This window comes from Xenorhabdus sp. PB30.3, assembly GCF_963895965.1.
Taxonomy (GTDB): Bacteria; Pseudomonadota; Gammaproteobacteria; order Enterobacterales; family Enterobacteriaceae; genus Xenorhabdus; species Xenorhabdus stockiae.
This window is the reverse complement of record NZ_CAWQMW010000002.1, coordinates 1-57,671: the sequence shown is the minus strand read 5'-3', so window position 1 is coordinate 57,671 and position 57,671 is coordinate 1. Positions and strand designations below refer to the sequence as shown.

The following is a 57,671-nucleotide window of genomic DNA, read 5'->3' as shown; positions in this document are numbered from 1 at the left end:
GCCCGCTGATTGTCTGTTCCAGACAGCCATATGGATAAGCATATAATTCGCGGATATAACGGGCGATTTGAAGTGGTGGCCTACTGGTCAGCAAAAGCTGGCCTTCCAGTGTTTCCGGGGCCAGGCCTGTGATCGCATCTGGCGGTAACAGCCATTCTTCATCTTGCCGGATAACATCCGCAAACTGTCTGGTGACAGCAGGGTATGCCGGACGAACACCAATTTTCCAACTGTTTTTGTATTGCTGTACCTCGTTGGATACCTTCAGGCCATCAACGGTCAGGAAAATTTCGCCTTGTCCAAATCCATAGTCAGCTTTAACCGGAATTTGAATCGTTACCCTTTTTCCTGTTTCCAGCGTGGTGCTGTTATTCGCAGATTCCTGTAATTGTATCAGCCCGGTTGCAGCAAAATTCAATGTCAGTTTTTGTGGCTGCTCAGTGAGATTAGTGAGATCTAATGCCAGTTGAGATTGATCACCACCAGCCATAAAACGCGGTAATGACATCTGCGCGACCACTGGCGCGGCTACAGTAACTTTGCGTTCACTGTTTCCGAATTCGTCATCGCTCCATGCCTGCGCCATTAGCCTGAGTTCACCATTAAAGTCAGGGATCGGTAACGTAATCTCCCCTTCTCCATCAGCATTCAGGCTAATAGGCTTAGCCTGTTCCGCCAGAATATTGACTACTGTCAGCGGTTTTTTACCGCCTCTTTCCGGCTCACCTTCACCAACATCACCACCAAAACGTAAGTTTGCCTTGCGCCCTTCACTTTCAATCAGATGTCCGTAAACATCATACTGGTCAACGCTATAACGCTTACGCCCGAAAAATGCCCCATAGGGATCCGGTGTTTTAAAGTCAGTAATACTAAGGACACCAGAATCAACAGCAGAAAGCAGTACATAAACCTGCTTTGGCAACTCTCTGCCTTTTTGAGGTGTTACCTTAATTTTGACAGAAAGGTCCTGATTCGGGCGTACTTTGTCCGGCGCGCTGAGCGTCAGATCCAGCTTACGCCCTTCATCCATCAGTGGTAAGTGTAAGACGCCGATTGCCCGTTTTGATGTTGCCTGACGGTTTTTATCTCCCGGTCGTACCACAACTGCGGTCAGATATAGATCATGACGCGCCCATGTTTGATTAATCGGTACATCAATATCCAAACCTTGTGCTGGCACGTTAATTTCCTGCCACCATAACGGGCCATCACTGGATTCCAGTAATAAATATCCTTTACCTGCCTGTGGCGCAGCTATATGCAGTCTGACTTTATCTCCCAGTTTATATGCAGGTTTATCCAGTGATAATTTGACCTGATCCGGCCGGACAGCTCCTGTTCCCTCGGTATTATCCTGCCATGAATAGCCGGCCCAAAAGTTCAGACTGGTGATAAGTTGATTTTTCTGATTCACAACTTCAATACGATAAGAACCCCATTTAACCGGAAAGCTGATTTTTGCTGTACCATCTTCCACAATTTGAACAGGCTCATCTGCCATCATCAGATCTTTCTGGTCATATCCCGAATCCCAGCCACCACTGTCAGACCAACGCCAGTAATAATCACGGCGTTCGTATATCAAGCGAGCTCTCAAGTCATTCGTGGCGTATTTTTTACCATCGGCATCCGCATAAACAACATCAAACTCCGCCAGCGAGTTTTCATTAACGTTATAACGGGATTCATAGTGATCAGTGTAATAGTTATAATTAGACTTTTTATTGAATAGCGGGCGTATACCAACCAGTTTTTCAGCAGGCCAGACTGCCTGTTCAGCATGGCGTGTTACCGGGCGTCCTCCTGCTTCAAGCAGGCTGGCCTGTACAGCGATTCTTATCGGAGAAGAGACATATCTCCAGTTATCCTCACCGACAGTAATGTTAGTTTTGCCTTCACTATTCAAGACTAAATCAAATTCATCCAGCGTTCTGCTTAACTCTTCTTCTTTTGACGAGCCAAATTCATACCCTGATAGCTTCGCCACTGCATCACGAGCCGGACGCATGAATAACTGGCCCTGTAGCCGATTTTCGGCTGCCGGAGCACCATACAAATAACGACCCGTAATGGAAAAGTTAACACTTTCATTCTTCTGTATTGGTCGGCTATCCGTATTTCCTTTAATTTCTAAGGCCATACGCTCAGGCATAAAGTCTTCAACATTGAATTTGTAATAACGTGGTGTGTTATCTCCCAAATCCAGACGCAGTGACCACATCCCGGTTTCAGCAGACTGTGGAATTGAATAACGATATTGGTACAACCCATTTTCAGGCTGCCAGACAAAACTGCGTGCTACCTGATTATCGGCTTTTAATATATCCACTTTTACCGGCTGAGGTTTCAGCAAACGGCCATCCGCATCACGCAGTAAGCCATTAACAATCAGTGTTTCGCCCGGACGATAAAGATCCCGGGGGCCGAATACAAAAAACTGCCTGCTATACCCTTGCTCACCACCGATATCAAACTCAGACAGATCCAGTGCAGGGGATGACAAATCAATCATACTGACTTGCTCGCCCTGCGTTGCCAGCAACAAGGCCGCTTTGGAACTTTTTTCCAGCGTGGCGTGGCCATTACTGTCTGTCGTATTTTTTGCCAGAAGTTGCCCATTGATATCCAGTACACGAACCTCAACACCTTTCAGGCCGGAACCCTGTTCCAGTGATTGGGTAAAAACATCTATCTGATTCAGATAGCTATGCATTGAGACGCCAATATCACTCCGCGTAAACAGAATTGCTGGGTTAGTGTAAGCATATTTTCCGGCCTGCTGCATAACGGCCAGATAGGCACCACTCTTTTGCAACTCTTTAATATCATTCAATGGCAATAACAGTTTTTCACGGGTATTCGGTGTCGGGTTCAAATCAAAGCGACCGGTATAGACTAAATCTGCATTTTCCAGTAATCGCTCAGAATCCCAGGAAGTTATACCTCTGAGGTATCGCCCGTGAGCGATAAACATGGGTAATGAAGCTTCTTTGATGCGGAAAAAATTAACATCGACCCGATCAACATTCAGTGCCAGAACGGGTAAGCCTTCTGCTAGTTTACTGGGTAAAAGCACACCTTTGCTGGCAAAACCAACAGCAGGTTGAATTGAGGCAGTCTGGAATTTTTTTTCATAGACATTGAACAAACTGCGCCCGTTGATGCCCTGTAAACCGTCATCAACAGTTAATATTAATTGGCGCTTTGGAGGTAAATGGCGGAGTCTCAGCTCCATTTGGTTATCTGATAACTCCCATGCGCCATCTAGTTTACCGGATTTAACATCAACCAAATGTACTCGCTGAGCAAAATTTTGGTCGGGGTTCAGAGGAACAGAGAATGTGACAACCATTGCACTGGCACCATCCAACTGTACTTCTGAAGCGTCTAAAATGGTGACAGCTTTACCCGCATATTGCTCTTCCAGTGATTGGCGTGGCAGGGATGGGGTTACTGGAGATTGTGTTGCTGGGGAATGAGAACCGCGACTGGCGGTATCTGTTTTTTCTGAAGGTGTCGGAATTGCTGATGTTTCCGGTTTTATACTGTTTTCATTATTCTGCGATTGATCGCATCCAGATAAAATACCTAGCGCAAAGCATGCAAACAAAGTAACAACCATTGACGTGATTGTGCGTTTTTTCCTTGTTGCCCATTGCCTCAGTTGATGTTGACACATAACCATAATCCTTATTGTTCACCGGCTGGCACTCATTCATTACACGATCCCTGTGTTAATTAATATTTATTTATTGATTGAGTACAGGAATAGTCTCCCTCAGCCAACTGCCTAATTTCCATTGGTAGAAAGGCTGAGTATGTTGAATCAGGTAGTGGCTTATCCCGCCATCTTTTTCATCAAGCAGGCAAAAATCCACTGATTCATCTTCATTCAGGTGTTCACAAGCTACCTCTCCAGCAGTCTGGATCAGTATATTAATGTCACTGTCTGCCTGTATCCCACTCAGCTCCAGACCAATTAACAGATTAGGGTTTTCGTCCTGCTCTTTATCGTGAGCCATCACCAGAAAAGCACGGCGTACGGGTTTATGCTGCTTAAATAAATTAATCAGGGCTTCAATAAGCTGGACTGGTTGTTCTTCTAGTTGGCTGAGAGTAATACGACTTCCACTCGGAACCTCAATTTCAGTGGCAACGGCTTCGTTTGACAAGCTCATGAAAATCTCCGAACAGTATATATGTTGATACAGATGTTAAAAGCAGAGTCATACACTTCACCTTTCAAGTTGCCTCTTTGTTGGCTACGCTCGCTCACCCCAGTCACATAGGTATCTATGCTCCTGGGGATTTACTCTCTTGCCGCCGCGACGCACCTTGAAATCCATTGTGTATATATCTAAAAAAGTGCTAAATCATAGCCTCCCCATATGAGGAGGCCAGAAAACAGGAAATCAGAAGTATTCAGATATCACAACAGTTTATACATAAATATTCTGGCATTTCCCGCCGGTTTACAGGCGACTTCACCAAAAGCCGTGTATCCGTGTTTGAGGTAAAACTCAGGTGCCTGAATGGACATCGTGTACAACGTCACAGCATGACAACCACGCTGGCGGGCTTTTTCCTCAGCTTTTCTGAGTAACACACTGCCCAGCCTCTGACTTCTGAGTTCATCAGGGAGATAAAGATAGTTGATGAAAAACATGCCAAGTGACGTTCGTCCGACCAAACCGCCAATCACCTCCCCATCGCTATCCCGGATATAAATATCCAGAGGCTGGTTACCCTGCTCGCCCGTCTGCCTGATATTCCATTGATCGAGTAATTCACTGACCCGTTCACGCGCATGTGGATCATCTTCGTCAGAATCCGTGATGTCAAAGTCGGGTAGCACAATGTCCTGATTCATTACATTTTCCTTCTCATGTGCTTATTTTGCTTTTGTCAGCAGTAAGTTGGCAATGGTACGAACACCATAACCTGTTGCACCTGCCGACCATTGTTCAACCGCAGATGAACGATATGTTGCTGAACAATCGATATGTACCCAGCCTTTTTTGTAATTCTCGACAAAATGAGACAGGAAAGCAGCGGCAGTACTTGCGCCAGCTGTGTGAGAAGGTGCAGCAATGTTATTCAAATCAGCAAAGTTGGATGGCAGCTGATTGCGGTGGAATTCAGCCAATGGCAGGCGCCAGAATTGTTCATGCTCTGTATCCGCTGCAACCAATAAATCCGCCGCCAGTTGATCATCAAAACTGAAAACAGAGTGGTAATCGTTACCAACTGCCATTTTTGCAGCACCCGTCAATGTCGCTGCATCAATAATCAAAGGGGCATTTTCTGCACTGGCATCAATCAAACCGTCAGCCAGTACCAGACGGCCTTCTGCATCAGTATTCATGACTTCAACGGTTTTACCGTTACGGTAACGAATGATATCACCCAGTTTGAATGCATTCCCGCTGACCATATTATCAGCAATGCACAGGAACAGTTTTACACGCTGTTTCAGACCACGGCTGATTGCCAGTGCCAGCGCACCTGACAGAGTTGCTGAACCACCCATATCAGATTTCATGGCGCTCATCGAGTTAGATGGTTTCAGGCTATATCCACCTGAATCGAAAGTAATACCTTTTCCGACTAAGCAGGCAAATACGGGTTCATTTTTGTTTGTTGTTGGATTGAAATCCAGCTCCAGAAAAACAGGAACACGGGAAGAACCACGACCGACAGTGTGGACACCAACATAGCCCTGCTCATACAACGCATCACCTTTTATGATGCGATAACTGATAGCATCTGGCGCTACATTGTTAATTAAATCGATAACACGCTGAGCAAGCTGCTCTGGCCCTAATTCTTCGGCAGGCAGGTTGACGGTATCACGCACCCAGTCGATGAATTTAATTCGATGCTCGAGTTCCTGCTTTTCTTCGGCATTCAGTTGCGGCCATTCGATAGTGCGCAGTCCTTTTGGTGCCCGGAAACCGAGCCAAAATGCCCAGCTTTTTTCCAGATCCCAGCCTTCACCAGCCAAAGCAACATTATAGATACCTTGCCCATTAATTTTACGTCCGGCACGCTGAATCAACGCCAGTTCACTGTTTATGTCAGATTTCTCGCCTGACATATGGATCATCATTCCCTGATCATTTGAGCTAATTAGCGCTTTTTCACCCCAGCATGCTTTAGCTGGCTCATAAGACAGAGTTATCGGCATGATTTGCGCCGGTATAGCGTTTTTGGTCATTATCTTTCTCTCTTCTTATTTTTACTGTATTAGGATCATTATTAGAGTAATAAATGTAAAAAAACTGGCGGATGCCAGTTTTTCATTAAATACAGACTATGCCAAGTCATTGGACAAAAATTGGTGAGTTAGTACTGTTTTTCGCATTATTTGTTTGCGTAACATGACTTGTAAGATTGATCTCTGTTATTCAAACTCATCCAACCAAACCAATAAAATGGCTTCTAATACTTTTTCGTTGGATTTTTCCGGATTATCATCAAAACCATCCAGTTCGCAAATCCATTGATGCATGTCGGTGAAACGCACTGTTTTAGGATCTAAATCCGGGAACTTATCATAAAGTGCTTCGCCTATTTCACGGCTGTCAGACCATTTCATTTTCGTTCTGTTCTCCTGCTCCTGCTCCTGCTTAGTTCTCAGACTCAGTGCTCACGCGCGTGGTTGATCGTGTATTTAGGAATTTCAACAACCAAATCCTCATCAGCAACTTTAGCCTGACAGCTTAAGCGACTTTCCGGCTCCAGTCCCCATGCTTTATCCAGCATGTCATCTTCCAGTTCCTCACTTTCTTCCAATGAGTCAAACCCTTCTCTGACGATACAGTGACAAGTGGTACATGCGCAGGATTTTTCACAGGCATGCTCAATTTCAATACCGTTTCGCAGTGCAACATCCAGAATTGATTCGCCTTCTTTAGCGTCCAATACTGCACCTTCAGGGCAAAGTTCGTTATGAGGTAAAAATACAATTTTAGGCATAATTAAATTTCATCCACAGAATGGCCCGCCAAAGCCCGACGGATTGATGTGTCCATGCGACGCGCAGCAAATTCCTGCGTTTGCTTGTCCAATTGTTTAATTGCACTTTCAATCGCTTCAGGAGACGTTCCCTGAGCACTTTCAATTAATACTTGTACGGCAGCATCAATTGCAGCATGTTCTTCCTGACTGAGTAAATCAGCGTCTTTTTCCAGCGCACCGGTTAAGCTTTCCAGCACACGGGCTGCTTCTACTTTTTGCTCAGCCAATTTACGCGCCTGAATATCTTCCTGCGCATTACTCATTGAATCTTTGATCATTCGGGCGATTTCTTCATCAGACAGACCGTAAGAAGGTTTTACCTGAATAGAGGCTTCAACACCCGTCGATTTCTCCAGTGCACTGACACTCAGTAAACCATCAGCATCAACCTGGAAAGTCACGCGGATATGCGCACCACCTGCCGGCAACGGAGGAATTCCCCTCAGCGTGAAACGAGCCAGAGAACGACAATCTGCCACCAATTCGCGTTCACCCTGAACAACGTGGATGCTCATTGCACTCTGACCATCTTTGAAGGTCGTAAACTCCTGAGCTCTTGCGACAGGAATAGTGGTGTTGCGCGGAATAACCTTTTCAACCAGCCCGCCCATAGTCTCAAGACCCAGTGACAACGGAATAACATCCAGCAACAACATTTCGCTGTCTGGCTTATTACCTGCCAGAATATCCGCCTGTATTGCCGCACCAACTGCAACAACTTTGTCCGGATCGATAGAGGTCAACGGTTCACGATCAAAAAATTCGCCTACCATGCTGCGCACCAGCGGAACTCTTGTTGAGCCTCCCACCATCACAACCTGCAAGACTTCGTCGGCAGTTACTTCAGCATCTTTCAAGGCCCGGCGACAAGACAATAAAGTACGTTTAACCAGTGTCGTAATTAATTCATTGAACTCGATGCGGGTAATATTGCCCTGCCAGTCAGCAAAATTAATTGAGACTGAATCTGCATCACTCAATGCAATTTTAGTTTGTGTCGCAACATCCAGTAACTGACGCTGTAACCCGTGGTCGGTATCGGTAATCCCGGCCTGCTCACGGATCCAGTCTGCCAGCAGATGGTCAAAGTCATCACCACCCAGTGCAGTATCACCGCCCGTGGCCAATACTTCAAAAACACCACGGCTCAAGCGAAGGATAGAAACGTCAAATGTTCCACCGCCCAGATCATAAACAGCAATCACACCTTCCTGACCAGAATCAAGCCCGTAGGCAATTGCAGCCGCAGTGGGTTCATTCAGGAGGCGAAGGACATGCAAACCCGCTAAACGAGCCGCATCTTTCGTTCCCTGACGCTGAGCGTCATCAAAATAAGCGGGAACGGTGATAACAACACCATCAAGTTTACCATCCAGTGTTTCTTCTGCCCGTTGAGCCAACGATTTCAATATGTCAGAAGAAACCTGAATAGGATCAACCAAACCTGCCGCTGTACTAATTAACGGCAATCCATTTTCACTGGCCTGAAATTGATAAGGAAGATTCGGGTAACGCTGCTGAATATCAGCCAGAGAGCGCCCCATCATACGCTTGACAGAGCTTATCGTATTAACAGGATCGAAAGCCGCCTGTTGACGGGCCTGCCAGCCGATCTGAATTTCATCTTTGCAGTATTGTACAACTGAAGGAAGCAAGTGACGGTTTTCACTATCTGCTAAGGTCTCAGCCTGACCACTGCGGACTGTCGCAACCAGGGAGTGTGTTGTACCAAGATCAATCCCCGCAGCCAGACGACGCTGGTGTGGTGCGGCAGATAAACCAGGTTCACTGATTTGTAATAAAGCCATGTGTGCCCCTATAAAAACCAATTATACCCGTCTTTCAAGCTGCCTCTTTGTCATTGGCCTCGATATAACTTGAAATTTCTCGGATATACTAAATCAGCCCCGCATTGTTCATTAAAACGCGATTCAGCTAAAAATCATCCAACAGCCGTTCTTCCAGCTGTTCGACCTGCTGTTGCAATTTATCCAGAAAGCGTAACTTACGGACAGTATCGGCTGCAATTGACCACTGTTCTGCATCCAGCTGCTGTTCCATCTGCTCACTACGAGTTTTAATCATTTTATTCAGGCGAGATGAAAAACCAGCCAATGCGGCATCCGGCTCGGCACTATGTTCAATAGCATCAAGCTCTTCACGCAACTCTAACTGTTGCATCAGAAAAGCCGTATCCTGCATAGTGTGCTGTTCACTGGATAAGTTAAACCCTTGCTGAGATAGCATATATTCTGCACGTTTCAGGGGGTGTTTCAGAGTCTGATAACCATCATTAATGGTTGCAGCCTGTTGAAGTGCCAGCGTTTTTTCACGCTCTGGCTGGGTGGCAAAACGATCAGGATGAAACTGACGCTGTAACTCCTGATAGCGGGTCGCCAATTGTTGACGATCTATTGCATAACGCACAGGCAACCCAAATAAAGTAAAGTAGTCCATAAGTTACTCTTGGTTTCGCAAAATACGGGGGTTAAACGTTAAAACTTTCCCCACAGCCGCATTCGCCGGAAACGTTGGGGTTGTTGAATTTAAAGCCTTCATTCAGGCCTTCTTTGACAAAATCCAACTCAGTTCCATCAAGGTAAACAATGCTTTTACCGTCAACGATAACTTTCACACCCTTATCTTCAAAAATCTGATCTTCATCATTAACTGTATCAGCAAATTCAAGTACATATGCCATACCAGAACAGCCGGAAGTTCTCACTCCCAGACGCAGACCAACACCTTTTCCACGATTATCAAGGAAAGCCAAAACACGCTGGGCTGCACTTTCTGTCAGGGAAATTGACATACAACACCTCACTTTTAAAACTATTAATTTTGAATACTATTACCTTTGAAGCTATCACCTTCAAAGCTGCCATCTTCAAAATCAGTAAAGGTGGATATCAAAACAATATCCACCAGAATTATATTTACCCGTCGTCTTTCAAGTTGTCTCTTTGTTGGCTACGCTGATTCACCCCAGTCACATAGTTATCTATGCTCCCGGGGATTCATTCTCTTGCCGCCTCGATACAACTCGAAATCCATAGGGTATATTAAGAATTATTTGGCCTGACGCTTGCTCTTATAATCTGCAATCGCAGCTTTAATTGCATCTTCTGCCAGAATAGAACAGTGAATTTTCACTGGTGGCAGCTCCAGTTCATCGGCAATCTCAGTGTTTTTGATTGCTTCTGCCTGATCCAGTGATTTTCCTTTCATCCACTCTGTTACCAGAGAACTGGATGCAATCGCGGAACCGCAGCCATAAGTTTTAAAACGTGCGTCTTCGATAATGCCGTCATCGCTGACTTTAATTTGCAGTCTCATGACGTCACCACAAGCCGGCGCACCAACCATTCCACTACCCACTGAAGGATCTTCACTATCAAATGACCCTACATTGCGTGGATTCTCGTAGTGATCAATTACTTTTTCGCTGTAAGCCATGTCGTTACTCCTGAAACTGTCTGATTAATGATGAGACCATTCGATGGTGCTGAGATCCACTCCCTGCTTGAACATTTCCCACAATGGAGAAAGATCACGCAGATGACCAATCGCGTTATGAATCAACTTGATTGCATAGTCTATTTCTTCTTCTGTGGTAAAACGCCCCAAAGAGAAACGAATAGAACTGTGTGCCAGCTCATCATTCATGCCCAGTGCGCGCAGAACATAGGAAGGCTCCAGGCTCGCAGAAGTACATGCTGAACCGGAAGAAACTGCTAAGTCTTTCAGTGACATCATCAATGATTCACCTTCAACATAGTTGAAGCTGACATTCAGAATGTGTGGTGCACCCAGTTCCAAATCGCCGTTCAGGTAAACTTCTTCAATATCTTTGATACCGTTCCATAAACGCAGACGTAAACCACGCAGACGTTCTGACTCGGCTTGCAGTTCTTCTTTTGCAATGCGGTAGGCTTCGCCCATGCCGACGATCTGGTGAACAGGCAGTGTACCGGAACGCATACCACGTTCATGACCGCCGCCGTGCTGCTGTGCTTCAATACGGATACGAGGTTTGCGACGAACATACAAACCGCCGATACCCATCGGGCCATAAATCTTATGAGCCGAGAAAGACATCAGGTCAACTTTCAGTTTGCTGAGGTCAATAGGCAGTTTCCCGACACTCTGAGTCGCATCAACGTGGAAAATGATGCCACGACTGCGGCACATATCACCGATGGTCACGATGTCCTGAACAATACCAATTTCGTTGTTGACGTGCATGATAGAAACCAGAATCGTATCGTCACGCATTGTGGCTTCCAGCTCTTTCAGATCGATCATGCCGTTGCTCATTGGTGAAAGGTAAGTCACTTCAAAACCTTCACGCTCCAGCTGACGACAAGTATCCAAAACAGCTTTATGTTCAGTTTTACTGGTAATAATGTGCTTGCCTTTTTTCTGATAGAATTTCGCTGCACCTTTAATACCGAGGTTATCTGACTCTGTTGCACCTGAAGTAAAGACGATTTCACGCGGGTCAGCACCGATAAGATCAGCAATCTGGTTACGCGCAATATCAACCGCTTCTTCAGCCTGCCAGCCAAAACGGTGTGACCGGGAAGCAGGGTTACCGAAAACCCCGTCCATAGTCAGATAATTCATCATCTTTTCAGCAACACGAGGGTCAACCGGCGTTGTTGCTGAATAGTCCAAATAAATGGGTAATTTCATTGCTCACATGCTCCGTAAGACACTTTTAATACATTTGTTTGCCGCTTATTTACCACTAATTTAAGCACGCAGGTTAACGTTAATCATTTCTTGAACCCGGCCATTAGCTGTACGGCGCTTATCGCTGTCTTGACGATCAGCAACGTCTAAAACTTCTTGGTTGTTCACTAATTCTTCTAAACTGATGCTGTTCAGGAAGCTCGTAATGCGCTCGCTAAGATCACGCCATAATGTATGAGTCAGACAGCGATCACCACCCTGACAGCCTTCCCTGCCCTGACAGCGAGTTGCATCTACGGATTCATCAACAGCAGAAATTACTTCGGCAACGAAAATCTTACCGGCATCTCTGCCCAGCAGATAACCGCCACCCGGACCACGGACGCTAGAAACCAGACCATTCTTACGTAGGCGAGAAAACAACTGCTCAAGATAGGAAAGGGAAATTCCCTGACGTTCAGATATGTCAGCTAGTGGCACCGGCCCTTCTTGTGAATGCAATGCCACATCTAACATGGCAGTTACCGCATAACGTCCTTTTGATGTCAGTCTCATAACAAAAACTCCATGGTGAAATATGGGTCAAATTGTGGCATTCCTGAGCGTTTTAGTCAACTATTTAACCTAGTAATTTACTCAACTATTATTTAGTTGTCTTTCATCCTGTTACCGCTCACAAGCCGCATTTCTGATCCTATTTCCGACCGGATTCAGACGATTTATTGGCCCATTTTTCCATAGAAGTCAGAATGCCACGCAGGATATTCAATTCCTGAGTTTCCGGACGGGCACGGGTATAAAGACGCCTTAATCTGTTCATTATCTGCCCAGGGTGTGCTTTGCGAATAAAGCCGGAATGATTTAATACCTGCTCAAGGTGCTGGTAAAAACGCTCCATATCTTCAACAGGCGGATATTCCGCTTCATGCTCTGTCGCATCCGCTTTTTCCTGTTTTTCCTGAGCAGTAAGAGCAAGGTGCGCCATTCGGATCTCATAACTAACCAACTGAACAGCCATAGCCAGATTCAGCGAACCATATTCAGGGTTGGTCGGAATATAAAGATGGTAGTGACACTTCTGGAGTTCTTCGTTAGTCAGCCCCACACGTTCACGACCGAACACGATAGCTACCGGTGAGTTCTGAACAGCGCTGACACAGCGTTCACCACATTCCCTCGGTTCAACCATTGGCCAGGAAAGTGTACGGGAACGGGCACTGGTTCCGATAACCAATTCACACCCGGACAGTGCTTCATCCAGCGAATCCACAATCGTTGCATTACCAATGACATCACTGGCGCCTGCGGAAAGTGCGATTGCATGAGAATCAGGCAAAACAAGCGGATTGACCAGATACAGATTGGTTAACCCCATGGTTTTCATAGCTCTGGCAGTTGAACCCATGTTGCCCGTGTGGGAAGTTTCTACCAGGATAATGCGGATGTTCTCTAACATGACGGCTTTTAATTTCAGTATAAGAGCCGAATATCTTAACACAGCATTAGTCATTTTGACGAACTACTGCTATACTGCGCGCCGATTTGTTTCCCGTTCTTTAAAATTCTGGTGGAAGATACCCCATGCATCCGATGCTAAATATCGCTATACGCGCTGCTCGTAAGGCCGGCAACCACATTGCCAAAAGCTATGAAACTCCTGACGCTGTTGAAGCAAGCCAAAAAGGCAGTAACGATTTTGTCACTAATGTTGATCGTGAAGCAGAAAGCATGATCATTGACATTATCCGCAAGTCCTACCCTAAGCATACTATTATCACTGAAGAAACCGGTGAACACTTAGGTGAAGATAGCGATGTCCAATGGGTAATCGATCCACTGGATGGCACCACCAACTTTATTAAACGTCTCCCTCATTTCGCTGTTTCCATTGCTGTACGCATCAAAGGCCGCACCGAAGTTGCTGTGGTTTACGACCCAATGCGTAACGAACTGTTCACTGCTACTCGTGGTCAGGGTGCACAGCTGAATGGCTATCGCCTGCGTGGTGCTAATGCCCGTGATCTGGATGGCACTATCATTGCTACCGGTTTCCCATTCAAAGCTAAACAACACGCTATTCCTTACATGAACGTACTGGGTAAATTATTTGAACGTTGTGCAGATTTTCGTCGCACTGGTTCCGCGGCGCTGGATATGGCTTATGTTGCTGCCGGCCGTGTTGATGGTTATTTCGAAATCGGCCTGAAGCCATGGGATTTCATGGGTGGTGAACTGCTGGTTCGTGAATCCGGCTGTATTGTGACTGACTTCGTTGGTGGTCACAACTACATCAGTTCCGGTAATATCGTTGCAGGCAGCCCACGTATTGTTAAAGATATGCTGTCTGAAATGCGTGAAGAATTGACTGAAGCACTGAAACGTTAATTAAAAAATAATTATCTGAGCAATGTTATTTACAGGGCACCAAAATAATAGGTGCCCTTTTTACTGGGTTCTTATTAACTTATTGTTTCTTATTTGTAATTTTATTTCATACTGAATGAATTTGACCTTCAGCTTTAGGCCGTAAGAAAATCGCAGGTAATGCGACCAACGCCATTACCCAGTAGATTCCACCTCCCATATGTTCATACAGGAAACCACCTACTGCACTCATAACAGCGATACCGCCTCCCATTGCTAACGCAGAGTAGACTGACTGTAGGCGAATAACTTCATTTTCTTTTCTGGCGCCGATAAAACGCATAGCCGCTAAATGGCAAACAGTGAAAGTTCCACAATGCAGGATTTGAATAATAATCAGCACGGGTAGTTCCGTGAATGCTCCCATTAATCCCCAGCGGATCACCCCACAAATAGCAGAAAGCAGCAGAAGGCTGCGAGCGCTCCAGCGACGGAATAGCTGTTTGCTGAAGGTGAAAATCACAACTTCTGCTACCACACCCAGTGACCAGAGATAGCCGATAGTGGATGATGAATAACCGGCTTTTTCCCAATAAATGGAACCAAAGCTGTAATAACCAGCATGAGCTGCCTGTAATAGCGTGACACATAATAAAAACTGCCACACTGATTTTTCGGATAATAACTTTCTGAATGATACTGTATTGGCGTTTTCTACCTTGATTTTACCCGCAGGCATAACAGATGGTTTCAGCATCATCCCTGACAGCATAATAGCAACACTGATAATCAGAGAAGCAAGGATAATCTGGTGATGACCGAATAAATTGCCTCCAATCCAGTCATTGAGTTTATCAAAGGAAATACTGACACTTGATCCAAACTCAATACCGGAGGAAGAGAGTAATATCCCGGTTAAAGAAGAACTGATAATAAAGGCAATCGACCCCCACACACGCACTTTGCCATAATCAAAAGTAAACTGCTTTTGCCATGTACCCGCTAAAGCATCTGATAAAGGTACTAACGGCGAAAAAAACAGGTTAAAACCTATCATTACAAGGCAAATCCACGCCCAGTGGCTGCCAAAAGAAAAACTGACCGCAAAGATTAAAGCCAGAAAAGATAATAATCTTAATGCTGTAATTAATTTGGCAGGATCTTTAACGGTAGGAGAAATAATGAGACTGCCAACAAAGCGGGAAACCAAACCAATGCCTAATATTATGCCGATCATGGAAGGAGTAATGCCTTCTCCCTGCAACCAGACTGACCAGAATGGTAAAAAGATCCCAAAAGAAAAGAAATAGGTGAAATAGCCTAATCCCAGCCAAAATGTTGATGGAACAACCATCCTTTGCCCCCGTGTTTAATGCAAAAGTTTAATGCAAAAAAACCCGCTCAAAACTAATGAGACGGGCTTATTAACTATTTATTCAGTATTTATACTCAATAATTATTCTAAGTTATGCGTAGACCGGATATTTTGCGCAGATTGCCAAGACTTTCTGTTTAACGCTTTCAATCACCGTTTCATCATTGATGTTATCCAGCACATCACATATCCAGCCAGCCAGTTCACTGGTTTCTGCTTCTTTGAAACCACGACGGGTAATTGCCGGGGTACCAATACGAATACCAGAAGTGACAAATGGGCTACGAGGATCATTAGGTACGCTGTTTTTATTGACGGTAATGTTGGCACGACCTAATGCTGCATCAGCTTCTTTACCCGTAATATCTTTATCCACCAGATCCAGCAGGAACAAATGGTTTTCAGTGCTGCCGGAAACAATTTTGTAACCACGCTGTAAAAACACGTCTACCATGACTTTCGCATTCTTAGCAACTTGTTGCTGATACGTTTTGAATTCTGGTTCCATGGCTTCTTTCAGCGCAACCGCTTTACCTGCAATAACATGCATCAACGGGCCACCCTGACCACCAGGGAAAACAGCAGAGTTCAGTTTTTTATACAGCTCTTCATCCCCACCTTTTGCCAGAATCAGACCACCGCGTGGGCCTGCCAGTGTTTTGTGGGTTGTCGTTGTCACAACATGAGCATGAGGAACCGGGTTTGGATAAACACCCGCGGCAATCAGGCCTGCAACGTGAGCCATATCAACAAAAAGGTATGCACCGATTTCATCAGCGATTTCACGCATTTTTGCCCAGTCAACCACACCAGAGTAGGCAGAGAAGCCACCGATGATCATTTTAGGCTGATGTTTCAGTGCCTGATTACGGATATCGTCGTAATCAATTTTTCCTTTTTCATCAATGCCATAGGGAACAACATTATAAAGTTTCCCAGAGAAGTTGACCGGAGAACCGTGAGTCAGGTGCCCACCGTGTGCCAGATTCATCCCTAAAACAGTGTCACCGGGTTGCAACAGCGTCATATATACCGCCATATTCGCCTGAGAACCTGAATGCGGCTGGACATTAGCATAATCTGCGCCAAACAGCTCTTTTGCTCTGTCAATTGCCAGTTGTTCAACTATATCAACGTACTCACAGCCACCATAGTAGCGTTTACCCGGATAACCTTCCGCATACTTGTTAGTCAGCTGAGAGCCTTGAGCCTGCATAACTCTTGGACTGGTGTAGTTTTCAGAAGCAATCAGTTCAATGTGTTCTTCCTGACGACGAACCTCCTGCTCCATCGCCTGCCACAGTTCGGGATCATAATTCGCAATATTCATTTCACGCTTTAGCATTTGGTTCTCCTGACTCAGCTACATCTTTAAAAAATACCCCTGAGGGCCAGAATGTGACACAGTGTAAACTCTTTTTATCAAATGAGATAGTCTTGACAGGACATTTTACGCAAACGATTGCTTCAAGACCTACCGCCCTATAGCCCATCATGTTTTTTATCCGTCCGGGATTTATCATTGATCTTTGTGATTTCTGTCAAATATTGTTGTTTCACAAATCCTGCGATTTTGATTTAAGTCAAAATAATTTCTGCTTTTTACTTTAAGCTCTTTCCCAGAAGAATAAGTTGCATTTAAAATGCAACTTATCAATTGAGCATGATTTAAAAATTCAGGAGATCATGATGTTAGACAGTCAAACTATCGCAACTATAAAATCCACTATTCCTCTGATTGTTTCTACCGGGCCAAAATTGACTGCTCATTTTTATGAACGCATGTTCAGTCATAACCCTGAATTACAGAATATCTTTAACATGAGCCACCAGAGTAACGGTGATCAACGTCAGGCCCTTTTCAATGCTCTGTGTGCTTATGCGGCTAATATCGATAACTTATCTGCTCTGTTACCGGCGGTAGAAAAGATCGCTCACAAACATGCAAGCCTGAATATTCAGCCGGAACACTACCAGATTGTGGGAACTCATCTGTTGGCAACAATTGATGAGATGTTTCATCCGGCAGAAGAAGTGCTGGATGCCTGGGGAAAAGCCTACGACGTATTAGCCGGTGTTTTTATCAATCGTGAAGAAGAAATTTATCAGAGTGGTGAACTTTCGGTAGGAGGATGGCGTGGTCTGCGTCAGTTCCGTGTCAGCCGGAAACAGCCGCAAAGCGATATTATTACCAGTTTTGAATTTGTGCCTGTCGATGGCGGTAAAGTCTTAGATTATAAACCGGGGCAATACTTGAGTATTTATCTGGAAGATCCTGCCTTTGAGCATCGTGAAATTCGTCAGTATTCATTAACTGCCGCACCGAATGGAACTCACTATCAAATCGCCATTAAACGGGAATCTCATGGCAAGGTATCCAGCTATATGCACGATAAAGTACAGGAAGGAGATACCGTATTACTGTCCGCACCGCGAGGCGATTTCTTCCTTGATATCCAGCCTGATACTCCTGTTACGCTTATCTCTGCCGGTGTCGGCCTGACTCCGATGATGAGTATGCTGCAATATCTGCATAAACAACAACATACTGGTATCATCAATTGGCTTCACGCAGCAGAACATGGTGGTTTTCATGCCTTCTCAGACAAAGTAAAAGCGATTGCTGAATCCATGCCTAATATGAATTATCAGGTCTGGTATCGCGAACCCAGAAATGAAGATAATTTCGGCACAGATTACCAACAGACAGGGTTAATGGAGCTGGCTTCGGTAAAAGATGAAATAAATATAGAAGGGATGCAGTTTTATCTCTGTGGGCCGGTCGCTTTCATGCAATATATCGCCGCTCAGCTTCTGAAAATGGGCATCCATGAACAACATATCCATTACGAATGTTTTGGCCCGCATAAAGTCATTTAACTCGGCATCGTCATCTAGAACCCCGCCGTCATGGCGGGGAATGAGCCTATTAGAGATTAAATTGCTTCTTCGTCCTGTTCACCAGTACGAATACGTACAACACGAGCAACATCGAACACAAAAATCTTGCCATCACCAATTTTACCGGTTTGGGCGGTCTGCATAATAGTATCGACACAGGTATCAACAATATCATCCGGTACGATAATCTCTATTTTGACTTTGGGCAGAAAATCCACCATATATTCTGCACCACGATACAGTTCGGTATGTCCTTTCTGGCGGCCAAATCCCTTCACCTCTGTCACCGTCATACCTGTGATACCGACTTCAGCCAGAGCTTCACGCACATCATCGAGCTTGAAAGGTTTGATAATTGCATCAATCTTTTTCATGAAGTATTCCTGTTATTACCAGTTCTTACGCCCGAAACCAGACGTAATCGGATAGCGCCTGTCTTTACCAAAATCACGCTGTGTAATACGCGGGCCAATGGGAGCCTGACGACGTTTATACTCATTGATGTCCACCAACCGGATCACTTTACGGACAATCGCTTCGTCAAAACCTTCTGCTACTAAATCAGCCACGGATTTATCTTTTTCTACATATCCCTCGAGGATAGCATCCAGCATGTCATACGGTGGCAGGCTGTCCTGATCGAGCTGATCAGGAGCCAGTTCCGCAGATGGCGGACGATCGATAACACGCTGAGGAATAGCGGGAGATAATGTATTACGATATGTGGACAATGCAAATACCATTGTTTTTGGCACATCTTTCAAAGCATTGAAGCCACCAGCCATATCGCCATATAAAGTGGAGTAGCCTACCGCTGATTCACTTTTATTACTGGTTGTCAGTACCAGACGGCGGCGCTTGTTTGACATTGCCATCAGAATGACAGCCCGACAGCGAGCCTGTAAGTTTTCTTCTGTCGTGTCTTTTTCTGTACCGGCAAACATCGGCTCCAACTGAGCCATAAATGCGTCAAACATCGGTTCGATAGAGACAATATCAAATTCAACACCGAGCAATTCAGCCTGTTCTCTGGCATCATGAATACTCATTTCAGAGGTATAGCGGAATGGCATCATCACCGCCTGTACATGCTCTTTACCCAAAGCATCCACCGCAATCGCCAGTGTCAGGCCGGAATCAATTCCTCCGGATAACCCAAGTAACGCGCCTTTAAAACCATTTTTCTGTACATAATCCCGCACAGAAAGAACTAAGGCTTTATAAATTTGCCCCAATGGCGGCAATGGAGGAATAGGATTTGCCATCGGTTCAATTGTCATATCACTCAAACGACACTGCTCGACCTGCTCTTCAAAAGCTGCCATGCGGTGTGTGATTTCACCATTCATATCAAAGACTTTTGAACAGCCATCAAAAATCAGCTGATCCTGTCCGCCAACCTGATTTAGATAGATGATTGGCAAATGAATACGCTGGCAATGTGATTTGATAAGCGCACTGCGGATATTTGGTTTTTCGTGATTATAAGGAGAAGCATTCATTGACAGGATAATATCGGCTCCCGCCTGTTTCAAAGCATCAACCGGAGCATCAAACCATAGGTCTTCACAAATCAACAAACCCAGATTATAGCCTTTAAAGGGTATAACACAATTTCGCTCGCCCGCATCGAAATAGCGTTCTTCATCAAAAACGCCATAATTAGGCAGTTGTTGCTTGAAGTAACGAGCAACGGTTTCACCTTTCCAGAACAGCGAAAGTGCGTTGTATATTTTTCCGTCCTGTTGCCACGGATGACCAACTAAAATACCAACCTGAGAGCTTGCCTCTTGTAAGCGTACTAACTGTTCGCGGCAACGCTGATGGAAATCAGAACGGAACAGGAGATCCTCTGGGAAATAACCCGACAGTGATAACTCAGAGAACATAACGAGATCAGCGCCTTTTTCCTGCTGTTCCTGTACTGTATGCAACATACGCTCGCTGTTGCCTTCGATATCCCCTACCAGCCAGTTTAATTGGGCAAGGGCAATATTAAGAGTACGACTCATAGAATGCGGCTCTCCTGGGCCATTATTCACTTCTCTGTCTGGTTCAGACAGTTCAATACGGCTTTAAAAATGTTTCAATTATTTATGGGATTTAAATTACAGGAAGGTTATTCCTTAAAATCATTGGCATCCAGTTCATGGCGAGCCAATAATTTATAAAATTCTGTTCGGTTACGCCCTGCTACACGGGCGGCGTGAGTGACATTACCTTTAGTCATTTGTAGTAATTTACGTAAATAATTCAGTTCAAACTGGCTACGCGCCTCGACAAATGTCGGTAATGCCGTATTTTCACCTTCCAATGCCTGCATGACTAAGGCATCACTGATCACCGGAGCGGTTGTCAGCGCTACGCATTGCTCAATCACATTGACCAACTGGCGAACATTCCCCGGCCAGCTTGCTGCCATCAGACATTTCATCGCATTGGTGGAGAAACTACGCACAAAAGGCTTATGACGTTTGGCTGATTCCCGCAGCAAATGGTTTGCCAGTAAAGGAATATCTTCGGCCCGTTCATTCAGGGTAGGGATTTTCAGGTTGACAACATTCAATCGGTAATAGAGATCTTCGCGGAATTCATTGCGCTGCATCGCCTTCGGCAAATCCCGGTGAGTTGCCGAAATAATCCTGACATCAATATCTAAATCACGATTACTTCCCAGAGGGCGGATCTTACGCTCCTGTAATACCCTCAATAGCTTAACCTGAAGCGCCAGTGGCATATCGCCGATTTCATCAAGAAACAGCGTTCCTCCCTGAGCTGCCAGAAAAAGCCCTTCCCGGCTACTGACTGCTCCGGTAAATGCGCCTTTCGCATGGCCGAACAGTTCAGATTCCAGCAGTTGTTCAGGTAAGGCACCACAGTTAATCGCAATAAAGGGTTTCTTTGCCCGGGGACTTGCACGATGAATAGCCTGAGCCAACACTTCTTTACCGGTTCCGCTGTGCCCGTTAATCAAAACGCTGACATCAGACTGCGCCACCATTTTTGCCTGTTCCAGCAAACGCAGCATCAGAGGGCTGCGGGTGACAATTTGTTCACTCCATTTACCATCTATGGCAGGTGTTGATAATTCCAGAGCATCATCAATGGCTTTGTAAAGTGCATCACGATCAACAGGTTTAGTCAGAAAACTAAATACACCCTGCTGTGTTGCGGCAACAGCATCGGGAATAGAACCATGAGCTGTGAGAATAATCACCGGCATACCCGGATGCTGTTTTTGAATTTCAGCAAATAAGGCCATGCCATCCATCTCATCCATGCGTAAGTCACTGATGACTAAATCTACTTTTTCTTTTAATAGGATGCGTAATGCTTCATGCCCGCTTTCCACTGTCGTGACACGAAATCCCTCACTGATCAGACGCATTCCCAATAATTTCAGTAAGCTTGGATCATCATCAACCAGAAGGAGATGAGCAGGATTGCGTGCGGTCATTGTACTTCAGCTCCTTTTTCTTCTGAAAAATTATCTTCTGTCTTTGTTTCCGATTTTCTTTCCGGAAGTTGTTTCGAATGGCTTTCCGGAAGTTGTTTCGAATGGCTTTCCGGGTGGGATTCGTTGATTTTATTACCGCTTTCATCAACAGGGTATTCTGTTTCAACTGACGCCGAAGAAACATTCTGGCTTTGCTTGCGGGATGAAAGCTGACGTTCAATATCGGTCAGATTTTCTAACTTACGGGATATTGAATGTAATTCATATTCCAGCCGGGTTCGTGCTTCTTTCAGTCGATCAATTTTTGTTTCACTATCTGATTGTAATCGCTGATATTTTGATTTTTGCTCTGCCAGACTAATTTTTAAATATTGTTGGTCACGCCATAGTTGTAATAATGGCTGCAACGAAGGCGGAAATTGTGTGCTATATCGATTCAGGTTTTCTATGATACTGCGCCGTTCAGCAACTGAAGGTATTGAGTGGTTTATAAGAATACTCTGTTTGAAAACCTGTGACCAATCATCTGCCATGAACTGCTTGACCTTGTCACGGGCTTCCGTTGGAGACAGTCTCTCCGTGCAGTCGATCAGTCTTAGCCAGTAAAGGCTATTTTCCATTGCAGCTGTTTTTGTGATATTCCATATCACATCACACCCTTTGGGGTGATAATCAATGACACGCTGCTCCGGCATAATGGCTTCAGAAATTTTTGCCAGCTCACCAGAAGCGGAATTTGAAACACACCCTGCCAGTAAATAGGGAACAAACAGTAAAATCATAGTACGGAAACACCGGGACACAGCCCGTTCAGATAAACGCTGCATTACCGCTTTTTTTTTCACTGTCCGAGTCACAATATTCTGCTGCTCCGTCTTCATCATAAAGTGGTGAGTAAACCTGTTGTGCATATTATTTAATCATTCTCTGCGGTTAACGGCAGTTCAATCCGGAAACATACATCAGCAAAGTCGGATTCTATCAGATGAAGTTCTCCCCCCATCCGTCTAATACAGTCCTGCGCAATACTCAAACCAAGCCCACTTCCTTTGACCGCACCTTTGCGCTGAAGTTTTCCTTGATAAAATGGTTCGAAAATCATGCTTTTCTCTAACTCAGGGATAGGTGTTCCCGTATTGGCAATATCAATCTGAATATTTTTATCCACTTGCCGACCGGAAATCCAAATGTTACCGGATTCAGCGCCATAGTGCACTGCATTGGAGTAGAGATTATCAATAACTCTCATTAATAATTTAGGTTCAGCCCAACAATCATCAGTATCCAACTGAATTTCTGTATGAATATTTTTTGTCCGCGCAGGTAATTGATGTGACAAAACAACGCTGTCAATTATCTCTTTTAACGACACAACCTGTTGTTCGGCAGGAGCATCGACAATTTTGCGATTATATTCGAGTAATTGTTCAATAAGTTGCTGTAAGTGTTTACTGCTACTGTCCAGAATGGTGACCACTTCTTTTTGGTCTGTAGTTAATGGTCCGGCAACTTCATCCGCCAATAATTCCGTCCCTTCGCGCATACTGGCGAGAGGCGTTTTCAGTTCGTGGGAGATATGGCGTAAAAACTCATGGCGCTGCGATTCAAGCCAGGACAGACGTTCACTTAACCAAATAATCCGCAGTGCCAATGAGCGTAACTCTCTGGGGCCTTTGAAGGATTCAATCTTGTTTTCCAGTGCCTGTCCGGCACCTAATCGATTAATCATTCTCTCAATGCCTTTGACCGGCCCAATAATCATACGTGTAAACAGGGCAATTAAAAATGCACTTAATAGAAATAAGATTAAACTTTGCCAGCCAAAAAACTGCCCTTTATCCGCGATCTCTTTTTGTAATTGTTCACCACGAATAAAAATGATATTGCGCGTTTCCTGTACTAACTGGTTATTAGCGTTTGAGAATTGTTCAAGTAATTTATCTGCGGCAGCCTCTGGCACGCTGTTGCGACAAGTAATCTTATTCAACCCGGACAGGAGCTGATTAAACTTCTCCTTATACTCTTTATTGGCCAGCATCGCCATCTGATTATTCAGCATCGTTGTGTACTGCTGATATTGGCGTTGATAGAGTTTTTCCAGCCGGACATCTCCCAAAACACAATACTGGCGATAACTACGTTCCATCTCGAGGGCGACACCAATCATAGCTTCACTGCGCCGGGCATCAGATAAGGTTGTGCGGTTAATTTCTGCCGCCTGAGTGCTGAGTTGGTCTAGGCTTTGATATGCCTGATATGCCAGAACTAATAGCGGTAATAACACCAGCCAGAAAGCCATTACAACTAATTGACGCAATGATCGGGGAAATAAACGCCTTTTTTTCAGAGAAATCATCTTAAAACCTGCAATTACGTTGATGCTAACCGATATAAGGTGGTAGAAAGCCAGCCAGATGATGGATTTTATCGCCGTTTTTCAGAAAAAATAGTTTTAGAAAAAAATAGTCTCAAATAATGGGTTATAACAAATGGGCTGGCAAGAACAAGAATAGTGCAGGCGGATATATCAACACGATGGGCAAAATGAATCTGCAATAATGACGGCGGGATAGTATTTTTTCTACTATCCCGCCAGCGAGGAGCCTATAAGAATATAGGTGGTGCCTCACTCCACGTGTCGCCCGTTGCTTGATAAGGCCCGAAAGCGAATATCATAAATTGGACGGTAGGCACCTTACTTTGGCGTCATTCCGGGCTTATGTGGCATTTTTCCACCCTATTCTGTGGGCCGACATAAAAAATTGAATGAGCAACTGCCTTTTATTATGCACATTGCGTGCCAACTTTTAAATAACTTATTAATTAATTGATTTTATTATATAAAAATAAAAAACACTTTAATATTTATACTTTGTTATATGTATTTTTGATGCAGGGTATGTATTTCTGTCGCTAATTTATGACACTTCATGATTTAAATGAATTTAATTAATTAAATCATAATATTAAATGTCTCCATTTTGAGACAACAAAAACAACCATTGTCGCTCTTTAGAGACACCATTTTAAAACGATTAATTTAATTAACTCACAAAACAACGTAAGTTAACCAAATTAAAACATTTACACAACACTTCGTGTGTTATGGAAAATCTTTGCATTAATCTAAAATGGCTTCAGCTTCAATTTCTATTAGCCATTCAGGTAAAGATAATCCTGTTACAATGACCCAAGAAGAAGCGGGAGGCTCTGAAGGGAAATACTGCTGTAATAAAGATGATATGACCAGCTGATTCTCATGCGATTCAGCTCCCTGCTTGATATAGATACGCAACATTGTAATATCGCTTAATTCACCACCAGCCTCTCGGATCACTGAGTGCAAATTTTCTAACGCAAGTTTAGTTTGGGCAGGCAACCCTCCCGGAATTGTTTCCTCATCTTTATTAATTCCTACCTGACCAGACAAAAACAGATGCCGGGTTCCTGTTTTAATCACTGCCTGACTGAAACCATATTGAACAGAATTAAATACAGTTTCAGGATTTATCGTTTTTTTAGTCATAGAGATATGCCTCGACAGTCAGAGTAAAAAAATCGTAAATAAAACGATAAATCAAAAAGATAAAAACCACATGTAGAAAAAACATTATCTGTGATAACGAAATGAAAAATAAAGGCTCTGATACATATTCAGAGCCTTATGATGAAAAGTGAAAGTTGGATAATTAAGTTATTAACCTAACTGCTTGCGAGCATTACGGAAGATACGCATCCACGGGCCATCTTCTCCCCACTCCTCAGGGTGCCAGGAGTTACTCACTGTACGGAATACCCTTTCAGGGTGCGGCATCATTGCAGTAACTCGTCCATCTCGGCTGGTGACAGAGGTAATCCCACCAACAGATCCATTAGGGTTGGCAGGGTAATTTTCTGTCGGCTGACCATAGTTATCTACGAATCGCAGGGCGATTTGCTGATGTTTTTCCAATTCAGCCAGACTTTGACTACTTCTGAACTCTACCTGACCTTCACCATGAGCCACTGCAATTGGCAGACGAGAACCCGCCATTCCCTGTAGAAACAACGATGGACTTTCTGTCACTTCAACCAGACTAAAACGGGCTTCATAACGTTCAGAGTAATTGCGGACAAAACGAGGCCAGTATTCTGTGCCCGGGATCAATTCGTGTAGATTCGAGATCATCTGGCAGCCATTACATACCCCAAGAGATAGGGTATCCGGTCGGGAAAAGAAGTTGGCAAAATCATCACGTACCCGTGAATTAAACAGAATGGATTTAGCCCAGCCTTCACCAGCACCAAGAACATCACCATATGAGAAGCCACCACAGGCAACCAGTGTCTGGAACTGCTCCAATGTCACTCGTCCACTCAGCAAATCGCTCATATGGACATCTACGGCTTCAAAACCAGCGCGATGGAATGCTGCCGCCATTTCGACGTGGGAATTCACTCCCTGTTCACGCAACACAGCGACACGTGGGCGTACCTGTTTGGATATGTAACAGGCGGCAATGTCTTCTGCCGGATCAAAGGTTAATTTCACATTCAGGCCCGGATCACTCAAATCCTGTTTTGATTGGTGTTCCTGATCTGCACATTCGGGGTTATCACGAAGGCGCTGCATCTGCCAGGTTGTTTCTGCCCACCATAAACGCAGAGTGCTCCGGTTCTGGCGATAAACTTCCATATTATTACTGGAGATGACAAAATCATCTCCCGCTTTGGCTTGCCCTAAATAATGTACACAATCGCTTAATCCATAGTCAGCCAGTAGATTTTCAACCTGTTCCCTGTCAGTTTCACGAACCTGAATTACTGCGCCTAATTCTTCACTGAATAAAGCAGCCAGAATATCTTCATCAAAAGCACTGATATTAGCGTGCAGGCCGCAGTGCCCCGCAAATGCCATTTCTGCCAATGTTACCAACAGGCCACCGTCAGAGCGGTCGTGATAAGCCAGCAATTTACGTTCTGCAATCAGTTGCTGAATAGCTTTAAAGAAGCCGACAAGTTGTTCAGTATTGCGAATATCCGCAGTCTTATCGCCAAGTTGACGATAAACCTGAGCCAGTGCCGTTCCTCCTAATGCATTTTGTCCCAATCCCAGATCAATCAGAATTAATGCGTTATCATCATCCGTTGATAATTCAGGTGTCACGGTATTACGCACATCTTCTACCCGTGCAAATGCAGTGATGACCAATGAAAGCGGAGACGTCATCTCACGCTCTTCACCATCTTGTGTCCAACGGGTTTTCATCGACATAGAATCTTTGCCGACAGGAATAGTCAGGCCCAATGCCGGGCATAATTCTTCGCCAACCGCTTTCACTGCTTCATACAATCCGGCATCTTCCCCTGCGTGACCTGAAGCTGACATCCAGTTAGCAGACAGCTTCACTCGCTTCAAATCCTGTATATAAGCTGAGGCGATATTTGTCAGTGCTTCTCCGACAGCCATACGTGCCGAGGCAGCAAAGTCCAGTAGGGCAACCGGTGCACGTTCCCCCATCGACATCGCTTCACCATAATAGCTATCCAGACTCGCTGTCGTCACCGCACAATCCGCAACTGGGATCTGCCAGGGGCCAACCATCTGATCTCTTGCTACCATACCGGTTATTGAGCGGTCACCAATAGTGATCAGGAAAGTTTTCTCTGCTACTGCGGGTAAATGCAGAACACGTTTAACTGCCTCGGCCAAATCAATACCCTGACGCTCCAGCCCTTTTCCTTTTGCTTTCAGTGAATTCACATTTTTCAGCATCTTTGGTGTCTTACCAAGAAGCACATCCAGTGGCATATCAATTGGCTGATTATCGAAATGGCTGTCATTCAACAACAGATGGCGCTCTTCTGTCGCTTCACCAATAACAGCATACGGCGCACGTTCCCGCTGGCAAATATCCTCGAACAGAGCGAGCTGTTCCGGCGCTACAGCTAATACATAACGTTCCTGAGACTCATTGCACCATACCTGTAATGGGCTCATCCCCGGTTCATCATTGAGGATATTACGCAGTTCAAAACGGCCTCCTCGCCCGCCGTCACTGACTAATTCTGGCATTGCATTTGACAGACCGCCTGCACCAACATCGTGGATGAACAAAATTGGGTTGTCATTGCCAAGCTGCCAGCAGCGATCAATCACTTCCTGACAACGGCGTTCCATTTCTGCGTTATCACGCTGCACTGAGGCAAAATCCAGTTCCGCATCAGACTGACCAGATGTCATTGAAGAAGCTGCTCCGCCACCAAGGCCGATATTCATGCTTGGGCCACCCAGCACAATCAGCCTGGCACCAACAGTAATATCTCCTTTCTGGATGTGCTCTTCACGAATATTACCGATTCCTCCGGCCAGCATGATCGGCTTATGATAACCACGCAATTCAGTACCGTTATGGGATGTCACTTCTTCTTCATACGTTCTGAAATACCCTAATAACGCAGGACGGCCAAACTCATTATTAAATGCAGCGCCTCCCAAAGGGCCTTCCAGCATGATATCCAGCGCACTGACAATTCGCTCAGGTTTACCGAACTCTTCTTCCCACGGTTGTTCAAATCCGGGAATTTTCAGGTTAGAAACCGAAAAACCAACCAGCCCGGCTTTAGGTTTAGCTCCCCGGCCTGTAGCACCTTCATCACGGATTTCTCCGCCCGAACCTGTCGCCGCTCCCGGCCACGGAGAAATGGCTGTTGGGTGGTTATGTGTTTCAACTTTCATCAATATATGGGCTGGTTCCTGATGATAGTCGTACACCCCATTTTCAGGATTAGGGAAAAAACGCCCTGCCTGAGAACCTTCCATAACAGCAGCGTTATCTTTATAAGCAGAAAAAACATGATCCGGCGTCTGTTCAAATGTATTTTTAATCATCTTAAACAGAGATTTTTCCTGTTCCTGACCATCAATCACCCAATCCGCATTGAAAATTTTGTGACGGCAATGTTCAGAATTTGCCTGTGCAAACATGTAGAGTTCAACATCAGTCGGGTTACGCTCTAATTTCTGGAAAGCACGCAGCAAATAGTCAATCTCATCCGCCGCCAATGCCAATCCCAATTCAATATTGGCAGCTTCCAATGCTGCGCGTCCTGATTGCAAAATATCAACCTGTTTCAATGGTGCTGGCTGTTGGTGAGAAAACAGCACTTCCGCCTGCTCAAACTGAGTAAACACGCGTTCCATCATACGATCGTGCAGTAACGCCGACAGTGCCTGCCACTGCATATCATTCATTTCACCGCACTGGATATAATAGGCAATCCCTCTTTCCAGACGGGCAATTTGTTTCAGCCCACAGTTATGAACTATCTCTGTCGCTTTTGAAGACCACGGTGATATCGTACCTGGCCGGGGAGTGACTAAAAATAGTTGACCTTTGGGTTCATGTTCAGCTAAAGAAGGACCATATTTTAATAGTCTGTTTAATTTTTCCTGTTCTTCTGCCGTAAGAGGTGAATTTATTTCCGCGAAATGGACATATTCCGCATAAATTTCTGTCACGGGAAGCTGTTGAGCCTGGCACTGGGAATGGAGCTTAGTAATACGAAACGCTGATAAAGCGGGCGAGCCACGCAGAATTTCCATAGTAATAGGTTCTCTCATCTTAGAAGCAAAGCCTGACTGATGCCTTAGGGGAAACACCGACATTATAGAGGAATGTTTTCCTCGACGAAACCGTTTGCGTGAGCGTTAATTAACCTATCAACACATACAATGGACTTTTAAAACGGCTCCAATAAAGTTGCAGGCTTCAATTTTGTTGCGCAAAATTCTTAAGTACTGGAAATTTAACCATGCTATTATCTGACATTTCATACCGAGCCTAACCGTACTGACGAGAGATAACTGTTTGAGCAATATCAAGATAAATTATTTTGTCATCGTCATTATCGCACTCCTGTCTGCCACAATTATTGGTCTCAACATCAGTTGGCCTAATAAACAACAGGAGCAGATAAACAGGATCTTGGCGCGGGGCGAACTTAGGGTTAGTACCATCAGTTCCCCTCTGATTTCACTTAATGATAAAAATGAACCTGTAGGATTTGATTATGATTTAGCCAAGCGATTTGCAGATTATCTGGGTGTCAAGCTGAGCATTAAGTTTCGTTCTAACATTAACCAGCTTTTTGACGACTTAGATAATGACAAAGCTGATTTTTTAGCCGCAGGTCTTATCTACAATAAAGAAAGACTTAACCAGACGCGAACTGGCCCGGCCTATTACTCTGTATCTCAGCAGTTGGTTTATCGTAAAGGTACGGTACGTCCACGCTCATTTGCAGACCTGACTGGCTCACTGGTTGTGAGCGCAGGTTCAGCCCATGTCAGTGAGCTGAAGCAATTGAAAGAAAAATCTTATCCGGATTTAAACTGGGAAGAATCATCACATAGTAATTCTCAGGAACTACTTGAGCAGGTTTCTGAGGGCAAAATTGATTATACCATCAGTGATTCTATCAGCCTTGCCCTGCAACAGCGGATCCACCCTAATCTGGCAATCGCTTTCGATGTTAGTGAAGACAAACCGCTGACCTGGTATTTAAAACGTAATGATGACTATAGCCTCTATTCAGCAATGCTGGATTTTTTCAACATGCTGACCGAAAACGGTATAACCTCACGGCTGGAAGATAAATACTTCAGCCATATTGGTTCATTCGATTACTTCGATACTATTTCATTTATTCGTGCAATCAACAAACTACTGCCGACATATCAGCCTATTTTTGAAAAATACGCTGGTTCTCTGGACTGGCGGTTAGTTGCAGCTATCGCATGGCAGGAATCACACTGGGATCCACTGGCAACCTCACCCACTGGAGTTCGCGGCATGATGATGCTGACCCGTCCGACAGCAGAATGGGCAGGAATCAAAGACCGTCTTGATCCGGAAGAAAGTGTAAAAGGAGGAATGGCATATTTACATTACCTGATGGAACGTTTGCCAGATACCATTCCTGAAGATGAGAGAATTTGGTTCGCATTAGCGGCTTATAATATAGGGTATGGGCATATTCTTGATGCACGCAAATTAACAGTTATGCAAAAAGGAGATCCTAATCTCTGGATGGATGTTAAATCGCGAATTCCTCTGTTAGCTCAGAAAAAATACTATGCCAATACTACATATGGCTATGCACGGGGCTATGAAGCCTACCGCTACGTCGGAAATATTCGTCGTTATTACCAAAGCCTGGAAGGATATCTGAGAGCCAGGAACAACCGTAACAAGACAGAAACTCCTGACATGCAGGCTGAGCCGGCAACTGCCAGTAGTTCTCATCCTCCAGTAGAAGTCCCCGCGTCTGCTCAGGTTATACAGTAAACGTTATCACCCTTCCGGCTGTTGCTTTTTTAGCCGTTTTGATTCCTTATGCTGCTCCCTACGTTGTTTGAAAAATGCACTCAACATAGCGGAGCATTCTTGCTCCAGCACACCACCAGTAATTTCAATCCGATGGTTCATTCCGGGATGACGCAGAATATCGATCAAAGACCCGGCTGCTCCCGTTTTCATATCACTTGCACCGTAAACCAGCCGCTGTATACGACCGTGGATCATCGCTCCCGCGCACATGACACATGGCTCCAGAGTGACATACAGTGTTGTCTCCAGCAGGCGATAGTTTTGTAATTGAGTACCTCCACGCCGTAATGCAATAATTTCTGCATGGGCCGTTGGATCATGATCTGTTATGGGGTGGTTATAACCTTCAGCAATAATTTTATTATCCGCTACCAGCAGTGCTCCTACAGGGATTTCCCCTTTTGCCTGTGCCTGCATTGCCAAATCCATGGCCTGACGCATCCAGTATTCATCACTATATATTTCTGTCACTACATGTTCTCTTGCAGGTTATATCCTATTAATTATACATTTATATAATTAACACGGATTTATTCAGCCTGAATTTCGTCAAAGAACTCATTCAGAAACTGTTCCATGCGCTTCGTTCTTTCCCGAGCCATTTGTTTGCCAGTTTCCGTTTGAAAACCCGCTTCTATTTTGAACAGCTTGGTATAAAAATGGTCAACCGCATAAGCGCGATCATCATATTCACGCTGCTTTGCCAAGGGATCATAAGCATTATATAAACCTGAACGCATACGCCCTGCTGTATAAAAACAACGGGCAACCCCCATCATGCCTATTGAATCAAGCCGATCAGCATCCTGTACAATTTGAGCTTCCAGTGTCTCCGGAGTCAATCCCGCAGAGAAACTATGTGTCTCAATCGCATGGCTGACCGCAGCAATATCTTCTTCGCTCCAGCTAAGATCTTTTAATATCAGAGTGGCTTTTTCCGCTGCCATACGGGAGGCTAAATGCCGGTTTGGGTCATTTTTCTCAACGCTAACGCAATCATGTAATAAAACGGCTACAAAAACTAATCTCAAATTACCGCATTCGGCTTCACAGATTTTCTGTGCATTTTTCCAAACCCGGTATAAATGAGCCACATCATGCGCACCGTCATCCCCTTCTATTGCAACTGGTAAAATTTGCTGAGCTAAATCATCAAACGGTGAAAAAGATAACATTGCCAAAACCTCTTAATGGGTAAAAGGGTATCTTAACAAAAGCACTCGGAACATTTTATTAGATTTCAAAAGGAAGACACCAAGGAAAACTTGCCAGATATAATATCCTTTCCTAACATAGCGATGTAATTGCATGATCGCATAACATTATTTAATTATTTGTTTTAAATCGATTATTACAAGATAAAAATAGGCAAATTCTATGCTGACAGGGCTAAATCATCTAACACTGGCAGTCTCTCATCTCGAGCATAGTCTCGATTTTTACATTAATCTGCTTGGATTCACCCCACATGTACGCTGGAAAAATGGGGCTTATTTAACTCTGGGAGAACTGTGGCTCTGTCTTTCCTGTGACGAAGCAAAACCAGCACGGGATTATACGCATATCGCCTTTAATATCGAAGCTCAGCATTTTTCTGCTTTCAGAGAAAAATTGCTCAATGCTGGAACAAAACTATGGAAAGAGAACCGAAGTGAGGGAGATTCAATCTACCTGCTGGATCCAGACGGCCATCAGCTTGAAGTCCATGCAGGATCGCTGACAAGCCGCCTTGATGCGCTACGCATAAAGCCTTATGAAGGATTAAAGTGGTATTGAAACTTTTGTTATTAATATCCACTACTGGATTGTTGTCTCCATAAATGAGCCGCGACAAGAGCCTTCCAGGGAGAAAAACCTGCTAGCCATTTCTCTGTTTGCTCAGCATCTACCTTGTTTTCCTGTTTCAGCAAGTACTGGAGATTACGCCTCACAGCGACATCGCCATGCAAAGAGCCATTCAGATAATTTAATCCCCTTAGCAGAGTATAATTGACCGTCCAAATACCGATTCCCTTAATCGCTAAAAGATTTTTGGTAAGCCGGCTGATTTCAGCTTCATCATTTTCAATAGACAAATCCAATTCACCAGAATCGATTAGCTGGCAGACACTCAATAGCGCCTTCGCTTTACCCATAGAAAAACCACACTGATACAAATCCTGCTCTGTACACTGCATAACTTCTTTATGAGTCGGATGGCACATTAACCCTGAAGTATGTTTAACTCCAACAGATTGAATAAATCGTCGCCGAATGGAAACTGCTGCACTGACACTTATCTGCTGGCCTATAATCGCCCAGCTCAACGCTTCAAAAGGCGATGCTGATTGATAAATACGCAAACCCGCCTGCCGCGTAATGAGTTCTCCAATCACTGGATTTTCCTGATATTGTTCTTCAAATATTTCAACAGGCTGCAATAATCCAAGCATATGTGTGGCTAAAACAGACAAAGCATCTTTGGAATAAGAAGTGCTGTCAGCATCAATATCAAGCTGTACCTGAGCCCGTTTTTTTTCCAGTGAAATAGTCAGTAATGCCGGGTTTCCATGCCAGATAATGCCTTTTTTAACCTGATCCAGCTGCACAATTTCAGAAACACATTTTTCATCCCGCTGATGAAACGCCAAAAAATCTAGCGCGAGATAATTATCTGGTAAGATAATTTCCGAAAAAAAGCTTGGTTTCATTACAAAAACTCCATCATAAATTTTCATAATAGATCGGAATGGCGCTACTGATGACCAAACACTATATCTATTGTGATATGTGTGAACTTATCAAGTCCGCAAATAATCAAGGATAAATAAGTTTTAGTAAAGATTATGAATGGATTCTTAGAGATAACGAGAATTATGAAGTGCCCATTATTTATATTTTACTGGGCATGAAAACTGATTATTGATAGCACCAATCCCTGATAATGTAAGGAATTTGCTAAATAAATGAGCGGATACAAAAAACCGTGAAGCGCATCAACGCTACACGGTTTAAAGTGAAAAACAGTTATTCATTAAACCCTGTATTTGAGGGATTTAATTATCTGGATGTATACCTATTTGAGTAGGTAGCATAACTGTCTTACAAAAAATAGATGGTGCCTTAGAGGATCACTACATTGGCAGCAGCTGGGCCTTTCATACCATTTTCAATGGTAAAGGAAACTTCTTGGCCTTCATCTAAGCTTTTGAAGCTATTACTTTGGATAGCAGAATAGTGAACAAACACATCTTTGCTGCCATCTTTTGGAGAGATAAAACCGAAGCCTTTATCGTTGTTAAACCATTTTACTGTGCCAGTCATTGTATTAGACATACGAATTCCTTTGAATTGTTTTATTAATTGCCATGAGGCAAGATGATATTTTTGATTTGATTTATACGTACTTATGGGAACTAAATTAGAAGGAATTCGCTATGAAGGGATATCAAAGATAACGCTCACTGCTGAACTGCTTGAAACTTGCTTATCATAAATAGGTTTGTACTTCCAAACCAGTGGCGATATTATATCCATATCTTCACGGTGATAGCAAACTTTATTTTCTGTCTCACTTTAATTTACAATAATAATTTGCGTAATATATTGAAATGGCACTACTAATTACCAAACGCTGCATCAATTGTGATATGTGTGAACCTGAATGCCCTAATCAGGCCATTACGATGGGTGCTGAAATCTATGAAATTGCTCCGGAGCGCTGTACTGAGTGCATAGGGCATTATGAAAAACCTACCTGCCAGTCTGTATGTCCGATAACAAACACGATTATTATCGACCCCGAGTATAAAGAGACAGAAGAGCAGCTATGGGATAAATTTGTGCTCTTACATCATGCTGACAAAATCTGAGCTCAGATTGTTCATGGCATTCAAAATGACTTTTCTGCTGATACCTCGTCCACATAGAACGAGGTCATAATATTTTCCTAACTCTCCAATATCACCGTTGCACAGGCATATCGCCGTTCATCTGCCAGTGTGACATGCATGGATTTCACATACAGTTGGCTCGCTAATATTCTTGCTTCGCCATGAAGTTTTAATGTTGGTTTCCCTAATGCATCATTAATCACTTCAAACTGATTAAATGCCAACCCATTACGGATACCTGTTCCGAGCGCCTTAGCAGCGGCTTCTTTGACAGCAAAGCGCTTTGCCAGAAAACGAATTGGCTGGTTATGCTGCTGATATTGTTGCCACTCATTATCACTCAGGATACGTTTTGCCAGGCGTTCGCCAGAACGCCCGACAATCTCCTCTATACGGAGAATTTCAACAATATCTGTACCCAGTCCGATAATGGCCATTAACGGCGGGCTTCACGCAACAATGTTTTCATATCAGAAACCGCAGCAGACAAGCCACTGAATAATGCCCGCCCGATAATGGCATGGCCGATATTCAATTCATAAATTTCCGGCAATGCTGCAATACGCTGTACATTGTGATAAGTCAGCCCGTGGCCTGCGTTAACTTTTATACCTTTAGCGGCGGCATAAGTTACAGCTTCTTTAATACGCTGAAACTCTTTTTCCTGTTGCGCATCATTTTCTGCATCAGCATACGCACCAGTATGGATTTCAATATAAGGTGCTCCCACTTCAGCCGCAGCATCAATCTGTTGATGGTCTGCATCAATGAACAGGGAAACAAGAATACCTGCATCTGATAAACGCTTAACTGCTGCGCCAACATGTTCTTTCTGCCCGAAGACATCCAATCCCCCTTCTGTTGTGACTTCTTCACGTTTTTCAGGGACTAAACAACAAAAAGCAGGTTTGATTTGGCAGGCTATTTCTACCATCTCATCAGTCACAGCCATTTCCAGATTCATACGTGTCTGGATGGTTTTTGCTAATAACTGAACATCTCTGTCTGTAATGTGGCGACGATCTTCACGCAAGTGAACTGTTATCCCATCAGCACCAGCCTGTTCAGCAACAAATGCAGCCTGTACAGGATCAGGATATTGCGTTCCACGGGCATTACGTACTGTTGCAATATGGTCAATGTTGATGCCTAACAATACCTCAGCCATTTTTAGCTCCTGCAATTATATATTAGATAAAACAACGTACTCACTCTCCATTATTGAGAGCGATCCCATCTTAATTTTTTTGGTTCGTGTTACCTGTATTTCTGCGCACAAATTGATGAAATAATTCACGGCTCTTTAACGGTTTTCCCCCGAGATAAGGCTGTAAGGCAATGCGAGTAAATCGCTTAGCAGCCTTCAATGTAGCCGGATCAGGAAATTCACGCGCAGCCAGTGCCTTTAGTTCATTGCCAGTAAAGCTGTAGTGGTCAACAACCAGACTGGCAATAAATCCTTTTTCTTCTCGATAGCGATATGTCATTGTGTCTGTGACAGGTTCACCACTGCCGGCACAATGGAGGTAATCCACGCCATACCCCATGTTATTTAGCACCGATAATTCAAAACGGCGCAGGGCGTATTCAGGCGTGTATTCACTTGCAGCCAACACTTGCAAACATTGGAGATAATCAAAGAAAAGGGCAGGATAAGCGGTTCCCTGTTCAAGAACTCTGGATAAGAGTTCATTAACATACAACCCGCTGTATAACACGCTACCGGTTAAAGGAAGAGCTAACGAGACGGGTTCAGCATCCCGTAATGTTTTGATTTCACCCCGCCCACTCCAGCGAACCAGTAGCGGGGTAAAAGGCTGAAGACAGCCTTTCAGGTTGGAACGACGGCTGCGTGCCCCCTTTGCTAAAACACGCACTCGCCCTTCATGTTCAGTAAAAAAATCCAGTAATAAACTGGTTTCACTGTAAGGGCGCCCATGAAGCACAAAGGCTCTCTGCCAGCCGTCCACGATTAACCTTATAAATCGTCAATATAGCCAAGGCTACGCAGAGCACGCTCATCATCCGCCCAGCCAGCTTTTACTTTGACCCAAAGTTCTAAATGAACTTTAACATCAAACAGCTTTTCCATATCCTGACGGGCTTCTGTTCCGATTGTTTTGATTTTGCTGCCTTTGTTACCAATGACCATTTTTTTCTGGCCATCGCGCTCTACCAGAATCAGACCGTGGATTGTATAACCTCCACGCTCATTAGTGACAAATTGTTCAATTTCAACTGTAACGGAATAAGGTAATTCTTCACCCAGAAAACGCATCAGTTTTTCACGGATAATTTCAGATGCCATGAAACGCTGTGAACGATCAGTAATGTAATCTTCGGGGAAATGATGTTCCGCTTCCGGCATGCGCTCACGCACAATTTTAGCGATAGTATCAACATTTGTGCCTTTTTCTGCGCTGATCGGCACAACATCAATGAAATTCATCTGCTGGCTGAGAAAACCGATATGCGGAAGTAAAATGGTTTTATCCGTAACATTGTCCACTTTATTGATAACCAGCATAACCGGGCAACGCAGGTCACGCAGTTTATTCACAACCATTTCGTCATCCGGTGTCCAGTGAGTACCTTCCACAACAAAAATGACCAGTTCCACATCACCGATTGAACTGCTTGCAGCACGGTTCATCAGGCGGTTAATTGCTCGCTTTTCTTCGATATGAAGACCCGGGGTATCAACATAAATAGTCTGATAAGCCCCTTCCGTATGGATCCCCATAATACGATGGCGTGTCGTCTGAGGTTTACGGGAAGTAATGGAGACTTTTTGACCCAGTAACTGATTCAATAAAGTCGATTTACCGACGTTGGGTCGTCCGACTATTGCAACGAATCCGCAATAGTTTTTTTCTTTGCTCATTCAAGCTCCAGTTGTTTTAATGCTTGTTCCGCAGCCGCCTGTTCTGCCTTGCGACGGCTGGAACCTATTCCTCTGACAGGCTGCTCAAATCCACTGACCTGACAGTGAATTGTAAATTCCTGATCGTGTGCTTCCCCACGAACCTGAACAACCAGATATGATGGCAACGGCAGATGGCGCCCTTGCAAATATTCCTGTAAACGCGTTTTGGGATCTTTCTGTTTATCACCCGGACTTATTTCATTCAGACGACTTTCGTACCAATTCAGTACAATTTGTTCAACAGTCTGAATATCACTATCCAAAAAAATACCGCCAATCAGGGCTTCAATGCTATCCGCTAAAATGGATTCACGGCGATGACCACCACTTTTTAACTCGCCCGGCCCTAAACGCAGACATTCACCCAGTTCAAATTCTCTGGCAAGTTCCGCCAGTGTATTACCTCGCACCAATGTGGCACGCATCCGGCTCATATCGCCTTCGTCAACCCGGGGAAAACGGTGATAAAGCGCGTTAGCAATGACAAAACTCAGGATTGAGTCGCCAAGAAATTCCAAACGTTCATTATGCTTACTGCTAGCACTACGGTGAGTTAACGCCTGAAGCAATAAATCATTCTGCTTAAAGGTATATCCCAGCTTACGCTGTAACCTATTCATTATTATGGAGTTCATGTGCTACCAATTCAGTTAGAATCCGTCAAATAAAAGCACACGCAACAGACCTGTGAGGCTATACACTTCGTCTTTCAAGTTGCCTCTTTGTTGGCTGCGCTCGTTCACCCCAGTCACATAGTTATCTATGCTCATGGGGATTTACTCCCTTGCCGCCGCGACGCATCTTGAAATCCATTGTGTATACTTGATTTCTATCTTAATGATATGCCTTACAAAACTGTTGCGTTTGCACTGGCTTCCTAAAAAGTTAATTATTTCAGGAAGCCAGTCATCTCGTTTGAGAGAATATTCTACACTGAGAGATAAATTAATGCTTCGCTAATATATAAATATTAGTGAATTCCACCTATTCGGCTGAAACGTACCCATGGCCAGTCAGGCCACTCACCTTCTTGTTTATTGAAGCTGACCCAAATAGCGGTTGCACGTCCGACCAGATTCTTCTCCGGAACAAATCCCCAGAAACGGCTATCAGAGCTATTATCACGATTATCGCCCATCATGAAATACTCTCCTTTAGGTACAACCCAAGAGCCTACTGGTTGGCCTTCCTGAACAAATTCCGGCTCACGTTGTGGAGGCAGCGTTAAAATATGGTGCGAAACATCACCCAACGTTTCAACCCGCTCCCCTTGACGCAATGTACGAGGGCCTAATGTTTGCCCAACAGGAATTTGATGCACTTCATTAGCAATCGTACCGTCTTTCTTTATCTTTTCTGAGATAGTCCAGTCACTGAGATACACATCCCCATAAGTAATAGGGAGAATGCCTTTACAGTGCTGAGCGTAACCACAGCCAGGATAAATCTGAAGCTCTTTATCCCAATAGTTGTAAACAATCTTATCCCCGGGCAAGCCAATCACCCGTTTTACAAAATCTATACTTGGGTTGACGGGATATTTGAAAACAGCAATATCACCGCGTTTAGGCTCACCGGTTTTAATCAGGGTGGTTTGTGTGATCGGATCTTTCAAACCATAGGCAAATTTTTCTACTAAAATGAAATCCCCGATCAACAGGGTGGGCATCATTGAACCGGAAGGGATCTGGAAAGGTTCATACACAAATGAACGCAGGATCCAGACAATGGCTAACACCGGAAAAACAGATGCAAATGTCTCAGCCCATGTAGGCTTGTTTATTTCTTTAATTGCAGCTTCCTGAGATTCGTTGCCCGCTGCCTGTTTCTGAGCCTGAGCCAGTTTTCTCTTACGCTCAGGGGCGAGTTTAAAGCGATCTATACACCAGATAATTCCGGTGATTAACGTTGCAAACGTTAAGATCAAGGCAAAAGTGTTAGCCATTTAGACTCCTTACGACCTTGTTAATTAATCTTTTCCGACATGCAGAATTGCTAAGAAGGCTTCCTGAGGCAGTTCAACGTTACCAACCTGCTTCATGCGTTTTTTACCTTCTTTCTGTTTCTGCAACAGCTTTTTCTTACGGCTGACATCACCGCCATAACATTTCGCCAGTACGTTTTTACGTAACTGCTTAACAGTAGAACGAGCGATAATGTGGGTACCAATGGCTGCCTGAATGGCAATATCAAATTGCTGGCGAGGGATTAATTCCTTCATTTTTTCCACCAGCTCTCGACCACGGTATTGCGAGTTATCACGGTGAGTGATCAACGCCAGAGCATCGACACGCTCACCGTTAATCAACACATCCACACGTACCATGTCAGAATGTTGGAAACGAACAAAATTATAGTCCAGTGACGCATAACCACGTGAGGTAGATTTCAGACGGTCAAAGAAATCCAGCACCACTTCAGCCATTGGGATTTCATATGTCAGCGCAACCTGATTACCGTGATAAACCATATTGGTCTGAACACCACGCTTTTCTATACAGAGTGTAATCACATTACCGAGATATTCCTGTGGCAACAGCATGTGACATTCTGCAATAGGCTCACGCAGTTCTTTAATATTGTTTAATGGCGGTAATTTGGATGGGCTATCTACATAGATGACTTCATCACTGGTTGTCTCAACTTCATAAACAACCGTTGGAGCAGTGGTGATCAAATCCAGGTTATATTCACGTTCCAGACGCTCCTGAATGATCTCCATGTGCAGCAAGCCGAGGAAACCACAACGGAATCCAAAGCCCAAAGCAGTAGAGCTTTCTGGTTCATAGAACAAAGAGGCATCGTTCAGGCTCAGTTTGCCCAAAGCATCACGGAATGCTTCATAGTCGTCAGAGCTGATAGGGAACAATCCCGCATAAACCTGAGGTTTAACCTTTTTGAAACCCGGTAAAGCTTTTTCTGCCGGATGACGCGCTGTGGTTAACGTATCGCCGACAGGTGCACCAAGGATATCTTTGATCGCACAGACCAACCAGCCCACTTCGCCGCAATTTAATACGTCACGGTCAATACGCTTTGGTGTGAAAATACCTAAACGATCAGCGTTATATACCTGACCTGTGCTCATCACCTTGATTTTGTCGCCTTTACGCAGCGTACCATTCTTAACACGTACAAGTGAGACAACACCCAGATAATTATCGAACCATGAGTCGATAATCAATGCCTGTAATGGTGCTTCAGGATCACCTTCCGGTGCTGGAATTTCCTTAACCAGACGCTCAATGACATCCTGTACACCCACACCGGTTTTTGCAGAACAACGAACAGCATCTGTTGCATCAATACCGACGATATCTTCAATTTCTTCTGCTACGCGCTCTGGTTCTGCGGCTGGCAGGTCAATTTTGTTCAGAACCGGAACAACTTCCAGATCCATGTCAAGCGCGGTATAGCAGTTAGCCAGCGTCTGAGCTTCAACGCCCTGCCCTGCATCAACAACCAGCAGAGCACCTTCACAGGCAGCCAAAGAGCGGGAGACTTCATAAGAGAAGTCAACATGCCCCGGCGTGTCGATAAAGTTTAATTGATAAACGTTTCCGTCATGTGCCTTATAATCAAGGGTCACACTCTGCGCCTTAATAGTGATACCACGCTCACGTTCAAGATCCATTGAATCCAGTACTTGCGCTGCCATTTCGCGGTCTGACAACCCACCACAGATTTGAATAATCCGGTCAGATAGCGTGGACTTACCATGGTCAATGTGGGCGATAATGGAGAAATTTCTTATTTGCTTCATTATTAAATCTTTTTTGCCTTAATATTTCTGAATCATTCGCCTATGGACACACTGATGGACATAAAGCGACGTTTATTAAATACGGGTTTGGCCACTGGCCTGAAAAGCCGTATTCTACATGTCAACACAGTGAAAACCTAGTCATGCCTACGGTTTTCAACCTATACCCTTCATCTTTCAAGCAGCCTCTTTGTTGGCTACGCTCATTCGCCCCGGCCACATAGTTATCTATGCTCCCGGGGACTCATTCTCTTGCTGCCGCGATGCAACTTGAAATCTGTTGGGTATAACCCATACAGTATGACCAGAAAGTGAAAATATTCGTAATAAATCGTGAAAGCGATTATGGTAAAACAGATTATTCCTGATGTAGAACCTTAATCGTATCGGGAGGTAAACCAATTTGTAACACAACGGGTTGGTATGCCTGCTGATTATCCCAATATGCAGCAATTTTACGGGCAAAAGCAAAACCGGCCAGACCACCAGCAATACCACCTATACATACCCATAACTGCTCAGCAGTCCAGTATTGACTGAGCAACCCGCCTAAAAACAGACCTAATAGTGGAGTTAAATAAACTAGCATAGCGGAACGTAATAAACTACTTTCCGGAATACCAACTTCGACTTTTTGCCCCGGTTGAAGTGGCTGAGCAATCTCCAACTCCAGTTGGTGGATATTTTCCGGCCCCAGTTTTTCCAGCAAATACGACCCACAGGCTGTTTTTGCCTGACAGCTGCCACACCCCGAAGAGGAGCCATAACGCAATACTGCCCGGCCCTGCTGCCAACGGACAACCGTTGCCCATTCTTTAACCATCAATTATCCCCCGTAAATATGACACTTCCGGCAATCTGTTTAATTGTGGCGAAGGGTAATTCGCCAATAACAGAAATGCTGTGCCTGCCATTCGACACAGTATAAATTGTTCGTCGCCCCTGTCGATACAGTGGCTCATCAGCGGCTTTTGCGTCAGTATTTACCACATTTACAGAAAAACTGAATACCCCATCACTGTACATAATGGATTCCAATAATTCTGTCTTTGATAACCGACTCCGATTACGGGAAACTTCCCGAAAGCCTTCAGGCAACTTACTAACCTTCCAGTTAAATGCCACTTTTTCAGCTTTTGGAATAACTAACATCGGTGGTAATTTCAAATCCACAATGGCGCTCAATTCCTGCTTTATGTCGTCATTCACCCTTGAGGATATGACACGGAACTGTTCAACAACCGCCATTTTTTCCTGATCAAATAACTCAATCAGCAAAGGCAGATAACTTTTTTTGTCTATCAATAAATTATAATTATAACGATCGTTATCTTTGGATGTTATACGCACAAAATAGACAGGACGATCGCCAACGTGAGTCGAGCCTGCATCAATGAAATTATAGAATTTCTGTATCTGAGAAAAATCAGCAAAGATGATCGGAGGCAGGTAATCTACAATATGATCACCACGCAGGCTGAATGAATCCAAGCCTGATTCGTAATAGCTTATCTGATCACCACGCTGAATAATCTCACGGCGCGTGTTATCCATTTGAATAAGTTGTGCGATGGGCTGATTATCAATGATAACGTGACGATAACGCAGAGGAATAATAAATTGTTGGCTCAGGTTAATAAAAGCAAGTTCATAAGGCAAGGTCTGTACGGAGTGCCCCATACCCTGTAACAAAGCCTCGGTGCTATTTTTTTGCTGAACCGAGGCTTTTGATAAATTCAGGAAGCTCCCGAATAATAAAATGAAAAAAACAGTATATTTCATTTTTATTACTTATTTGAGATTACAGGTCTTTGTTCTCCCGAATGTATTGCGTTATCCTCTGGCAACCGTTGTTCATTTTCTGCATTAATACGCCGAAAAAGTTCGTACTGCTGCAACATTGCATCAATACGCTTATTACTTTCCCGCACCTGCATACTCAAGTCGCCACCAAAAGCATCATGTTCAGCGGGAACCGATAACCCAACAGGTGAAGCAGAACCCATCACCGGTAATGTATTGAAGACCGGGTTATCAAGCTGAGCATCAGTGTCAGACCCATTATATTGCTGAACACCGATGATAACTGCCATTGACACACAAGCCGCAACACCAACCTGAGTTATCTGACTAGCCCAGGGCCGAGTCACTAACGGGCGGAGTTTATGCCAGAACGGCAATTTCTGCCACGTATCAGGTTTTGGCTGAGATTCCGGAATAGCTGCTGGATTAATATGGACAGGTTCTTTTTCAAGCGCCTGAGCCACTTGACTAGCGATATCCAAATGTAACACTTCACCCACATCACCACGTAATGTATCCCGGATGAGGTGATATCTTTCCCACTGTTTCTGCATTTCAGCATCTTCAGAGATCAAACGAACGATTTCACTATCAAGAGCTTCTCCATCCATTAACGCGGAAAGTTTCTCTCTTTGCATGCCAGTACCCTTCAATATTATTTTGTTCCACTACTACTGTTTCCACTGCTGCTGGTGCTTCCACTACTGCTTACTGCTGGATCAGGGGTTGAACTTTATTGTCGATGGCTTCCCTTGCACGAAAGATTCGCGAGCGAACAGTACCCACAGGACAATCCATAATGACGGCTATTTCCTCATAGCTCAGGCCATCAAGTTCCCGAAGCGTAATTGCTATCCGCAAATCTTCTGGCAGTGATTCAATGGTACGAAATACCACTTTCTTTAATTCTTCTGACAACATTAAGTTCTCAGGGTTCGAAATTTCTTTTAATGAACTTGACGTATCGTAATTTTCTGCATCATTAGCATCCAGATCATTGGATGGTGGACGACGCCCCTGAGCTACCAAATAATTTTTCGCAGTATTAACGGCAATACGGTACAACCACGTATAAAAAGCACTATCACCCCGAAAAGAAGACAGTGCCCGATAAGTTTTAATAAATACCTCTTGTGCAACATCAGGAACATCGCCTTGAGGTACGTAACGGGCAATTAAGCTTGCCACTTTGTGCTGGTATCTGATTACCAGCAAATTAAACGCTTTTTGGTCGCCTTTTTGTACTCGCTCGACCAGCATTTGATCCGTTAACTGCTCGCTCATCCGAGGCTCACTCTCCTGAGGTAAAACTCCACATTTACACTGACATTACACCAGTCATGACACTTTGCTACTCGAACAAGCATCACCTTTGAGTGTTCATTACATGTGAAGTTCAACTTTGATTGTAATTTTGTGTTACAACCACCGATTATTCTGCATTGCACTTTTTATTTATAGTACAAATCATAGCCTCTATTCAGTGGCTCACTCGATTTTAGATTATGGAAAACAGAAAGATTTATCCCAATCTTCCATAAAAAATTTAAGGTTTTCATGAACGATAACCCTATCAATAATAAAGATAAAAATCTTTCACTAACTGCTGAAACTCGTTTGAATATGTGCCATCAGCAGCACGGATCATCAGTTCACTAACCTGTATTTCCTGCCTCTGCCGGGATAATCCCAACAATAAACGATGTAACGGCTTATCCAGCCTATCACGAATATTGAGCCGATAATGGGGAAACCAACCACATTCTATCGCCATTTTTTCGAAGATCTTTCCAATCCCATAAGGAAGCACCACACAAAATAACCCGTTCGGGGTAATCAATTGTTCAACACAGTCCAATAACCCCTGATGAGTCAGTGCTTCGGTATAACGCGCCTGATTGCGCGCCTCATTACGACAGGCAATGGCAGGTTCGAAATAAGGTGGATTACTCACAATCAAGTCATACCGGCTTTCGCTTCTCACAGCAAAATCATGAATATCCTGCCGGTATACCCTGATGCGTTCAGGCCACGGGGATTGATCGATATTTTCAATAGCCTGCATTGCTGCATCTTCGTCCAGCTCTACGGCATCAATAACTGTATCGTTTCCGGATCTCTGGGCTATCATCAGTGCAATCAGTCCACTACCACACCCGATATCCAGACAGTTTTTTCTATTATCTACTGGTGCCCATGTCCCCAATAGCACGCCATCAGTCCCGACTTTCATGGCACATTTATCATGCCCGACAAAAAATTGTTTGAATGTGAAACCACCGCGACGCAAAGCGGGTTTGTGTATTAACGTCATGAATTATATCTGTTGAAAACCAAAGTTCTTCATAGCATAAATCTTATGACCCGAGGATAAAAGCCACACACACGCCTGATACTTTTAACACTGGTGCATGTTATAGGGTGAAGAATGAGCCTAACCTGTTTATAATCATCGACCCAAACAGAGGTATATGATGACTGCGACAAACTTTTCCGACTTCGAACTTGATGAATGCCTGCTTGATGCGTTAAATGATAAAGGCTATGAACGCCCGACCGCAATTCAGGCGGCAGCCATTCCTGCGGCCATGGACGGGCGGGATGTATTAGGTTCCGCACCAACGGGGACAGGCAAAACAGCTGCCTACCTGCTACCGGCTATACAGCATTTGCTGGATTTCCCACGTAAGAAATCAGGGCCACCACGTATTTTGATTTTGACACCAACCCGTGAACTGGCGATGCAGGTTGCAGAGCAGGCCAGAGAGATGGCTGCACATACTCATCTGGATATTGCCACGATTACTGGTGGTGTAGCCTACATGAATCATGCAGAAGTGTTCAGTGAGAATCAGGACATTGTCGTCGCAACTACAGGGCGTCTGCTGCAATATATCAAAGAAGAAAACTTTGACTGCCGTGCAGTAGAAACCCTCATCCTTGATGAAGCCGATCGCATGTTGGATATGGGTTTTGCCAATGACGTTGAGACGATTGCCGGAGAAACCCGCTGGCGTAAACAAACCATGCTATTTTCCGCAACGCTTGAAGGCGAAAGCATCCGTGATTTTGCGGTGCGCCTGCTGACAGATCCTGTTGAGATCGATGCAGAACCTTCCCGTCGTGAGCGTAAGAAAATCCAGCAATTTTATTATCGTGCTGATAATCTGGCACACAAAACAGCCTTGTTATGCCATTTGCTGAAACAAGAAGACGTTACAAAATCGATTGTTTTTGTACGTAAACGGGAGCGTGTCCGCGAATTGGTTGAATGGTTGCATCAGGCAGGTATTCAGTCCAGTTTTCTTGAAGGTGAAATGGTACAGGCTAAACGCACAGATGCCGTTAAGCGCCTGAATGATGGCCGGGTTAAGGTACTGGTTGCAACCGATGTTGCTTCCCGCGGGCTGGATATCGAAAACATCAGCCACGTTTTTAACTTTGATTTACCACGTACAGCAGATGTTTACCTGCACCGGATTGGCCGAACTGCCCGTGCTGGCCGTAAAGGAACCGCAATTGCTCTGATTGAGTCCCATGACCATCCATTACTTGGAAAAATCAGTCGCTATCTTCAGGAACCACTGAAAGTGCGGGTTGTTGACGAACTTCGTCCACAAACCAAAGCACCAAGTGAGAACAAAAGCTATAAGCCATCCAAGAAAGTGCTGGCAAAGCGCAAAGAAAAGAAAAAAACAGAAGAAGTGAAGAAAAACCGGGTGAAAGTGCGTCATCGTGACAGCAAAAACATCGGAAAACGCCGCGCTCCTTCAGGAAACTCCAGACCAGAATTGCCAGAATCTACTGACAATTAACCAATTTTGGTATAAGCGGGCTATTTGCCCGCTTGTTATCGATATTGTTCTCAACGCATTAATTCTTAATTAAAAGACAAACAATTAAGCTGAATAATATTTTTCCACTCTTTCCTTACTTAATTGTGGCTGTAAATTAGTGTGCTGAGAGGATTGGCTGAATAAAACACCCAGTTCATCATCACTCATATCTACCGCCCATGTTTGCAGTGATGATGCTTTATTTGAAGCGATGATATTACCTTTGATATCGTTACCCGCGGCAGCCATCATCACACTTTCTTTTCCATATTCTTTACTATCTTCTTTCCCCTGCCAGGGTTTATGAATAACCATTAATTCCTGCACAGCTTCCAAAAAATGAGCCTTGAATGAATGTAACGCATAGCTATAGCGGACAATCGAATCGATGAAATTTTCCGGCTTGTATTCATATTCAAGAAGAATCTGACTGCCCATCGGCTGAGGAATTGGTAATGCTTTTTGCAGATTATCCAACCAGTCATGTTCAACAATATAATTCCGGATTAATCCCTGCTCTGCTATTTCACGACCAGCCCCCGGTGACCACCCCATCCGTTTCAGTGTCCAGTCTGAAACACCGGCAGAATTAAAAGTAACCGCAGGCTTTCCCGTTGTCAGAGCAGCCATTGATGCCAGCCCTCCTCCCATTGAGTGCCCGGTAAAAATAACATTCTCACCAAATGCTTTTAATGCTGATTTTGCCAGATCTACCGCCTGATTATATTGTGCTTCATTGTATCCAAGCCCCTGACGAATACTCGCCATAAAATCCTTTATTTCGTTTGAGCCGGTAAATGACACAATATATAACCCTTTATTTCGGTAAACCCCTGCCTGAAACCCTGTAGAACTATCATCCAAAGTATCAGGATCAATACCCGCTTTAATTAGCTCTTCATCTGACACACGTACATAGTCACCAATGCCAAAACTATTTCGACGATAAACATCACGGGTGACCTGAGCCAGTGCATAATCAATAGATTTTGAATGTTTTCCTGCAATATCATTAGCTTTTAATTCAGGTGTATCCATAACTCTGTTTTGAGAAGCCGTTATCAATGATTGGTAGAGCGAATCAGCTTGTTTAGTATTTTCTGAACGGGAAGTTATTGCGGGAGAAAGTTGTTTATTTTTATCCAGAAATGTACTGCCAGCAGACGTTGACTGAAGAGTTGCCTGATTCCCCTGTAAAGGGATAGCACCTAACTTACTCAATAAACTGATATTTGTCACCAAAGTCATAAAATACTCCTACCGATTTAAGTTAGACATAACAGACTGACCTAAATCATCTATCGGCAGAATGATTAACATTTTTATATCAAATTTAATTTTTATTTAACAAATGAGCGTATTAACTTTTATATAATCCATGCATTTCAATTTGCATCAAAATAGCAAGGGAGCACCTTCTGAATCATAGACGACTATAGTAATTAGATGTTTCTAAAGTGAGTCAATGCAACCAACGAGGAGACTTACTTAAAAGAGGGGGAGGTATAGGAACTTATTAGATGAAAGCTTTCCCTATGCTAAGGGAATCGGTAAGCTTAACCCTATCTAGTAATCTTTTATTTAAAACGGAACCCGCTATGTCCGCATCCCTTACATGGCATGATGTCATCGGCAATGAAAAAGCACAGTCTTACTTTACTGATACATTGACGTATGTCGCAAACGAACGTAAAGCAGGTAAAACCATTTATCCGCCACAACAGGATGTTTTCAACGCATTCCGCTATACCGAACTGGCTGATGTGAAAGTCGTGATCCTGGGACAAGACCCTTATCACGGCCCGAATCAGGCTCATGGCTTGGCTTTTTCAGTACAGCCGGGCATTCCCGCTCCACCTTCACTCGTTAATATGTACAAAGAACTGGAATCTGATATTGCAGGATTTCAGCGTCCCAATCACGGCTGCCTGCTTAGCTGGGCAAAACAAGGGGTTTTATTACTGAATACAGTGTTAACGGTTGAACGGGGTAATGCTCACTCTCACGCAAATCTGGGCTGGGAGACTTTCACCGATAAGGTCATTGCTGCGATCAATGAACACCGAAGTGGTGTCATTTTCCTGCTCTGGGGTGCTCATGCTCAGAAAAAAGGCCGTATTATTGATACCCAGCGCCATCATGTCCTGAAAGCACCACATCCTTCTCCTTTATCAGCACATCGCGGTTTTCTGGGGTGCAAGCACTTCTCACAGGCTAACCAGCTACTTGAATCCCAAGGATTGGCATCAATTGACTGGAACCCGGTACTTCCTGAATAGTTATTTTATATACCCGTCGTCTTTCAAGTCGCCTCTTTGTTGGCAGCACTCATTCACCCCGGTCACATAGCTGTCTATGCTCCCGGGGATTCATTCCCTTGCCGCCGCGATGCAACTCGAAATCCATAGGGTATTCCTGCAAAAATGCCGCCTAAAACGGCGGCATTAAATAACGGAAACTGTATTTCTTATTTAGAAACAGCAACCATTGCAGGACGCAGCAGACGTCCATTCAGAGTATAGCCTTTCTGCATAACCAACATTACATGATTTGGTTCATGCTGATCAGACTCCATCATAGTCATCGCCTGATGCACTTCTGGATTGAAAGGAACATTGATATCACCAACAACTTCAATACCAAATTTACCCACTGCATCAATAAATGATTTCAGGGTTAATTCAATACCTTCAATCATTGGAACCAAAGTCTCATTGGTCCGATCTGCTGCTTCCAGAGCACGTTCCAGATTATCAATTACTGGCAGAAGCTCATTAGAAAATCTTTCCAGTGCAAATTTATGTGCTTTTTCCACATCCTGCTCAGCGCGACGACGAATGTTGTCTACTTCAGCACGAGCACGCAGAATTGCATCACGTTCACGAGACTGAGCCTGTTTCAGTTCTTCTTCCAACTCGGCAACACGCGGGTCAACAATGCTTTCAGTCTCTGGCGCGTCTGCCTTTTCTGCATCCATTTGTTGCTCAAATACATTTTCTGTATTTTCTGAGACTTGCTCGTCAGGTACTTTTTGGTCTTTACTACTCATGAATATCTCCGCGTATTTTGTATTATATTCGCAACTCTCGCTTATTATGGGGATCAAAACGAGGGATTCAAGGGAACACATCATATTGTGAGGGCAAAACCATATGCTGCAGGAAATAACAGCAATGAATAATGAATTCAAATGCATCGGTATTGTCGGGCGTCCACGTCACCCTGAAGCACTAGCCACTCATGAAATGCTTTATCACTGGCTGGTATCTAAAGGTTATTACGTCATTGTGGACAGACAAGTTGCAAAAGATATTAATTTAAAAGACGCACAAACCGGAGGGTTAACTGAAATCGGCAAAACTGCCGATTTAGTGATCGTAGTTGGCGGTGACGGTAACATGCTGGGAGCCGCCAGAGTGCTGTCCCGTTATGATATTAAAGTTATTGGCATTAACCGCGGTAATTTAGGCTTTCTGACGGATTTAGATCCGGATAACGCCCTGCAACAACTTTCTGAGGTTCTCAATGGAGAATATCGGGATGAAAAGCGATTTCTACTGGAAGCGCAGGTCACAAAAAAAGGCCAGAAACCGCGGCGTAGTACAGCACTGAATGAAGTTGTCCTACATCCGGGCAAAGTCGCCCATATGATCGATTTTGAGGTTTATATTGATGAACGTTTTGCCTTTTCGCAGCGTTCAGATGGCCTCATTATAGCGACGCCGACCGGCTCTACCGCCTATTCTCTGTCAGCCGGCGGGCCAATACTGACACCGAATCTGAATGCTATTGTATTAGTGCCGATGTTTCCACATACACTCTCTGCCCGTCCTCTTGTAGTCAGCAGCGAAAGTAGCATCCGTCTAAAGTTTTCCCAAAACAGCAATGATTACGAAGTCAGTTGTGACAGCCAGATTGTACTACCGATTCAGGATGGTGAAGAAGTTATTATTAAGCGTAGTGAATATAACCTGCATTTAATCCATCCGAAAGATTACAATTATTTCAATACACTGAGTACCAAGTTAGGCTGGTCAAAAAAAATGTTCTAAAAAAAGATGCTTCCCTACTTTACTGTATAAAAAACCAGTTTATACTGTGCAAAAGAACAGACATGTTTTTATGCACAGGAACATGGACTTATATACAGAAACATAGTTTTAAGTATAGAGAAAGGTAGGAGGAGCACGATGTTAGCTCAATTGACCATCAGTAATTTTGCCATTGTTCGCGAACTTGAAATCGATTTTCGCTCAGGAATGACAACCATCACAGGAGAAACCGGAGCGGGTAAATCAATCGCAATTGATGCGCTGGGTTTATGTCTTGGTAATCGTGGAGAAGCGAATATGGTTCGAGCTGGTGCTCCCCGTACTGACATCTGTGCCCGGTTTTCGCTGGCAGATACACCTTCTGCCCGTAAATGGCTAGAAACACATCAGCTTGATGGCAGTTTTGATGATGATAATGAGTGCCTGCTACGGCGTACTATTACCGCAGACGGGCGCTCCCGTGGTTTTATCAATGGTACCGCCGTCCCTCTTTCTCAGCTGCGTGAATTGGGTTCACATCTGATTCAGATCCACGGTCAACATGCCCATCAGCTGCTTTTAGAAAACCGCCATCAAAGACATTTGCTGGATACTTACGCCGGTGAATTCACACTAAAAAATGAAATGAAGCAGGCATATCAGCAATGGAGGCAAAGCTGTCAGGATCTTGCCCAATTCCAGCAGCAGGTTCTTGAGCGCCGTTCACGGCAACAGCTACTGGAATATCATCTGAAAGAACTGAATGAGCTGGCACCTCAGTTCGGTGAATATCAGGAGCAGGACAGCGAATATAAACGTCTGGCAAACTGCGGTCAGTTTTTATCTGGTAGTCAGGATATCCTGCAAATTTTAAGTGACAATGATGAGCAAAATATCGTTAGCCTGCTGAGTTACGCACGGAACGAGCTGACTGAACTTGCCAGTATGGATCATAAACTCAGCGGATTACTGAATATGCTGGAAGAAGCCTCTATTCAAATCAGTGAAGTGAGTGATGAGCTACGTCATTACAGCGATCAACTGGAATTAGACCCTAACCGCTTGTTTGAGCTGGAACAAAAAATCTCACAGCAAATCAGTATCGCACGTAAACACTACGTTTCCCCCGAAGAGCTACCAGCCTTACATCAGCAACTTTTGGAAGAACAGCACCAGCTTTCACAGCAGGAAGATGATTGTGTCCACCTCAGTGAACTCGTCAGCGTACACTATCAACAAGCGCTCAGCGTTGCTGAAAAGCTCCATCAGATTCGCCAGCAATACGCCATCGAATTAAGTCAGCTTATCACCAACAGTATGCATCAACTTTCTATGCCTCACGGCCGGTTCACTATTGATGTTATTTTCGAGCCTGAGCATTTAAATCTTGATGGTGCCAGTAAGGTAGAATTTAATGTCACAACTAACCCCGGGCAACCTCACCAATCACTGGCAAAAGTGGCTTCAGGTGGTGAGCTTTCCCGCATTGCTCTTGCGATTCAGGTGATTACTGCCAAAAAAATGGAAACACCAGCACTAATCTTTGACGAAGTTGATGTTGGTATCAGTGGCCCGACGGCAATGATCGTAGGACGGCTTCTCCGGGAATTGGGCGAATCAACTCAGGTTATGTGTGTTACGCATTTACCGCAGGTTGCAGGATGTGGTCATCAGCATTTTTACGTCAGTAAACAGACTGATGGAGAAGAAACAGAAACCCAAATGCAGCTGTTAGATAGAAAAGCTCGGTTACAGGAGCTTGCCCGACTTCTTGCAGGCAATGAAGTGACAAAAAATACGCTGGCTAACGCGAAGGAACTCTTAGCCGCATAACTTACTACAACTTTTTTGTATAATTGAAGTCATATATCTTACCGATTTCAAAATTAAAGCTATAGGCAAATAGCATAGAGGTTTTCAAACTCTATAATGTTTATTATCATCGACAGCCTAACTCCTAAAGGAATGTGATTACTATGCGCTGTAAATTGTTGACTGCCGCAACTATATCTCTAGTTATGCTGACTGCGGGTTGCTCTATGTTTGAGCGAGTTATTTATCGTCCTGATATTAATCAGGGGAATTACCTGACACCGGATGCAGTATCAAAAATCCATAAAGGGATGACTCAACAGCAGGTTACTTACACTTTGGGAACACCTATGCTGACAGATCCGTTTGGTAGCCAGACATGGTATTACATATTCCGTCAGCAGCCCGGGCACGAGAAAGTAAAACAAGAAACACTGACACTCACTTTTGATAGTAATGGCGTTTTAACTGATATCAAAAATGAGAAATCTTTGCCGAAAAATGGGTAAGGTTCGAGATTTTATTTACTCGCCAGTGAATTAATTTCTGGCGAGTAAATATCAAGCAGATATCTACTGAGTACTATTTTTTGCACGTTCTGCGCGTTTACGACGCATTTCTTTCGGATCAGCAATAAGAGGACGGTAAATTTCAACACGATCCCCCTCTTCCAAAGTATCTGCCAATTTAGCCGGACGGCTATAAATGCCAATTTTATTCTTAGCCAAATCAATGTCGCTACGTAACTCTAAAATCCCCGATGCCATAATTGCCTGTTCGACAGTGGCTCCCTGAGGCAATTTAACACTACGCAGATATTGCCGTTCTGGTAAAGCATAAATGACTTCAATATTGATTTCAGACACTATAAACCTCTCGTGCACGTTGGGTAAAAGCATGAACCATATTACCGGCCAGTTCCTTAAATACTTTACCAAAAGCGAGCTCAATCAACTTATTAGTGAATTCAAAATCGAGATGTAATTCAACCTTACAGGCATCTTCGCTAAGTGGAATGAAGTGCCATCCACCCATGAGTTTGCGGAAGGGGCCATCAACCAACTGCATACTGATGCTTTGGTTGTCAGATAACGTATTCCGCGTTATAAACGTCTTACTGATCCCAGCCTTGGAGACATCAACAGAAGCCGTCATTTCATTACCATTACTACTTATAACGCGGCTGCCGACACATCCCGGCAAAAAATCCGGGTAAGATTTCACATCATTGATCAATTTATACATTTGTTCCACGCTGTATGGAACTAACGCAGAGCGATTAATCTGTGGCATATCATTTCCTGTAAAACATAACAGCGCCGAATAATATCACTTTAATGTGGTTAAATAAAAACCTGATGATCTTTAGCGCAATAAATGTGCGGTTATCGCTAAATATCATGCAGAAGAGATTTCTTTCATTAGCGCTTACAGTATAATACAACGCATTATGACAAAGAAAAAAGCACACAAACCCGGTTCGGCAACAATTGCCATGAATAAGCGAGCTCGCCACGAATTCTTTATTGAAGAAGAATTCGAAGCTGGCTTATCGCTACAAGGTTGGGAAGTCAAATCACTGCGCGCTGGCAAGGCAAACATCAGTGAAAGTTACGTTTTGCTTAAAAATGGTGATGCTTATCTTTTTGGTGCCACAATTACGCCATTAAATGTCGCCTCTTCCCATGTGGTCTGTGATCCTACGCGGTCACGTAAACTGTTACTTAACAAACGCGAACTTGATTCCCTATACGGCCGCATCAATCGTGAAGGTTATACTATCGTCGCCCTTTCCCTTTATTGGAAAAACGCTTGGTGTAAAATCAAAATCGGCGTTGCCAAAGGTAAAAAAGCGCACGATAAACGTTCAGATATTAAAGAACGTGAGTGGAAATTAGACAAAGCGCGAATTATGAAGAATGCTGGGCGTTAACCACTAGCATTATTGCTCAATATTCTGATATACTTGCGTTTAACATACTTGGGGCTGATTCTGGATTCGACGGGATTCGCGAAACCCAAGGTGCATGCCGAGGGGCGGTTGGCCTCGTAAAAAGCCGCAAAACAATAGTCGCAAACGACGAAAACTACGCACTGGCAGCTTAATAACCTGCGCAGAGCCCTCTCTCCCTAGCCTCCGCTCTTAGGACGGGGATCAAGAGAGGTCAAACCCAAAAGAGATCGCGTGGATGCCTTGCCTGGGGTTGAAGCGTTAAACCTAATCAGGCTAGTTTGTTAGTGGCGTGTCTGTCCGCAGCTGGCAAGCGAATGTAAAGATTAGACTAAGCATGTAGTACCGAGGACGTAGGAATTTCGGACGCGGGTTCAACTCCCGCCAGCTCCACCAAATTTGGTAGGACAGTGTTAGGACAACAACTTTAAAAACAGGCAGTTAGCAAAGTTGGTAGGTCACTGTCATGACAGTAAAAGGACTTCAAAGTGCACGTGAAATGCACGTGAAGTTAAATCTAAGACGCCTCAGATTCCCCTCTGAGGTGTTTTTATTTGTAACAAGATCATTTCCATTTGTAAGAAAGAGTAACAAAAAAACAGACCGTTTTACCTGTTTAGAGCCTAATTTTGCCTTCTAATCATGCACACCAAATTTTATATTGAAGAGCGGTCATCGTTATTTTGTTCAAAAAATTCACCACTAAATTTCCTTTCTGAACTGGCTCACTTCTGTGCGCATAAGCCGCATATTGAAATATTCAAATTTTTTGATTGCATTTAACTGAGCGCGAGAAATATTTTGCATACTCACTCCACTGAGTGACAAGAGAAATGATTGTGGTTGAGTAATCACTCCATTTGAAACGGAAGGATTGAGCCAAAGTGAGGACCACGAACAAATCAATGAGTTGCCGCAGGTGTCCGAAAATCTTCGTATACCCTCCTGAATGACAGGAGGAGCCTCCTAAATTTCATGCCGAAAAGTTAAAAGTGAGATTTCTCACCTTTATGTAACTTGTTGATTTTACTTATTTCCGGCACAGGAGCGGAATTCAATTAAATCAATGAGTTAAAAGGGGAGAATTATCCTATTTAGATAAGTGATTGATTTTGCTTATTTCCTGCATGGTGACAGAGATTAAGGAAATCAATAAGTTACAAAGTCGCAAAATCTTGCTTTCAGACTACTAAGTCTTATAAGACATCTGACAAATTCTATTAATTCCCCGCCTGTCATTTTATGTCATCCTGCCAACAAAACATGCTACCTATCAAATATTGATCAAGCCGTACTTTTCTGTATTGATGAACCTTTTTATTGATGTTCACCGGCGGAGAAGTCTCCCACCGCCTTCATGTTATTTAGCAATGTGTATTGTTGATTAGATGAGGGAATGAATATGCAAGATAAAAAACCTGATGTATCTGTCGCAGATGATAGTAATCTGGTTATTGTTACCACACCAGAATATGTCAAAGAGTCAATCAAAGAAGCCATTGCAGAACATGCAGCAAGCCGGAATCATCCTGATGCCACACTGCAAGATAAAGGTTTTGTTGTCCTGAGTAATGATACTGGCAGTGATAGTGAAACGATGGCTGCAACACCAAAAGCAGTGAAAGAAGCGTATGATTTGGCGAGCACAGCAAACAACAATATCGATACTCGTTTAGCAAAAGACCAGAACGGAGCTGATATACCTAACAAAGAGGAATTCGTGAAGAATTTGGGATTGGCAGAAGGATCTGTATTGCCTGTCGGTGTTCCCGTTCCTTGGCCGACAGAAACGGCACCAGAAGGCTGGCTTTTGTGTAATGGTGATGCATTTGATAGAGAAAAATACCCGAAACTTGCTCTTGCCTACCCATCAGGGGTATTACCTGATTTGAGAGGTGAATTTATTCGGGGATTGGATAATGGACGTGGTGCAGACCCAAACAGAGAAATACTCACACACCAAGAAGGAACTATTGTCTCAGGTTTCGATGATAACGATACAGGAGACGTAAGTTCTATCGGCGAACCAAAATATGCGTTTGGTGATCCAATGACTGCTACCCAATGGAGTAATATTAAAGGCAAGTCATGGATATATTGGAATAAAGGCGATGCAGAACGGTATGATTGGTGGGCTTATACTTCAGCGCGCCCCCGCAACGTAGCCTTCAATTACATCGTCAGAGCCGCTTAATTCTGAGTAACCTAACCCGCAATTTTCTGCGGGTTAATCACACCTTTACTCCACTTGTTCAGCCTGATCACTATCATTAGCAACCTCTGCCGCCTTCTGCTTCACATTCCACACCGAATTCGCCGGCATCTGGACACGGACATCCAAACGACAACCTTCGGGAATATCGCGCGGCTCACCATCCTGATATAGCAGAATCATATTAATATGACATAATAGCTGGATTCATATGACAAAGGATAAAGTGAGATGGGCTATAGTCTGGATTTTCGAAAGCGAGTACTGGCATATAAAGAC

55 protein-coding genes and 1 other RNA gene (1 of these 56 running past the window's edge) are annotated in these 57,671 nt (G+C 44.0%); 13 read left to right on the top strand and 43 right to left on the bottom strand.

What is annotated here, in order from left to right; translation table 11 throughout:
• From AACX38_RS00795 to trmJ, 13 genes are all read right to left on the bottom strand, one after another.
• Positions 1-3,682, bottom strand: the 5' portion of a protein-coding gene (locus tag AACX38_RS00795) for an alpha-2-macroglobulin family protein (RefSeq protein ID WP_304957137.1). Its footprint begins 1,379 nt before the window's first position; the window shows 3,682 of its 5,061 coding nt (coding positions 1-3,682); it begins with the start codon at positions 3,680-3,682; its stop codon lies beyond the left edge, outside the window.
• Positions 3,683-3,752: 70 nt separating this feature from the next.
• A complete protein-coding gene (locus tag AACX38_RS00790) occupies positions 3,753-4,181 on the bottom strand; it encodes an enhanced serine sensitivity protein SseB C-terminal domain-containing protein (RefSeq protein ID WP_228863357.1) in 429 nt (142 codons plus the stop codon).
• A gap of 251 nt (positions 4,182-4,432) precedes the next feature.
• Entirely contained in the window at positions 4,433-4,873 is a 441-nt protein-coding gene (locus AACX38_RS00785) for a GNAT family N-acetyltransferase (RefSeq protein ID WP_228863356.1), read from the bottom strand.
• 21 nt (positions 4,874-4,894) lie between these two features.
• Positions 4,895-6,220, bottom strand: coding sequence for an aminopeptidase PepB (gene pepB / locus AACX38_RS00780; protein ID WP_228863355.1), 1,326 nt, complete (start codon positions 6,218-6,220; stop codon positions 4,895-4,897).
• A 186-nt stretch (positions 6,221-6,406) separates the two neighbouring features.
• The gene (gene iscX, locus AACX38_RS00775) at positions 6,407-6,601 is read right to left on the bottom strand and encodes a Fe-S cluster assembly protein IscX (RefSeq protein WP_099125477.1); all 195 of its coding nucleotides are present in this window, start codon (positions 6,599-6,601) and stop codon (positions 6,407-6,409) included.
• 44 nt (positions 6,602-6,645) lie between these two features.
• On the bottom strand, positions 6,646-6,981 hold the full coding sequence (gene fdx / locus AACX38_RS00770) for an ISC system 2Fe-2S type ferredoxin (protein ID WP_099110592.1): 336 nt from the start codon (positions 6,979-6,981) through the stop codon (positions 6,646-6,648).
• A gap of 2 nt (positions 6,982-6,983) precedes the next feature.
• On the bottom strand, positions 6,984-8,831 hold the full coding sequence (gene hscA / locus AACX38_RS00765; protein WP_228863354.1) for a Fe-S protein assembly chaperone HscA: 1,848 nt from the start codon (positions 8,829-8,831) through the stop codon (positions 6,984-6,986).
• A 127-nt stretch (positions 8,832-8,958) separates the two neighbouring features.
• Entirely contained in the window at positions 8,959-9,480 is a 522-nt protein-coding gene (hscB, locus tag AACX38_RS00760; RefSeq protein WP_099121871.1) for a co-chaperone HscB, read from the bottom strand.
• Positions 9,481-9,511: 31 nt separating this feature from the next.
• The gene (gene iscA, locus AACX38_RS00755; protein ID WP_099110596.1) at positions 9,512-9,835 is read right to left on the bottom strand and encodes an iron-sulfur cluster assembly protein IscA; all 324 of its coding nucleotides are present in this window, start codon (positions 9,833-9,835) and stop codon (positions 9,512-9,514) included.
• Positions 9,836-10,092: 257 nt separating this feature from the next.
• Positions 10,093-10,479, bottom strand: coding sequence for a Fe-S cluster assembly scaffold IscU (gene iscU, locus AACX38_RS00750; RefSeq protein ID WP_099110598.1), 387 nt, complete (start codon positions 10,477-10,479; stop codon positions 10,093-10,095).
• A 24-nt stretch (positions 10,480-10,503) separates the two neighbouring features.
• Positions 10,504-11,718 carry an IscS subfamily cysteine desulfurase gene (locus AACX38_RS00745; protein ID WP_099110599.1) on the bottom strand — a complete coding sequence of 405 codons (1,215 nt, stop codon included), beginning with the start codon at positions 11,716-11,718 and terminating at the stop codon, positions 10,504-10,506.
• A 60-nt stretch (positions 11,719-11,778) separates the two neighbouring features.
• Positions 11,779-12,273 (bottom strand): Fe-S cluster assembly transcriptional regulator IscR, encoded by a 495-nt coding sequence (iscR, locus tag AACX38_RS00740; RefSeq protein ID WP_099121872.1) that lies wholly within the window; start codon positions 12,271-12,273, stop codon positions 11,779-11,781.
• Between the two features lie 139 nt (positions 12,274-12,412).
• Entirely contained in the window at positions 12,413-13,174 is a 762-nt protein-coding gene (gene trmJ, locus AACX38_RS00735; protein ID WP_228863353.1) for a tRNA (cytosine(32)/uridine(32)-2'-O)-methyltransferase TrmJ, read from the bottom strand.
• A 125-nt stretch (positions 13,175-13,299) separates the two neighbouring features.
• On the opposite strand from trmJ, the gene suhB reads away from it, so the two are divergent.
• The gene (gene suhB / locus AACX38_RS00730; protein WP_099121873.1) at positions 13,300-14,103 is read left to right on the top strand and encodes an inositol-1-monophosphatase; all 804 of its coding nucleotides are present in this window, start codon (positions 13,300-13,302) and stop codon (positions 14,101-14,103) included.
• 106 nt (positions 14,104-14,209) lie between these two features.
• On the opposite strand, the gene AACX38_RS00725 is transcribed toward suhB, so the two are convergent.
• Both AACX38_RS00725 and glyA read right to left on the bottom strand, forming a co-directional pair.
• Positions 14,210-15,436 (bottom strand): 3-phenylpropionate MFS transporter, encoded by a 1,227-nt coding sequence (locus AACX38_RS00725; RefSeq protein ID WP_228863352.1) that lies wholly within the window; start codon positions 15,434-15,436, stop codon positions 14,210-14,212.
• A 112-nt stretch (positions 15,437-15,548) separates the two neighbouring features.
• Positions 15,549-16,802 carry a serine hydroxymethyltransferase gene (gene glyA, locus AACX38_RS00720; RefSeq protein WP_228863351.1) on the bottom strand — a complete coding sequence of 418 codons (1,254 nt, stop codon included), beginning with the start codon at positions 16,800-16,802 and terminating at the stop codon, positions 15,549-15,551.
• Positions 16,803-17,089: 287 nt separating this feature from the next.
• On the opposite strand from glyA, the gene hmpA reads away from it, so the two are divergent.
• Entirely contained in the window at positions 17,090-18,337 is a 1,248-nt protein-coding gene (hmpA, locus tag AACX38_RS00715) for an NO-inducible flavohemoprotein (RefSeq protein WP_370630597.1), read from the top strand.
• A 56-nt stretch (positions 18,338-18,393) separates the two neighbouring features.
• On the opposite strand, the gene glnB is transcribed toward hmpA, so the two are convergent.
• The 7 genes from glnB to purL form a co-directional block, all read right to left on the bottom strand.
• On the bottom strand, positions 18,394-18,732 hold the full coding sequence (gene glnB, locus AACX38_RS00710) for a nitrogen regulatory protein P-II (protein WP_086956068.1): 339 nt from the start codon (positions 18,730-18,732) through the stop codon (positions 18,394-18,396).
• Between the two features lie 15 nt (positions 18,733-18,747).
• Positions 18,748-20,370, bottom strand: a complete 1,623-nt coding sequence (locus tag AACX38_RS00705; protein ID WP_228858367.1) for an NAD+ synthase — start codon at positions 20,368-20,370, stop codon at positions 18,748-18,750.
• A 107-nt stretch (positions 20,371-20,477) separates the two neighbouring features.
• Positions 20,478-21,815 (bottom strand): two-component system response regulator GlrR, encoded by a 1,338-nt coding sequence (glrR, locus tag AACX38_RS00700; RefSeq protein WP_099110611.1) that lies wholly within the window; start codon positions 21,813-21,815, stop codon positions 20,478-20,480.
• The gene (gene qseG / locus AACX38_RS00695) at positions 21,812-22,726 is read right to left on the bottom strand and encodes a two-component system QseEF-associated lipoprotein QseG (protein ID WP_228863349.1); all 915 of its coding nucleotides are present in this window, start codon (positions 22,724-22,726) and stop codon (positions 21,812-21,814) included. The genes glrR and qseG overlap by 4 nt, the downstream gene beginning before the upstream one ends.
• A gap of 5 nt (positions 22,727-22,731) precedes the next feature.
• Positions 22,732-24,171: a sensor histidine kinase gene (locus AACX38_RS00690; RefSeq protein ID WP_228863348.1), complete on the bottom strand. Its 1,440-nt coding sequence runs from the start codon at positions 24,169-24,171 to the stop codon at positions 22,732-22,734.
• A 765-nt stretch (positions 24,172-24,936) separates the two neighbouring features.
• Positions 24,937-25,341, bottom strand: coding sequence for a RidA family protein (locus tag AACX38_RS00685; RefSeq protein WP_228863347.1), 405 nt, complete (start codon positions 25,339-25,341; stop codon positions 24,937-24,939).
• Between the two features lie 171 nt (positions 25,342-25,512).
• On the bottom strand, positions 25,513-29,400 hold the full coding sequence (gene purL / locus AACX38_RS00680; protein WP_228863346.1) for a phosphoribosylformylglycinamidine synthase: 3,888 nt from the start codon (positions 29,398-29,400) through the stop codon (positions 25,513-25,515).
• Between the two features lie 265 nt (positions 29,401-29,665).
• On the opposite strand from purL, the gene mltF reads away from it, so the two are divergent.
• Positions 29,666-31,144 (top strand): membrane-bound lytic murein transglycosylase MltF, encoded by a 1,479-nt coding sequence (mltF, locus tag AACX38_RS00675; protein ID WP_228863345.1) that lies wholly within the window; start codon positions 29,666-29,668, stop codon positions 31,142-31,144.
• A gap of 6 nt (positions 31,145-31,150) precedes the next feature.
• Here the strand turns inward: mltF and tadA are convergent, their stop codons facing one another.
• Both tadA and AACX38_RS00665 read right to left on the bottom strand, forming a co-directional pair.
• Entirely contained in the window at positions 31,151-31,627 is a 477-nt protein-coding gene (gene tadA, locus AACX38_RS00670) for a tRNA adenosine(34) deaminase TadA (protein WP_228863369.1), read from the bottom strand.
• An 89-nt stretch (positions 31,628-31,716) separates the two neighbouring features.
• On the bottom strand, positions 31,717-32,361 hold the full coding sequence (locus tag AACX38_RS00665; RefSeq protein ID WP_228863344.1) for an HD domain-containing protein: 645 nt from the start codon (positions 32,359-32,361) through the stop codon (positions 31,717-31,719).
• Positions 32,362-32,563: 202 nt separating this feature from the next.
• On the opposite strand from AACX38_RS00665, the gene fos reads away from it, so the two are divergent.
• A complete protein-coding gene (gene fos / locus AACX38_RS00660) occupies positions 32,564-32,962 on the top strand; it encodes a fosfomycin resistance glutathione transferase (RefSeq protein WP_228863343.1) in 399 nt (132 codons plus the stop codon).
• Between the two features lie 11 nt (positions 32,963-32,973).
• Here fos and AACX38_RS00655 read toward each other — a convergent pair whose 3' ends face one another.
• Together AACX38_RS00655 and cspE are read right to left on the bottom strand one after the other, a co-directional pair.
• On the bottom strand, positions 32,974-33,876 hold the full coding sequence (locus tag AACX38_RS00655) for a DNA-3-methyladenine glycosylase family protein (protein ID WP_228863342.1): 903 nt from the start codon (positions 33,874-33,876) through the stop codon (positions 32,974-32,976).
• A gap of 412 nt (positions 33,877-34,288) precedes the next feature.
• Positions 34,289-34,501: a transcription antiterminator/RNA stability regulator CspE gene (gene cspE / locus AACX38_RS00650; protein ID WP_099110625.1), complete on the bottom strand. Its 213-nt coding sequence runs from the start codon at positions 34,499-34,501 to the stop codon at positions 34,289-34,291.
• A gap of 275 nt (positions 34,502-34,776) precedes the next feature.
• On the opposite strand from cspE, the gene AACX38_RS00645 reads away from it, so the two are divergent.
• Positions 34,777-35,037, top strand: coding sequence for a YfhL family 4Fe-4S dicluster ferredoxin (locus AACX38_RS00645; protein ID WP_099121886.1), 261 nt, complete (start codon positions 34,777-34,779; stop codon positions 35,035-35,037).
• A gap of 77 nt (positions 35,038-35,114) precedes the next feature.
• Here the strand turns inward: AACX38_RS00645 and acpS are convergent, their stop codons facing one another.
• The 12 genes from acpS to trmN form a co-directional block, all read right to left on the bottom strand.
• Positions 35,115-35,495 carry a holo-ACP synthase gene (gene acpS / locus AACX38_RS00640; RefSeq protein WP_099121887.1) on the bottom strand — a complete coding sequence of 127 codons (381 nt, stop codon included), beginning with the start codon at positions 35,493-35,495 and terminating at the stop codon, positions 35,115-35,117.
• Complete coding sequence (gene pdxJ / locus AACX38_RS00635; RefSeq protein WP_228863341.1) at positions 35,495-36,226, bottom strand: pyridoxine 5'-phosphate synthase; 732 nt, start codon at positions 36,224-36,226, stop codon at positions 35,495-35,497. The genes acpS and pdxJ overlap by 1 nt, the downstream gene beginning before the upstream one ends.
• Positions 36,227-36,296: 70 nt before the next feature.
• On the bottom strand, positions 36,297-37,028 hold the full coding sequence (gene recO / locus AACX38_RS00630; RefSeq protein ID WP_099110630.1) for a DNA repair protein RecO: 732 nt from the start codon (positions 37,026-37,028) through the stop codon (positions 36,297-36,299).
• A gap of 8 nt (positions 37,029-37,036) precedes the next feature.
• A complete protein-coding gene (gene era / locus AACX38_RS00625) occupies positions 37,037-37,942 on the bottom strand; it encodes a GTPase Era (RefSeq protein WP_099121890.1) in 906 nt (301 codons plus the stop codon).
• A complete protein-coding gene (rnc, locus tag AACX38_RS00620; RefSeq protein ID WP_099110634.1) occupies positions 37,939-38,619 on the bottom strand; it encodes a ribonuclease III in 681 nt (226 codons plus the stop codon). Before rnc ends, era begins: the two co-directional genes overlap by 4 nt.
• A gap of 335 nt (positions 38,620-38,954) precedes the next feature.
• On the bottom strand, positions 38,955-39,929 hold the full coding sequence (gene lepB / locus AACX38_RS00615; protein WP_228863340.1) for a signal peptidase I: 975 nt from the start codon (positions 39,927-39,929) through the stop codon (positions 38,955-38,957).
• A gap of 24 nt (positions 39,930-39,953) precedes the next feature.
• The gene (gene lepA / locus AACX38_RS00610; protein WP_099121892.1) at positions 39,954-41,747 is read right to left on the bottom strand and encodes a translation elongation factor 4; all 1,794 of its coding nucleotides are present in this window, start codon (positions 41,745-41,747) and stop codon (positions 39,954-39,956) included.
• Positions 41,748-42,105: 358 nt separating this feature from the next.
• Positions 42,106-42,570, bottom strand: a complete 465-nt coding sequence (rseC, locus tag AACX38_RS00605) for a SoxR-reducing system protein RseC (protein ID WP_099121893.1) — start codon at positions 42,568-42,570, stop codon at positions 42,106-42,108.
• Positions 42,570-43,529, bottom strand: a complete 960-nt coding sequence (rseB, locus tag AACX38_RS00600; protein ID WP_228863339.1) for a sigma-E factor regulatory protein RseB — start codon at positions 43,527-43,529, stop codon at positions 42,570-42,572. Before rseB ends, rseC begins: the two co-directional genes overlap by 1 nt.
• A gap of 5 nt (positions 43,530-43,534) precedes the next feature.
• The gene (gene rseA / locus AACX38_RS00595; protein ID WP_228863338.1) at positions 43,535-44,188 is read right to left on the bottom strand and encodes an anti-sigma-E factor RseA; all 654 of its coding nucleotides are present in this window, start codon (positions 44,186-44,188) and stop codon (positions 43,535-43,537) included.
• A 70-nt stretch (positions 44,189-44,258) separates the two neighbouring features.
• Positions 44,259-44,834 carry an RNA polymerase sigma factor RpoE gene (rpoE, locus tag AACX38_RS00590; RefSeq protein WP_099110645.1) on the bottom strand — a complete coding sequence of 192 codons (576 nt, stop codon included), beginning with the start codon at positions 44,832-44,834 and terminating at the stop codon, positions 44,259-44,261.
• 289 nt (positions 44,835-45,123) lie between these two features.
• Positions 45,124-45,864, bottom strand: coding sequence for a tRNA(1)(Val) (adenine(37)-N(6))-methyltransferase TrmN (gene trmN, locus AACX38_RS00585; RefSeq protein WP_228863337.1), 741 nt, complete (start codon positions 45,862-45,864; stop codon positions 45,124-45,126).
• Between the two features lie 160 nt (positions 45,865-46,024).
• On the opposite strand from trmN, the gene srmB reads away from it, so the two are divergent.
• Positions 46,025-47,365: an ATP-dependent RNA helicase SrmB gene (gene srmB / locus AACX38_RS00580; RefSeq protein ID WP_099121897.1), complete on the top strand. Its 1,341-nt coding sequence runs from the start codon at positions 46,025-46,027 to the stop codon at positions 47,363-47,365.
• An 84-nt stretch (positions 47,366-47,449) separates the two neighbouring features.
• Here the strand turns inward: srmB and AACX38_RS00575 are convergent, their stop codons facing one another.
• Positions 47,450-48,634, bottom strand: a complete 1,185-nt coding sequence (locus AACX38_RS00575) for a phospholipase (protein ID WP_228863336.1) — start codon at positions 48,632-48,634, stop codon at positions 47,450-47,452.
• A gap of 350 nt (positions 48,635-48,984) precedes the next feature.
• On the opposite strand from AACX38_RS00575, the gene ung reads away from it, so the two are divergent.
• Positions 48,985-49,665 carry a uracil-DNA glycosylase gene (ung, locus tag AACX38_RS00570; RefSeq protein ID WP_228863335.1) on the top strand — a complete coding sequence of 227 codons (681 nt, stop codon included), beginning with the start codon at positions 48,985-48,987 and terminating at the stop codon, positions 49,663-49,665.
• Positions 49,666-49,853: 188 nt separating this feature from the next.
• Here ung and grpE read toward each other — a convergent pair whose 3' ends face one another.
• A complete protein-coding gene (grpE, locus tag AACX38_RS00565) occupies positions 49,854-50,435 on the bottom strand; it encodes a nucleotide exchange factor GrpE (protein WP_099121900.1) in 582 nt (193 codons plus the stop codon).
• Positions 50,436-50,559: 124 nt separating this feature from the next.
• On the opposite strand from grpE, the gene nadK reads away from it, so the two are divergent.
• From nadK to bamE, 3 genes are all read left to right on the top strand, one after another.
• Positions 50,560-51,438 carry an NAD(+) kinase gene (nadK, locus tag AACX38_RS00560; RefSeq protein WP_228863334.1) on the top strand — a complete coding sequence of 293 codons (879 nt, stop codon included), beginning with the start codon at positions 50,560-50,562 and terminating at the stop codon, positions 51,436-51,438.
• Between the two features lie 138 nt (positions 51,439-51,576).
• Complete coding sequence (gene recN / locus AACX38_RS00555; RefSeq protein WP_228863333.1) at positions 51,577-53,250, top strand: DNA repair protein RecN; 1,674 nt, start codon at positions 51,577-51,579, stop codon at positions 53,248-53,250.
• A gap of 143 nt (positions 53,251-53,393) precedes the next feature.
• Positions 53,394-53,738 (top strand): outer membrane protein assembly factor BamE, encoded by a 345-nt coding sequence (bamE, locus tag AACX38_RS00550; protein ID WP_099111872.1) that lies wholly within the window; start codon positions 53,394-53,396, stop codon positions 53,736-53,738.
• Positions 53,739-53,801: 63 nt separating this feature from the next.
• On the opposite strand, the gene AACX38_RS00545 is transcribed toward bamE, so the two are convergent.
• Both AACX38_RS00545 and AACX38_RS00540 read right to left on the bottom strand, forming a co-directional pair.
• The gene (locus AACX38_RS00545; RefSeq protein ID WP_228863332.1) at positions 53,802-54,095 is read right to left on the bottom strand and encodes an RnfH family protein; all 294 of its coding nucleotides are present in this window, start codon (positions 54,093-54,095) and stop codon (positions 53,802-53,804) included.
• Positions 54,088-54,522, bottom strand: a complete 435-nt coding sequence (locus AACX38_RS00540) for a type II toxin-antitoxin system RatA family toxin (protein ID WP_228863331.1) — start codon at positions 54,520-54,522, stop codon at positions 54,088-54,090. Before AACX38_RS00540 ends, AACX38_RS00545 begins: the two co-directional genes overlap by 8 nt.
• A 157-nt stretch (positions 54,523-54,679) precedes the next feature.
• On the opposite strand from AACX38_RS00540, the gene smpB reads away from it, so the two are divergent.
• From smpB to AACX38_RS00525, 3 genes are all read left to right on the top strand, one after another.
• Positions 54,680-55,162, top strand: coding sequence for an SsrA-binding protein SmpB (gene smpB, locus AACX38_RS00535; RefSeq protein ID WP_099111869.1), 483 nt, complete (start codon positions 54,680-54,682; stop codon positions 55,160-55,162).
• Between the two features lie 50 nt (positions 55,163-55,212).
• Positions 55,213-55,576: a transfer-messenger RNA gene (gene ssrA, locus AACX38_RS00530) on the top strand.
• Positions 55,577-56,582: 1,006 nt separating this feature from the next.
• A complete protein-coding gene (locus tag AACX38_RS00525; RefSeq protein ID WP_228863330.1) occupies positions 56,583-57,374 on the top strand; it encodes a phage tail protein in 792 nt (263 codons plus the stop codon).
• Positions 57,375-57,419: 45 nt separating this feature from the next.
• Here the strand turns inward: AACX38_RS00525 and AACX38_RS00520 are convergent, their stop codons facing one another.
• Positions 57,420-57,575: a hypothetical protein gene (locus AACX38_RS00520; RefSeq protein ID WP_228863329.1), complete on the bottom strand. Its 156-nt coding sequence runs from the start codon at positions 57,573-57,575 to the stop codon at positions 57,420-57,422.
• Positions 57,576-57,671: the final 96 nt, after the last annotated feature.

What these genes read in the sequence shown, in the direction of transcription:
- AACX38_RS00725 (WP_228863352.1), bottom strand. Translation starts at nt 15,436, where the DNA reads ATGGTTGTTCCATCAACATTTTGGCTGGGATTAGGCTATTTCACCTAT.
- era (WP_099121890.1), bottom strand. Translation starts at nt 37,942, where the DNA reads ATGAGCAAAGAAAAAAACTATTGCGGATTCGTTGCAATAGTCGGACGA.
- glyA (WP_228863351.1), bottom strand. Translation starts at nt 16,802, where the DNA reads ATGCTAAAGCGTGAAATGAATATTGCGAATTATGATCCCGAACTGTGG.
- rseB (WP_228863339.1), bottom strand. Translation starts at nt 43,529, where the DNA reads ATGAAATATACTGTTTTTTTCATTTTATTATTCGGGAGCTTCCTGAAT.
- recN (WP_228863333.1), top strand. Translation starts at nt 51,577, where the DNA reads ATGTTAGCTCAATTGACCATCAGTAATTTTGCCATTGTTCGCGAACTT.
- iscR (WP_099121872.1), bottom strand. Translation starts at nt 12,273, where the DNA reads ATGAGACTGACATCAAAAGGACGTTATGCGGTAACTGCCATGTTAGAT.
- pdxJ (WP_228863341.1), bottom strand. Translation starts at nt 36,226, where the DNA reads ATGGCTGAGGTATTGTTAGGCATCAACATTGACCATATTGCAACAGTA.
- AACX38_RS00575 (WP_228863336.1), bottom strand. Translation starts at nt 48,634, where the DNA reads ATGACTTTGGTGACAAATATCAGTTTATTGAGTAAGTTAGGTGCTATC.
- tadA (WP_228863369.1), bottom strand. Translation starts at nt 31,627, where the DNA reads ATGCGTCAGGCCATGGATTTGGCAATGCAGGCACAGGCAAAAGGGGAA.
- glrR (WP_099110611.1), bottom strand. Translation starts at nt 21,815, where the DNA reads ATGACCGCACGCAATCCTGCTCATCTCCTTCTGGTTGATGATGATCCA.
- hscB (WP_099121871.1), bottom strand. Translation starts at nt 9,480, where the DNA reads ATGGACTACTTTACTTTATTTGGGTTGCCTGTGCGTTATGCAATAGAT.
- suhB (WP_099121873.1), top strand. Translation starts at nt 13,300, where the DNA reads ATGCATCCGATGCTAAATATCGCTATACGCGCTGCTCGTAAGGCCGGC.
- AACX38_RS00665 (WP_228863344.1), bottom strand. Translation starts at nt 32,361, where the DNA reads ATGTTATCTTTTTCACCGTTTGATGATTTAGCTCAGCAAATTTTACCA.
- AACX38_RS00785 (WP_228863356.1), bottom strand. Translation starts at nt 4,873, where the DNA reads ATGAATCAGGACATTGTGCTACCCGACTTTGACATCACGGATTCTGAC.
- AACX38_RS00685 (WP_228863347.1), bottom strand. Translation starts at nt 25,341, where the DNA reads ATGACTAAAAAAACGATAAATCCTGAAACTGTATTTAATTCTGTTCAA.
- bamE (WP_099111872.1), top strand. Translation starts at nt 53,394, where the DNA reads ATGCGCTGTAAATTGTTGACTGCCGCAACTATATCTCTAGTTATGCTG.
- AACX38_RS00690 (WP_228863348.1), bottom strand. Translation starts at nt 24,171, where the DNA reads ATGATTTCTCTGAAAAAAAGGCGTTTATTTCCCCGATCATTGCGTCAA.
- acpS (WP_099121887.1), bottom strand. Translation starts at nt 35,495, where the DNA reads ATGGCCATTATCGGACTGGGTACAGATATTGTTGAAATTCTCCGTATA.
- ung (WP_228863335.1), top strand. Translation starts at nt 48,985, where the DNA reads ATGTCCGCATCCCTTACATGGCATGATGTCATCGGCAATGAAAAAGCA.
- rnc (WP_099110634.1), bottom strand. Translation starts at nt 38,619, where the DNA reads ATGAACTCCATAATAATGAATAGGTTACAGCGTAAGCTGGGATATACC.
- pepB (WP_228863355.1), bottom strand. Translation starts at nt 6,220, where the DNA reads ATGACCAAAAACGCTATACCGGCGCAAATCATGCCGATAACTCTGTCT.
- AACX38_RS00520 (WP_228863329.1), bottom strand. Translation starts at nt 57,575, where the DNA reads ATGATTCTGCTATATCAGGATGGTGAGCCGCGCGATATTCCCGAAGGT.
- smpB (WP_099111869.1), top strand. Translation starts at nt 54,680, where the DNA reads ATGACAAAGAAAAAAGCACACAAACCCGGTTCGGCAACAATTGCCATG.
- AACX38_RS00705 (WP_228858367.1), bottom strand. Translation starts at nt 20,370, where the DNA reads ATGAGTCGTACTCTTAATATTGCCCTTGCCCAATTAAACTGGCTGGTA.
- rseC (WP_099121893.1), bottom strand. Translation starts at nt 42,570, where the DNA reads ATGGTTAAAGAATGGGCAACGGTTGTCCGTTGGCAGCAGGGCCGGGCA.
- lepB (WP_228863340.1), bottom strand. Translation starts at nt 39,929, where the DNA reads ATGGCTAACACTTTTGCCTTGATCTTAACGTTTGCAACGTTAATCACC.
- fos (WP_228863343.1), top strand. Translation starts at nt 32,564, where the DNA reads ATGCTGACAGGGCTAAATCATCTAACACTGGCAGTCTCTCATCTCGAG.
- AACX38_RS00655 (WP_228863342.1), bottom strand. Translation starts at nt 33,876, where the DNA reads ATGAAACCAAGCTTTTTTTCGGAAATTATCTTACCAGATAATTATCTC.
- trmJ (WP_228863353.1), bottom strand. Translation starts at nt 13,174, where the DNA reads ATGTTAGAGAACATCCGCATTATCCTGGTAGAAACTTCCCACACGGGC.
- AACX38_RS00645 (WP_099121886.1), top strand. Translation starts at nt 34,777, where the DNA reads ATGGCACTACTAATTACCAAACGCTGCATCAATTGTGATATGTGTGAA.
- rseA (WP_228863338.1), bottom strand. Translation starts at nt 44,188, where the DNA reads ATGCAAAGAGAGAAACTTTCCGCGTTAATGGATGGAGAAGCTCTTGAT.
- AACX38_RS00525 (WP_228863330.1), top strand. Translation starts at nt 56,583, where the DNA reads ATGCAAGATAAAAAACCTGATGTATCTGTCGCAGATGATAGTAATCTG.
- iscU (WP_099110598.1), bottom strand. Translation starts at nt 10,479, where the DNA reads ATGGCTTACAGCGAAAAAGTAATTGATCACTACGAGAATCCACGCAAT.
- AACX38_RS00790 (WP_228863357.1), bottom strand. Translation starts at nt 4,181, where the DNA reads ATGAGCTTGTCAAACGAAGCCGTTGCCACTGAAATTGAGGTTCCGAGT.
- fdx (WP_099110592.1), bottom strand. Translation starts at nt 6,981, where the DNA reads ATGCCTAAAATTGTATTTTTACCTCATAACGAACTTTGCCCTGAAGGT.
- iscA (WP_099110596.1), bottom strand. Translation starts at nt 9,835, where the DNA reads ATGTCAATTTCCCTGACAGAAAGTGCAGCCCAGCGTGTTTTGGCTTTC.
- rpoE (WP_099110645.1), bottom strand. Translation starts at nt 44,834, where the DNA reads ATGAGCGAGCAGTTAACGGATCAAATGCTGGTCGAGCGAGTACAAAAA.
- trmN (WP_228863337.1), bottom strand. Translation starts at nt 45,864, where the DNA reads ATGACGTTAATACACAAACCCGCTTTGCGTCGCGGTGGTTTCACATTC.
- AACX38_RS00745 (WP_099110599.1), bottom strand. Translation starts at nt 11,718, where the DNA reads ATGAAATTACCCATTTATTTGGACTATTCAGCAACAACGCCGGTTGAC.
- grpE (WP_099121900.1), bottom strand. Translation starts at nt 50,435, where the DNA reads ATGAGTAGTAAAGACCAAAAAGTACCTGACGAGCAAGTCTCAGAAAAT.
- iscX (WP_099125477.1), bottom strand. Translation starts at nt 6,601, where the DNA reads ATGAAATGGTCTGACAGCCGTGAAATAGGCGAAGCACTTTATGATAAG.
- glnB (WP_086956068.1), bottom strand. Translation starts at nt 18,732, where the DNA reads ATGAAAAAGATTGATGCAATTATCAAACCTTTCAAGCTCGATGATGTG.
- nadK (WP_228863334.1), top strand. Translation starts at nt 50,560, where the DNA reads ATGAATAATGAATTCAAATGCATCGGTATTGTCGGGCGTCCACGTCAC.
- lepA (WP_099121892.1), bottom strand. Translation starts at nt 41,747, where the DNA reads ATGAAGCAAATAAGAAATTTCTCCATTATCGCCCACATTGACCATGGT.
- cspE (WP_099110625.1), bottom strand. Translation starts at nt 34,501, where the DNA reads ATGTCTAATACAATGACTGGCACAGTAAAATGGTTTAACAACGATAAA.
- qseG (WP_228863349.1), bottom strand. Translation starts at nt 22,726, where the DNA reads ATGCACAACAGGTTTACTCACCACTTTATGATGAAGACGGAGCAGCAG.
- purL (WP_228863346.1), bottom strand. Translation starts at nt 29,400, where the DNA reads ATGGAAATTCTGCGTGGCTCGCCCGCTTTATCAGCGTTTCGTATTACT.
- hscA (WP_228863354.1), bottom strand. Translation starts at nt 8,831, where the DNA reads ATGGCTTTATTACAAATCAGTGAACCTGGTTTATCTGCCGCACCACAC.
- srmB (WP_099121897.1), top strand. Translation starts at nt 46,025, where the DNA reads ATGACTGCGACAAACTTTTCCGACTTCGAACTTGATGAATGCCTGCTT.
- AACX38_RS00540 (WP_228863331.1), bottom strand. Translation starts at nt 54,522, where the DNA reads ATGCCACAGATTAATCGCTCTGCGTTAGTTCCATACAGCGTGGAACAA.